The sequence below is a fragment of the Brachybacterium epidermidis genome (genome assembly GCF_015209585.1).
In the GTDB taxonomy this organism is placed as follows: domain Bacteria; phylum Actinomycetota; class Actinomycetes; order Actinomycetales; family Dermabacteraceae; genus Brachybacterium; species Brachybacterium epidermidis.
This window is the reverse complement of record NZ_JADEYR010000006.1, coordinates 57084-112370: the sequence shown is the minus strand read 5'-3', so window position 1 is coordinate 112370 and position 55287 is coordinate 57084. Positions and strand designations below refer to the sequence as shown.

Genomic DNA, 55287 nt, shown 5'->3' with positions numbered 1-55287 from the left:
TTCAGCACCGAACCGAGCATCCAGAACGTGGACGTGATCGCGTACAAGCTGCCCGGCGAGACCGCCTAGAGCATCAGCGTCGATTGACGTCGGGCTGCGGCCCCGATCGGCTCCACAGCCGTGGCGACGGCTGTGGAGCCGATTCACCGTACGTGCCAATCCAGGACGAAGCTGCCGGGACCGATGCACGAGTCGATGACGCCTCAACCAGACACCTCTGCCACCTTGAGAACCACCCCGCGTGACAGCTGCGGGGCCGTAGGCTTCCCCGTCCCACAGGGTCCGAAACGGCCATTGCATGACAGATCTGCGCCGGCGGGTATACCCAGTGCGACAGATCTGTCACAAAAGGGCAACTTCGGGCCCTAGTGAGAACCGTGAACCTACGGTCACGTAACTGTCTTGCTGAGGTGCCTTCCATCCGTACAGCGAAGTCAGGCCACCGAAGCAGCGTGGAGCTTCCGGCGCCTTGTCCTCAGTGGCGCGGCCAGTGGGGTCATGCAGTGAGGATGCAGAACTCGTTTCCCTCGGGGTCGGCCATGACGGCCCAGCCGAGGTCCCCGCGCCGGTCGTCGACGAGGGTTGCTCCGAGGTCCAGTGCGCGTTCGACCTGTTCGTCTCGCGTGGAGCCCTCGGGGGCGAGGTCCATGTGTGCGCGGTTCTTGACGGTCTTGGCGTCGGGCACGCGGTAGAAGAGGACTGTGTACCCGTGCGGGCTGGTCAGGTAGCACTCGTCTGATCCGGGCTTGTAGGTGTCGGCCTCCGTGATGCTCCAGTCCAGCAGTTGACGCCAGAACTCCGCGATGGCGTACGGGTCGAGGGCATCCCAGGTGGTATGCGACAGGCGCAGTGACATGACGTTCTCCTTGTTCGTTGCGGGGCTGTGGTCAGGTCGAGGGGAGTGTGGGGGTTCGGATGGATCGGGTGAGCATGGGCGTGACGGACAGGCACATCAGGAGAGCGCCGATAATCGCGGCTGGACGGGCACCGAAGGCTTCCCCCAGGACGCAGCTGATTGAGCTTCCCCTGTGGCGAACCGACGCCAGCGCCCGGGCCAAGAAGGCTGCATGATCGACATCGCCGTCGCTGCGCTGGTTCGGGCTGAAGCGTTCTGCCGTTTCATCGCCCTGTCGATCGTGAGTGCTTGCCGGACTATTCGGATTCGCTTGGGGGCATGTCAGCCATCGCTGCGAGGCTCACGGGCTTGACGTTTCCGCCAACGCATCTGCTTGTTTCGATTCCCGCAGATGTCCATGGAGCACCAATGGCCGCTTCTGGAGCGTGAGTGGTCATAGAAGGCCCATTGGCAGGTGTCGTCGCCGCAAGCCTTCATCCGAGACCATGAGCCATCGGTGAGCGCCTGGGCCACCGTCCGGACGAGGAGTCCCGCCACATAGCTGGCACCATCCCCAGCTGGCTGGAGGTCGAGGCCCTTCGAGGTGGCGACAGGGCAGGCCTCACTCCATGCGAGCGCGGCATTCAAGGCATCCAGCATGGGGGTGGGCGGTGCGGCACGGTCGTGATTCGCCAGCATGCCCACCCTCAGCGCCTCACGCAATCCCTGAAGACGCTCCCGATCGTCACGAGCGCTTCCGGTGGGGAGCTCTTGCGACTGGCACCACGCGTCCCAATCGCTGGATTCGAGCAACTCATCGGTGCCCTTTTCCAAGTCACGGGTGTTGACGAATTTTCGGACCAGTTCAAGGTGCCCCGGAGCAAAGGGGGCTTGTGACGAGACCATGCTCCAGCATAACCGTCCAGCCCAGTTTGGCGGTTGCCCTCCCGGCGCCCGTCTCATAACCTTCGTTGCTATGAAGAAGGTTACAGCATGGAGCAGCCGCGACTTCAGGCGGATCTGGGGGGCCACGACCGCTTCGGCCTTGGGGAACGAGGTGGGAGAGCTAGCCCTCCCGGTGCTCGCGCTGGTGTGGCTGGGTGCTTCGGCGGAAGAACTGTCGTGGGTCCGTGTCGCCACGTTCTTGCCCTATCTGGCCTTGACACTGTGGATCGGGGTGCTCGTGGATCGTCATCCACGCAGGCCCCTGCTCATCGGAGCCGAGGCGGTGAGTGCCTGTGTCCTCTTGACGATGGCCGGACTCGCGCTGGTGGGGAGCCTGACCATTCCCATGCTGATCGCCGCAGCGGCCGTGTTGGGCTCGATGGCGGTGCTTCACATGCTGGCCGACTTCTCATTTGTGCCACTGGTCGTCTCCCGGGAGCAGCTCGCTGACGCCAATGCCCGCATCACGGCCACTCAGTCTGCAATCGGGATCGGCGGATCCGGGGTCGGCGGGGCCCTAGTCCAATGGCTGTCGGCGCCCTTCGCCGTAGCCCTGAACGGGATCGGGCGGTTCTTGGCGGTGGCTCTCATCTGCCGGGTTCGCACGCCAGAACCGACTCCGGAACCGTCGACTGACTCCACCCTGCGCCAGGCCAGTGAAGGACTGGCCGCTTTGGCTCGACACCGTGTCGTGCGATCTCTCGCAGCGGAGGCCACCGCGTGGAATCTCGGCAACGAGGTCCTCATGCTCGCCCTGACCGTCGCAGTGGTTCAGGGGCACCCCAGTGGGCCTCTGGCGCTGGGTGTGATCCTCATGGCAGGCGGCATCGGCGCCTTCCTGGGGGCCAGTCTGAGTTCTCAGCTGACGGCCACGTTCGGCTACGGACGTTCCTTGATCGCAGCCATGACCCTGGGAAACACGGCTCCACTCCTGGGCGTCCTTCTCGCGTCGGACACCTCGACGCGTTCACTGGTCGTCCTGGGCGTCGCCTTGCTCGCCTCGGGCGTCGGTGTTGGGGTCGCGAACTCCCAAGCCGTCACGGTTCGTCAGCTCACAGTCCCAGAACCTCTCCGAGGCCGGGTTAATGCCGCATACCGGATGCTATCCTGGGGGGCTCTGGCCATCGGAGCCCTTCTTGCGGGTTCACTGGTCACCACATGGTCCTGGTGGCCGGCAGCGATTGTGGGTGCAACGTTGATGGCAGCCTCCACCCTTCCCGTCGCCCTGTCGCCCGTACGAGGTATGCGAGACCTGGCCGACCCTTCTTGATGCACTGGCCCGACACACTTCAGCACAGGTGACCCGCAACGGACGTGAGCGGTAGACCCCGCCATTGTCCAACGGGACTTGCTCTGGAAATGCCGGTAGCCCGTCGCCGGATCCGCAGTCGCTGGTGCCAACAGTCCTCGAGTCCCTAGTGAAACAGCATCCGGTCGGAGACGCCGGTGCGGTTCAGTACGTGATGACAACGGCGCTCAGAATGTTGATCCCCCCACCATCCCATCACCCAGTGTCGAGGTAAATCTCATGCAGTGGCTCTTCGATTAACGTCCCCGGTCAGTACACGTAGCCCAGCCCCCATTCCCCCGGATGGGGATATGGGGGTCACCCCGCGCGGGCGCCCGAGACTGCGACGGAAACTCCTCTTCTACGAGGACGTCACCCGCTGAGCACGTCGAACACGATGAAGATCGCAATTCCTAGGTACGTGAGCGCCGCGACATAGTTGAGGACTGCCTGTGCCCCGCGGTTGCGCATCAGGGCGTTGCGGAAGGTTCCCGCGAAGACCCCGATGCCTCCGTAAAGGAGAACCTCGGTCATGACGTTGACTGCGCCGAGAAACGCCAATTGGGCGGGGATGCTGGTGGCCGTTCCGGTGAACTGGGGGAGGACAGCCATGAAGAAGAGGATGATCTTCGGATTCGTCAGGCTAACGGTGAGGCCGCGCAGGTACCAGCGCTCGGAGACCCCCGCATCTTGGAGTTGCGTGCCTCGATCACGGCCGCGCCGGAGACTGCTCCATGCGAGGGTCAGTAGGTACACCGCGCCGAGCAGCATGAGGGCCGACAACAGCCAGGGGGCTCGCGCGGTGACCAGGCCGAGGCCGAGCGTGACTGCGGCTGCGTAGAAAGCCATTCCGGTCCCGATGCCGAGGATCCCCTTGACGGCCGCCGTCCGACCGCCCTGCAGGCCGATCGCGATCATGAACATCATGTCGGGACCTGGGGGGATCAGAAACGCCAGGATCATGGCGATGAACGCGGGCAGGACGGTGGTGTCAATCATGTGCGGCCTTCGGGATCGAAGCGGGGATGCGGTCGCGGCTCACTACATCTTCGCCCCCGGCGACATTGAGGCGGCACACCCGCGTTGGGTATACCCGAGTGAGCAGATCTGTGTCAGATTGACCGTTTCGGACCCTGTGTGACGGGGAGAGTTACGGTGCCGTAGCTGTCACGCAGGGTAGTGCTCAATGTGGCAGATGTGTGTGGTTGAGGTGTCACCAATGCGGGCAGCAGTCCCCGTGCCGTAAACGGTCCGGTGTGGTTGCGCCTGTCGCGCGTCAGACTTAGTGGCAGGGCCGTTATGTAGGTCCTGAAGGAGAGTCAGACATGGGTAGACCACCCTCGATTCCGGCGGAGAAGAAGACCCGGATAGTGCTGAGCGTGCTGGCCGGCGAGATGTCCATCGCCGAAGCGGCACGCAAGGAGAAAGTCAGTGAGCAGTCCATCGGACGGTGGAAGGCCGAGTTCCTGGAAGCCGGCAAGACCGCCCTGGTGGCCGGCAGGTCCGGACCATCCTCCCGAGAGGAACAGCTGGAGGCCGAGGTCGCCGAGCTGACCCAGGCCTTGGGCGAGGCACACCTGGAGGCCAGGGTGTGGAAGAAGTCCGCGGAGGGCCGGCTGGGCCCTTCGAGGACCTCGAGGTGATCCGCGTGGAAGCGGGCATGTCGACCGCGAGGTTCTGCCAGCTCTTCGACATGCCCGAGCGGACCTGGCGCCGCTGGCAGGCCAAGGCCCGCACCGGGACGGCGGTGAAGGGACCGTGGCCGCAACCGGCACGGCAGGCCGCCAGGGAACTGGTGGTCAAGCACGCGCTGGCCCATCCGGCGTGGGGGCATCGGAAGATCTGGGCGATGGTCCGCCACGACGGGCATGGTGTTTCCGAGGCGACCGTGCTGCGAATCCTGCGCGACGAGGGGCTGATTCTGCCCGCGCAGTACCAACGGGAGCGACGGAAGCTGGCCGAGCGGCGCAAGGCCGCGTTCGCCACCGAGCCCTCAGGCCCGAACCAAGTCTGGCAGCTGGACTTCAGCGAGTTCGAGACCACCACCGGAGGGGCCTGGCGGCTGGCCGGGTGCCGGGACTACTGGTCCAAGTACGAGCACCCCTTCCACGTTTCGCCCACCGGGAACCAGCACGACGCGATCGACGCGATCGAGTTGGCCCTGGCCGACTACGAGGCCATGTTCGGTCACCCGCTGGTCGAGGCCTGCCCGGTCGATCCCGAGACCGGTGAGCTGTTGCCCGTGGTGACCATCGTGACGGACAACGGCGGGCCGTTCCGGTCCTTCCGCTTCGAGTCCTTCATCGCCGCCCACCCCGAGCTACACCACGTGCGCACCCGAGTGAAGACCCCGGGGCAGAACGGGTCCCGTGAACGCGGCTTCGGCACGCTGAAGTACGAACGGCTCTACCTGGACGAGATTGACGACGCGATCGTGCTCGCCGAGCGGGCCGAGGACTACCGGATCGAGTACAACGAGCTCCGGCCCCACGAGGCCATCTCATGGAACCGGCCCAAGGAGGTGCACCTGGGCCTGGCCGACCCCACCACCCCGACATTCAAAACCAAGGAAATCCTGCCAACTACTTGACGCGGGACACGCCGGTCCGCCTCAGCCCACCTCAGCCGGACGTTGGTAGAGACTCACGCGGAAGGTTCGATGACCATCCGGGGACGGGACGGTCGCGTCCCGGACATAGGCGAAGTCGTCGCGCTCGTAGAAGCGACGTAGCCCCGGATTGTCAGCAGCGCAGTCCAGGCGGAGCCACGTCAACCCGCGATCGAACGCGTAACCGCGTGCCCAGCGAAGGAGCTTCGGGCCGAGCTGTGCCCCTCGGTACCGGTGAGCCACGGCAAGCCGATGGACGTAGAGCGCGCTTGCCGATGCCGGACCCCAGGTGTCCTCATCTGAGTGAGCCACCGCGAGCATTCCGGCGGGGCCATCGTCCGCACGGACAACGAACAGTCCGCCTCGGCGCGCGTCCGCCTCAATGACGTGGTCGGGCACCGGGTTTTGCCACTGGTCGATTGACCGGTCAGCCAACCAGCGGCGGGCCTCCGCTAGGAGCGCCTGAGCCGCCGGCACGTCTGCGATCTCGCCCCGCTCAACAGTCACTCCCAGGTCCATCCGTTCACGCTAACGCCACAGGAGGCAGGTGTGCCGTAAACGGTCAGTGAAGGCGCAGGCCAGCCACCGCCCGGCAGCAACAATGGACGCATGACGAACGCGATGCAGGAGCCCCTCGTTCAGTTGCGCCCGGTGTGCGACGAAGACGCATCCGCCATCCTGGACGCGTTCCGGTCCGCGCCGGATATGTCGAGGCAGGGGCCGGTTCGAGACCTCGACTCAGCGCGCGCCTACATCGAGTGGCTGCGGGACGGGGCGCGGCGGAGTACAGCGCTGGGCGCCAAGCAGGGCACCATGATCGGCCTCGTTGGGATCTCGGTCGATCAGGAGAACCGTACGGGCTGATTCTTCTACTGGCTGCATGCAGCATGGCGTGGTCGGGGTCTTGCGAGTCAGGCAGCAGCGACCGTCGCAACTACCGCGCTGGGACCCGTCAGTGATGCCGGGTGGGGCCTCGAGCGCTTGGAGCTAGGGCATCGAGCGAACAACCCCGCTTCGGGCGCCGTGGCACGGGCCGCAGGATTCATCCATGAAGGCACGGAACGTGAAAAGTTCCTGATCGACGGAGAGCGCCACGACGTGCTGACCTACGGAAGGCTCCCCAGCGATCCCCTTCCCGACTTACTCCCAATGGGCTGGTCAACGAACTAGAGCGAGACGAAGGGGCCGGGCCGCCAAGCGGCAACGCCCGTGTCACAAACGGTTGGGGTCAGCCAATCCGCGGTAGCTCGAATACGAGCGCATCGAGCAGCTCAACGTCGTATCGGCGATCAGGCCGCAGCGTTGTGGATAGATCTCCGACCGCTGTGGCTTGAAGGTCCCAGATGACGGCGCCAGGACGTAGACGATCCATCGATCGGTACCACTGCTCGAGGGGGCCTCGTAGCCGAGCGTGCAGCTCGAACGTTCGCCGGGAGCGAGTCGCGTCGCCGTCCTTCTGCCGTCTCAGAACCGCTTCGCTCGGGAGCGTTACCAGGATGGCGTCAGCGAACCCGAGCTGCCGCCGACTCATCGCTTCACGTACAGAGGCCAGCTCATGGAGGAAGCGCGAAATGGGAGCCGCACCGATACGCGCCAAGCACCATGAGTAGTGCAGCTTGAGAGGATCGCTGTCGCCCACAGCCAACCCCGCCCGGTGCTCGAGCTCGATCGCCTGGGACCAGCGATCTGCGTTGACCCCGGTCCAGTACCTTGCTTGGTGCTCCGGGTCACTCCCGTCAGGTTCAACCCCTGTCGGCACGTACTCGCCGATGAACTCGTCCACGGCCTTTCGACACCAGGTCGTCTTCCCGGCAGCACTTGGACCCTCAACCGCGATGATCATTCGACGATGTTAAGGGGCGAACGCTCGGAGAGCGACTGTCCCGCCGGGGTATACCTGGTGCGACAGATGTGTAGCAAAAGTATACCTCGGGACCCTATTGGTAACCGTAAATGACCGCTTAGTAACTGTCTTGCTGGGGTGCCCCTGTTTGGTGCGTGCCCAGCGAGCTCGCGGGCGACAGTGGTCCGCGCAAGCCAGCAGCGATCGAGAGCCCGTGCCACGTACGGTCGGTTAGGGCGTTCCCTCTTCGACGGTGATGACCCCCAGTGCCACCATGAGCAGGAACGCCGCGAAGGTCAGCCAGCCGACGATCATGATGAGCCACGCTATGGCTGTGAACTTCTCGGCACGGTAGGGGTTGGTCTCGGCAGTGGACATCGCAGCGATCCCGAGTAGACCAGGCAACACGCCACCTATGAGGACTCCCACCACAGCCACCACTCGCGCCTTGCGCTTGATCTCAGCGATCTCAGTCGGCACGTCCCGATACACAGCGCGTCTCCTCGTGAGTGCTGCCTCGCAGTTCACCGCCGAATGTCGGTACGGGCCTAACAGGAAGGTATACCGCGGCAGGCCGCCGGTCCCGACGACCGTGGTGAGCGCCGGGCCATAAACGGTCCCCTCCGGGGCAGCGCAGAAGACGGCTATCGTCGGAGGATGAGAGCGAGGAAGTGGTTGCGTGAGCAGGAGCAGAGACTTGCTCAGTTCACGGCCGAGAATCCAGACGGACCCTGGGGGCCGTCGCAGCGGGCAATCGATGCGGGATGCAGAGCCTTCGCAGGACGGGCTACCTCCGGCTTCGCCCAGGGCCACGATGTCCTCGTGACGCACTGGGGAGGAACCCCAGAAAGGACCCTTCTCCAGCGCCTCCGCGGCGAACCCGCGAGCCCACCACCTGATGGCGGCTTCGACATCGACATCTACTCCCCGACGAGCGCTCCCGACGCGGTCTCTGAAGAGCTCGACCGGTCGTGGACCCAGATCGGGTTGACGCTCCCCGAGGTGCTGGCGTGGTGCGAACCCCTCTCCATCAACTGGCTGCCGCCGTTGCTGGCCGAGAGGGCAGGAGGGTGGTTCACACGCGGGGGGTACGACCCAGACTCCCCAACCGGTCTCCCGGAAGACGTATGAAGTGCGCTGACAGGCGCGAGCCATAAACGGTCGGTTGTGAAATGGCGATGAGCGCCCGCACACGGAGGGCCTCGGGGCCTGCGTTCGTCGACTAGTTGGACTGCGAGGACCGCATGAGAGCGAGCCACTGCGCTCTTTCTGTGGTACTCGCGGGCCTGCCAGGGAGATCGCGGAACCGGGTTTGATGGAACGTCGATTCGCCTTCCGGGCGTACGCACCACCAAACCCCGGCATCATCGAGCCACAAGAACCCGAGGGTGTGCCCCTTGACCACTCGGCACGTGATGCCGTAGTCGAGGTATGCAGCGACCAAGGCGACGGCGACATCACTGCGCCACTCGTCGTGCCCTTCGACGCCGTGTTCGCCCCACAGGCCGATGGACACCTCGATGCAGTCTTCGCCGTCGAGGTCAGCGATGACCCCGATAGCGGCGGGCAGACCGACCGTCACGTCCGAGGACAGCTCGATCTCACCGGGCGCCGGCCGCACGGTGGTGACCTCGATCTTGCATCGAGAAGTAATAGCGTCCGCCACGCGAGTCAGATCCACCTGACCGTCATCGGCGGCCCCGAGGTCAACACCCGACGAGGGCAACGTGATCCTCGGTTCGCGCCTCGCGATCGAGAGCGCGGCGTCAGTGCCGATGAGCAGCAGGACGATCGGGCCGATGACGATAGTCAGGGCTAGCTGAAGGATTGCCGCGACGACGGAGCCCAGAATGTCGCCGAAGCGGCCCAGGAGCCTCCCCACCACGCGGCCTCCTCTGTGCTGATCCTCCCGCCAGTATGGCAACTTCCTGCGCTCTCTGAGCGTCTACTCGTGACCTCCGAGGTGGCGTGTCACAAACAGTCGGTTGCAACGCGGAGACCGCCATCGGACACTGCCAGCATGCTGAGAAGATGGCGCGCGCGACGCCCAAGGGAACAGTGCGAGGCATGCGGTCACGACTGGAGCGAACATTTGCCTGAGCGGCCGGACACGTACGAGTGCAGCGAGTGCACCTACCAGATCAATCACGAAGAGCCAGGTGCTCCACCCAACGCTTGCCGCCTTTATCCCCCTCGCACTGAAGGCTTATGACCCGCTCGGCCAGAGCGCTACGGACCGCTCGTTGCGGCCCCGACTAGCTGTCCCGCCGGGGTATACCTGGTGCGACAGATGTGTAGCAAAAGTATACCTCGGGACCCTATTGGTAACCGTAAATGACCGCTTAGTAACTGTCTTGCTGGGGTGCCCCTGTTTGGTGCGTGCCCAGCGAGCTCGCGGGCGACAGTGGTCCGCGCAAGCCAGCAGCGATCGAGAGCCCGTGCCACGTACGGTCGGTTAGGGCGTTCCCTCTTCGACGGTGATGACCCCCAGTGCCACCATGAGCAGGAACGCCGCGAAGGTCAGCCAGCCGACGATCATGATGAGCCACGCTATGGCTGTGAACTTCTCGGCACGGTAGGGGTTGGTCTCGGCAGTGGACATCGCAGCGATCCCGAGTAGACCAGGCAACACGCCACCTATGAGGACTCCCACCACAGCCACCACTCGCGCCTTGCGCTTGATCTCAGCGATCTCAGTCGGCACGTCCCGATACACAGCGCGTCTCCTCGTGAGTGCTGCCTCGCAGTTCACCGCCGAATGTCGGTACGGGCCTAACAGGAAGGTATACCGCGGCAGGCCGCCGGTCCCGACGACCGTGGTGAGCGCGGGCCAGGCGTTGCCGCACGGCGGTGACCATGTCGTTCCCGAGCTTGACGAGGTGGAACTTGTCGACCGAGACCGCAGCGCGGGGCAGGTAGGTCCGCAGTGCTTTGCGGAACGCGGCCGAGGGATCGATCGCGACGATCTCGATCCGCTCCCGCCAGTCCTCAGAGCGCTGGGCAAGCCAGTCACCGACGGCGGTGGAGTCCCGGCCGTCGACGACGCCGAGGACCTGTCCGGTGGTCAGGTCGACCAGGGTCGTCATCCATGGCTCGAACCGTCTCCAGGCACCTTCATCGGTGCGGAACCAGCGCACCGACCGGTAGCGGTGCTCATCGATGCCCAGGCGCGTCACTCGCACGTCCTCGGCGGCGGGGAGGACCACTGCGGCCGCCGCCAGCGCGGACTGGACCAGCCACCACGAGACGCCATGGGCCCGGGCGACCTCGGAGGCAGCCCGGCCCGAGGTGAGCACCGCGGAGACGACCTGATCCCGCAGCCGGGTCGTCGAACGCGCACGGTAAGGGACCTGATCGGTGGCTTCCCAGAACGTGCGCCGGGCGCAGACCAGCTCGAGGCAGAACCAGCGCCGCTTGGCCCACACCACCTCCACCGCCCCGGCCACGGGGACGTCGCGCACCTTCTGGGACCGGCGGGAGTGGACCTTGGTCGCGAGCACCCGCACGACGGACATCCAGGCGGGAGGGTCGAGGCGACCACCACCCGCCGGCCACCATCGGGCAGGTCGATCGCGTCGATGACGCGGTAGTCGGGCAGGTTGAAGATCGTGCTCGCAGCATCTCGTTGCGAACCAGCATTCTCGTGCACAGGCTCGTGGTCCTCTGGGATGTGGATGTCTAGACAACACCCATCACAGCAGGACCACGGGCCGTTCTACGCCAGCGACGCGACGCTCTCCTTCACCACGAACCTTGAAGAGCCGGTTTGATCACTCGGTGAAACCGCGGACCTCTTCGAGCGAGCTCACTTCTGGCTGCACACCGGATCCTGGGAGCGCTTCGACTTGGTCATCTGAGACCTCGTAAACCCCTTCGACCGGATTCACCAGATCATAATCGCCATCCCCGAAATCGTTCAGAAGGAGTAGGACTTCGGGCGAGGCGGCTTCTTCGATGAATGTGGTGCTCTCCTCAATGTAAGTCACACCCTCGCTTGTTCCGCCCACTTGGGAAACCTCGACGGAATCGCCAACCTCGACATCCCCCGAAATCACCTCGGAAACCTTAATGGTTGTCACCGTAGTCACAACTCCCATTTCTTTAAGATCCTCGTCAGAAACGGCGACTCCAGACTGCGGATTCTCCAACCCCGTCCCGGAGTCATCAACCTCTGGATACTCGATCAATTCGCGAGATGACTCGACTGTGCCGACAAGGACGACGTCCGCCGCCTCGAGTGCGGCTTCGGTGCTTCCGTACTCGGGATAGTCCGCTGACACGTACACGACCGACTCGCTCGACGGGCCCTCAGCAGTTGACTGACCGGCACACGCGGCTCCAAGTAGCACCACCGCTGAGGCGGTGCTAAGAATAGTTAGTGCGCGACGGGTATTCATTAGTAGATCCTCTTCACTTCGGATACGTCATACGACTGAGGACCGATTGCCGTTGATCGGTTCCGGGAATGCTTCATCAAAGAAGACTTCGAGGTATTAGGGTTGTCTTTCAGGCTGAGCGCATGGCCCAGCTCGTGTGCGGACGTGCTTGCAATCCACTTTGACATATTGCCACCTGAGGCAGCCTGGAGTGAGCGGACGTTCACCTGGATTGTGAAAGTACGTGAATTATTCCTCGGCCCCTTCGAGGTGTACAATCCGTACCACGAGCTGGAGTATCGCGCAGCCGTCATGGTGTTCTTCGCGGAGTTCGACTTACCAAACGTCACGCCCGAGAGTGCGTTCCACCGAAAGCGTGCATTGTTGAACTGGTTGACGTACGTCGAGTTGATTCCAACGTACTTTACGGAATTCTTCTTAGAAGGCATGCCTCCGGCGAAATAGTCGGCGTTGGCTGCCGAGGCGCCACCAATTGTGAATGCGAGTACGCACATTATAGCGACAATCTTGGACAGAAATCGTTTGCGTGACGATTCAATCTTCCGGATGTGTGTTTCCATGCGCCCCCCTGGTCTCGGTAAGGGGAAGCTATCGTCTCGCGCGCGAAGCGACGAGGTCTGTGACCAGACTGTGACAATCGAGTGCTCTGCGCTGACGCACACCAGCGCCTCGCTCCTGAGTGTCACAATGGGGCATACCCCAGCGCTACACCCCGGCCAGTTGATCCCACGGTTCCCATTAGGGTCCTGAACCCGCCTTCTGCGAGACATCTGTCTCGCTCGCCGAGCAGACCACCCCAGTGGCACAGCTCGGTCGCCCGCCAGCGACGCTGCTAGCACCGATGAACGGCGCCTCCCTGGGTGAGCCGGGCTCACCCCACCATCATCTCCGCCACGAACGGCCACACCAGCAGCAGCACACCGATCCCGGCACCGATCAGGTCCGGCCAGCGCAGGGGGCTGGGCAGGGCCCAGGTGCGGGTGGTGGCGGTTGCGAAGCCGCGGGCGTCCATGGCCAGTGCCTGCTGCTCCGCGCCCCGCAGCGCATCGACCAGCAGGGCGAGGGTGGCACCGGTCAGCAGCCGCGGCGAGGCGGGGGAGCCTGTGCCCCGCAGCACGCGCGCCTGGGTGATGATCTGCCACTGGCGGCCCAGGTGGCCGGCTCGCACCAGGCCCGCCACGGAGGCTGCGATGGGCCGGGCCGGCAGGCGCAGCCGTCCACCGAGCGCATCCCCCAGGGCCGTAGCGTCCACCGCGCCCAGCGCCAGCACCCCGGGGGCGACGAAGGCGGTGATGCGGGCGGCCTCCTTCGCGCCCAGCAGCCACGCCTCGGTGGACAGTGACGGTGCGTCGCCCAGGAACGCGGTGGTCCAGGCCAGTCCTGCTGCGGACAGCAGGATCGGCGCCAGGCGCAGCAGACCACCGCCCAGGGTGCGCATCGCCAGCGGTGCCAGCAGCACCGTGGGCACCAGGGCCAGCAACCCACCCTGCCAGGTGTCCACGGCGAAGGAGCCGATCGCGGCGAGGATCCCGATCAGACACAGCACCAGAGGGTTCAGGGCGTCGGCCGGGATCCAGCGGGTGCGGGGCACGGGACCGATCCGGCGATCCGGGGAGGGGTCGGAGCCGGCCGGTGGGACCGGTGGCGCATCCCCGCCTGCTCCGTCTGCGAGGTCCAGGCGCGCATCGGCCCGCTGCATCAGCACTGGATCATGGGTGGCGGCCAGGACGGCACGGCCCTCGGCGCGTGCCTGCTCCAGCAGCTCCAGCACCGCCCGGCGGCGCTGCGCGTCCAGACCCACGGTGGGCTCGTCCAGCACCAGCAGATCCGGCTGCTGGGCGAGGGCCGCGATGATCGCCAGGCGCCGCTGCTCGCCACCGGAGAGCGTGTACGGATTCGCCTCGGCCAGCTCCGCGAGCCCGGCCCGCGTGAGCAGCTGCTCGGCGAGTGCCTCGTCGGTGGCCCAGGGGGAGGCGGTGACCTCCTGCCTCACGGTGGGCGCCACGAAGGAGTGCTCCGGGTTCTGCGGCACCGAGGCGATCCTCTCCCTCGACGGCAGCGCCAGCCGCCCCGCAGCCGGCTTCGCCATTCCCAGCACCACCTGCAGCAGGGTGGTCTTCCCGGCACCGCTCGGGCCGGTCAGGACAGTGATGGTGCCGGCCTGCAGCTCCAGATCCACCCCGCGCAACAGGGGCGGCTCGGACCGTCGCCGCCGGGACCCTGGCCGGTGCACGTCGACCCCGGCCAGGCTCGCGACCACCGGGCCCGGTCCATCAGCCGACCGGCGATCGACCGTGCTGGTCTCCACCGCGATCCCGGCCTCGACCAGCAGGTGAGGGCGTGCGGCCAGCAGCTCGTCAGGGTCCCCGTCGGCCAGGACCGTGGCGCGTTCGCCGAGCACGATCAGCCGGTCCACATGGGGCAGCCACGCCTCGAGCCGGTGATCGGCCACCACCAGGGTGCGGCCCGCGGCGACTTCGAGCACCGCCTCGCGCACGGCCTCAGCCGTGGGACCGTCGAGCATGCTGGTCGGCTCGTCCAGCAGCAGCACGTCCGGCTCCAGCGCCAGGGCGCCGGCCAGGGCGATGCGCTGCTGCTGGCCGCCCGAGGTGGCCAGCGGCTCCCTGCTCGAGGGCACGTCCACGCGGGCGGCGTCGAGGGCCTCGACGGCGCGCTCGTGGATCTCCGGGCGGGGCAGGGCCGCGTTCTCCGGGCCGAAGGCGGCGTCCCGGCCCACCGTGGCGGCCACCAGGGCATGGGCGGGGTTCTGCAGCAGCAGGCCGCGCTCACCTGGCCGCGAGGGCGGTGCGGCCTGCCCCTCGAGATCGCCGGCCTGCTCGTCGAGCAGACCGGCCAGGGCGCGCAGCACGGTGGACTTCCCACTGCCGCTGGCCCCGGCTAACAGCACCTTCTGGCCCGCGGGGATCTCCAGGTCCAGGCCGTCCACGGTGCGGTGGCGGCGCGAGAGCGGCCGCCACCGCAGTCCGTGCAGCGACAGGGACGTCACGCGATCACGTCGAGGACACCGGCTGCCGGTCGCGCCCGGCGGGCATCGCATCCAGCGCGCCGGTGGCGCCCAGTGCGCGGGTGGCGACCCAGCCCAGCAGGCCGCACAGCACCGCCCCGGAAAGCAGGAAGAACGCCAGCATCATGAAGGAGAACGACCAGCTCATCTCCATGTAGTAGGCGAACTTCTCGTAGCCCCACTCCAGCACGGCCGCGAGCACGCCGCCCAGGATGGCGACGGGCAGGGTGAAGCGGCGGTAGCGGGTCAGCAGGAAGGCGAGCTCCACGCCGCCGCCCTGCATCAGGCCGGAGATCGCGGTGCCCCAGCCCCACTGGCTGCCCAGCAGCATCGACAGCACTGCAGCGATCATCTCCGCCCCGAGGGCCGCACCGGGCTTGCGCACGATCAGAGCGGCCAGCATCGCCGGCAGGAACCAGATCCCGGCCAGCAGGCCCTCGGCGGGCTTGAAGGCCGTCGTCAGCGGCCCGATCAGGGGGTACAGCTGGCCGTACCCCAGGAACGCCACCCCGAAGGCGACCCCGATGACCACCGTGACCAGCAGGTCCACCGTGCGGTAGCGGGTGGTGTGTGAACGGTTCATCTCCACTCCTTCCATGGCTGGAAGGGGCGCGCGAGGACGGATCAGCCGTCCGGCGCGGAAATCCCGACTCCCTACGCCGGTATGAACCGGATCAGGTTCGAGGGTCTGCGCCCTGCGGCGCACTCTCAGCACCCCGTTGGTGCTCCCCTGTCAGCAGATGACCAGCGGACAGTCTAGCGTCTGGCGCGGATCGCCTGCTCCACGGCCTCGGCGGTGGCGATCGGATCGGTGGGGGAGAACAGGTAGTCGGACTCGCCGCGACCCACGATCTCCACCATGGTGCCGGCGCGGGTCACCAGGATCCGGCTGCGGCGCTGCACATCGACGGTGGTGAAGATCTTCCCGCGGCCCACCGGTCGCAGGTCCGCCGGGCGTGCGGCCATCACCCGGCCGCGCCGCCAGCCGTACCCGCCCACCGTCACGCCGATGGTGGAGGGCGGGATCTCCCGCAGCTGCACGGTGCGGAAGTCCTGCAGCGGCCACGGCGGCCGGGGCCAGAACCCGCCCAGGCTCACCGCCACCCCGTGCTCGTCCACGATGAACCGTGTCCACTGGCACATCCAGGTCCACAGCGCCAGGCCCGCGAACACGATCGCTGCGCTCACCAGCAGCACGGGGGCCAGGGGCTGGGGCCGGGTGGCCATCACCACCACCAGCACCACCCCGGCCAGCAGCGTGACCGCGATCCTGGTCCAGCCCACGGAGCCGGGCCGGGTGGTGCCGACGTAGAACGGGGCGTCAGGCCTGGGCATCAGCTCACCAGATCGTCACGCGCTGCTGCGGCGCGCGGTACATCGCATCGCCCTCGCGCACGTCGAAGGCCTCGTAGAAGTCGTCCATGTGGCCAGCCGTGATGTTGCAGCGGAACTCCGCGGGGGAGTGCGGGTCCACCGCGAGGCGACGGATCGCCTCCTGCAGGCGGTTCTTGCCCCGCCACACGGTGGCCCAGGACAGGAACACCCGCTGGATCCCGGTCCAGCCGTCCAGCACAGGTGCTTCGCCTCCGTCCTTTGCGACGCGAGCGCGGTATGCCTTCAGCGCGATGCCCAGACCGCCCAGGTCGCCGATGTTCCCACCGATGGTGAGGGCACCGTTGACGGTGTGCTGGTCGTCCAGCTCACGGGGGGACAGCTCGGAGAACTGCGAGATCAGCACGGTGGTGCGGTCCTCGAAGGCGGCGCGGTCCTCCGCGGTCCACCACGAGGCGAGGTTGCCGTCACCGTCGTACTTGGAGCCCTGATCATCGAAGCCGTGGCCGATCTCGTGGCCGATCACCGCGCCGATGCCGCCGAAGTTCACGGCGTCGTCGGCCTCGGCATCGAAGAACGGCGGCTGCAGGATCGCGGCCGGGAACACGATCTCGTTGCGGCCGGGGTTGTAGTAGGCGTTGACCGTCTGCGGGGTCATGTGCCACTCGTCCTCGTCGATCGGACCGCCCACCTTGGCGTACTCGAAGGCGGCGTCGAAGCGGCGGGAGGCGCGCACGGTCGCCACCAGGTCCCCCTCGGTGATCTCCAGGCCCTCGTAGGAGCGCCAGGTGTCCGGGTAGCCGATCTTCGGGGTGAACTTCGCAAGCTTCACCAGGGCCCTCTCGCGGGTGGCCGGGGACATCCACTCCAGGGTGGAGATCGACTCGCGGTAGGCCTCCAGCAGGGAGTCCACCAGCTCGTTCATGCGCTCCTTGTGGGAGGGCGGGAAGTGGCGGGCCACGTACTCCTTGCCCACCGAGAAGCCCACCGTGCCCTCCACGAAGGCCACGCCCCGCTTCCAGCGCTCACGCAGCTCCTCCGCGCCGCTGAGGACGCGGCCGGTGAAGTCGAAGTCCTCGTCGACGAAGGCGGAGGCCAGGTACGGGGCGTACGCACTGACCGCCCGCACCGCGAGCCAGGCCCGCAGCACCGCGAGATCCTCACCGGCCAGCAGCTCGGCGGCGGCCTGCACGAACTCGGGCTGGCTGACCGAGACCACGTCGAAGGCGTCGGCCGGGGCCCCGGTGCCCTCGAGGTAGGCGTCCCAGGGGAAAGCGGGGGCCAGCTCGCGGCGCTGCTCTGCATCCATGGGATTGTTCGACTTCTCGCGGTCGCGCACCCGCACCACGTCCACGTGGCAGGCCGCCAGGCGGGTCTCGAAGTCCAGCACGATCCGGGCCAGCTCGGCGGCATCGCCCGAGGGCAGCCCCTCGCGGCCCGGCAGGCCCGCCAGCTCCGCCAGCGCCGACAGGTGCTCGACGTAGGCGGCGCGCACGTCGGCGTAGCGGTCCTCGCGGTAGTAGGACTCGTCCGGCAGGCCAAGCCCGCCCTGGTGCAGCTTCACCTGGTAGCGGGTGGAGTCGCGGTCGTCGGTCCACACGTAGGCCAGCAGCGCGCTGGTGCCCGAGTCCGGGGCGGCCATGGTGCGCACCACCTGCTGAAGGTCAGCAGCCGAGGTGATCTGCTCCAGCAGGCCCTCCAGCGGGGCCGCTCCGGCCTGATCGATGGCCACGGTGTCCATGAACATCCGGTACAGCGCGCCGATGCGGCCGTGCTCGCTGTCGGCGGGGGCGTCCTCATCGGCCGCGGCCTCCTCGATGATCTCCCGCACGCGCTCCTCGGACAGGTCCCGCAGGGCGTGGAAGGCGCCGTCGCTGGAGCGATCCGCCGGGATCACGTGGGACTTCAGCCAGGCCCCGTTGACGTGGCCGAACAGGTCGTCCTGGATGCGGATGCCCTCATCGACGTGAGCGAGGTCCAGGCCGGAGGGCAGGGAATGCTCGGGGGCGGCAGAGGTCATATCGGATGTCTCCTCGAGGATCGGATGAGGGAGCTTCACAGCGCGGTCAGACCCAGGACCGCCGGGCCCAGGGTGAGCAGGCCGATGATGAAGGGCGCGTAGGCCCGGGGGGAGCGCAGGCGCGCGGCGGGGGGGCGGCGCTGCAGCACCAGGGTGGCCAGGCCCGAGCCGATGGACAGCACGGCCGTGCCCACCACCATCACCGGAGCCAGGATCACCAGGACGGTCGCACCGAGCTGGAACAGCACCGTGCCCAGCACGTCCAGCAGGCGCATGAGCACCGTCGAGCGAGGCGTGACGCGCTCGCTCAGCAAGGTGGCCACGGCCTGCTTCGACCACTCCGAGGGCCGGGAGATGCGCAAGCGGGTGGAGACCGTCTGTGCGGTGGCCGGGGCCGGCCACACCAGGGCCGCGCCTGCCCCCAGCCACACGCCCAGCTCGGAGCGGGCGTCGTCCGGCCACAGCAGCAGCGCCAGCAGCACGGCGGCCACGCGCAGGGCCTCCTCGGCGGCGGAGCGCACCGCCATCAGCCCGGGGTTCACCGCCAGGCGCGGCTTGGTGCGGGCCACGAACAGGCTGGTGGCCACCAGCACCAGCAGCTGCGCGGCACCGAGCACGAGACCGAGCGCCAGCACCAGGATGCTGGAGGGGCCAGCGGCAGGATCGCCAGCAGCAGCACCAGCCCGAGCGCGGGCAGCACCAGCGCCAGGACCGACAGCCCGCGCACGAGATCGCGCACCACGTCGGCCCCGGTGGGAGGATGGTCGTGGCCGGTGTGGTCGTGCGGGTCTGCACAGCCGTGATCGGCCGCCTGCGGGGTCGCGGTCATGGAGCTCCTTCGGGTCCCCACCAGGGTAGCCGTCCGGAGGGTCCGCGACCGGAGCCCGACGTGTCACCATGGCGACATGTCACGATGACGGTGACGATCCGCGGATCCGCGGATCGGCGCGCACAGGGATCACACGGATCCACACAGATCGGAGAGCACGATGGCACCAGGGGCGGGGCTCGACGCCGCGCAGCGCTCCCGCGCCATCGGCTCCGTGGTGGCCGCCGCCACCGGTGACGCGCTCGGCGCCCCCTACGAGTTCCTCGCCCCCATCCCGGACTCCGAGGACGTGGAGATGCTGGGCGGCGGCGTGCTGGGCTGGCAGGAGGGCGAATGGACCGACGACACCGCGATGGCGATCGTGGTGCTCGAGGCGGCCGCCGCCATCTCGGGCCTGCACGACCTGCGCCTGGAGGCCGCCCAGGACCAGATCGCCCGCGAGTGGTACTCGTGGTCGCTGGGCACCCCGGACATCGGGGGCCTGACCTCCACGGTGGTGCGACGCGCCGTGGACCGCGCCCTGGCCGACGGCCACTTCGCGCCGCGTGCGGCGGACTTCCGGGCCGCCGCCCTCAGCGCCCACGAGGAACTGCCCCGCATCGCCGGCAATGGCTCCCTGATGCGCACCCACGCCGCCGTGATGCCGTACCTGCTGCACTCCGAGGACGACGCCGCCGCGGGGATCGACGCCGTGTGCCGTCTCACCCACGTGCACCCCGATGTCACCGAGGCCTGCATGCTGTGGGGCCTCGCGGTGCGGCATGCCGTGCTCACCGGGGAGATCGACGTGCGGGTGGGCCTGGGCCGGCTCAGCGCGGAGCGCGCCGCCCTGTGGCGCACCCGGATCGAGGAGGCCGAGGCCGCCACCCCCGCCACCTTCCGCCGCAACGGCTGGGTGGTGGGTGCCTTCCAGGCCTCGTGGTCGGCGATCTCGGCCACCCTGCCGCTGCCGGGTGGGAAGTTCGCCCGGCGCGAGGCGCTGGTGCAGAGCCTCGAGAGCGCCGTGCGCGCCGGCTACGACACCGATACGGTCGCCTGCATCACCGGTGCGCTGATGGGCGCGGCCGTCGGCGCCAAGGCGGTGCCGCCGGAATGGCGCCGGCAGCTGTTCGGCTGGCCCGGCTACGAGGTGGACGAACTCATCGCCCTGGTGGAGCGGGTGATCCCCGCGGAGCATGCGATCCCTGCGGAGCATGCGATCCCTGCGGAGCACGCGAGTCCCGGGCAGCACGTGACCCCGCCCGAGCGCCCGACGGAAAGGACCCCCTGATGGACCTGCGGATCTGCTCCTGGAACCTGTGGGAGCTGCGCGGTGACCTGCCCGCCCTCATCGAGGCCACCCGCGACCTCGCCCCGGACGTGCTGCTGGTGCAGGAGGCGCCGCGCTTCGTGCTGCCCACCACGCGTCTGCGCTGGTTCGCCCGCCAGGTGGGGATGGAGATCCTGGTGGGCGGCCTGGGTGGGAGGGGCCTGGCGATCCTGGCCACCGAGGACGTGGCCTCCCGCGTGATCCGCCGCGGCGCCCACCCCGTCGCCCAGCAGCTCAGCGACCTGAACTCCACCTACCCCCGCGGCGTGGCCGCGGCACGCATCTCGGTGCCGGGCGGGGCAGCGGTGGTGGTCTCCTCGATCCACTTCGCCCTGCAGCAGGACAACCGCATGAGCCACGCCGAGCACGTGAAGGCCCTGGTCAGCTCCGCCGGTGCCCCCGTGATCGTGGGCGGGGACCTGAATGAGACGGCCGATGGGCCCGCCCGCCGACTGCTGGATGCCCTGGTGCAGGACCCTGCCGGCACCGACCAGCACACCTTCCCCGCGTCTGGCCCGAAGCGCCGGATCGACGCGATCCTGATGAGCGAGGGGGTGCGGGTGCGGGACGCCCGCGCGGTGCGCGCCACCGACTCGGTCGACGAGGCCCGCCTTGCCGGTGCCTCCGACCACCTGCCCACGATCGTGGACGTCAGTCTCTGAGACCGAGACGAGCGCGCGGGACGGGCGCCGTCTACCGGGCTCGCGCTCAGCCCCGCAGCCCCGACCGCATCTCGATCACGTCGTCCTGCCCTCCGACATGGCGGATCAGCACCCTCTCACCGTCGCGTCCGCGCACCGTCAGCTGGGTGCGGTAGCAGCGCAGGGCGGCCTCCACCTGATCGGCGCATCCCGGCAGCTCCCGCCACACGAAGTCCGGATCCTCCGGCTCGCTCGCGAACTGGAGGAACGGTGTGCGGGTGCGTTCGGCGGCCGCGGCGGTGACGTGATGGGCGTGCACGTGATCCGGGTGCCCGTAGCTGCCGGCGTCGTCGTAGCCCAGCAGCACATCGGGTCGCAGCTGCTCGATCAGGGCCACCAGATCCCCGGTGGCCTCCTCCAGGGGACGCTTCGTGAAGCTCTCCGGGCCGGCGGTCTCCGCAGGGCCTGCCAGCCCCTCCCGGATCCAGCGCATGCCCGAGTCGCGGTACACGCGCGGCGACCCGCCCCCGGCGAGGGCCGGCGGCGTGCCCAGCATGTGCCGGGACTCGATGCCCAGCTGCGCGCACGCCCCGTCGATCTCCTGGGCCCGGATCTGATCCAGCGGTCGGCCATCGCCCTCGGGGGTGCTGCCCGGCACCACCTCGCCCTCCTCCCCGCGGGTGGCGGTCACCAGCACCACCCGGGTGCCGGAGCGGGCCAGGGTGGCCAGCAGGGCCCCGGTGGCCAGGGACTCGTCGTCAGGGTGAGCGTGGACGGCCAGCACGATGCGGGCCTGCTCCAGCAGGGACCAGGGATCGGTGCTCACAGCATCTCCTCGGGTTTCGGATGTGCTCAGGCGGGCGCGCCACCGGGGCGCACCAGGCGGGCGTACTGCGCGGCGAGAACCTGCGCACTGGCCTCCCAGGTGCGGGACTCGGCGAACCGCCGCGCCTCCCGCGCTGCTGTGCCGTGGGCCTGCGGGTCCGACAGCAGGGACTGCACGGCCTCGGCCCAGACGTCAGGGTCGCGACTGGGCACCACGATCCCGGCCGGGGCGACGGCCTCCCGCACCCCGCCGGCCCCGGACCAGGCCGCGACCGGAGTGCCGCTGGCCTGCGCCTCGAGCGCCACCAGGCCGAAGGTCTCGGACCAGCTGGTCAGCAGCAGCAGATCGGCCTCGCGCATCAAGCGGGCCAGGTCCTCGCGGCTGCGGGGCCCGACGAACTCCACCCTGTGCGCGACCCCCAGCTCGTCGGCAGTGCTCTGCAGCTCGCCCAGGTAGTGGCGGAAGTCCTCGGAGACCCCGCCCGTGAGGATCAGGCGTGCTTCCAGGGCGGGATCCAGGCGGGCCAGCACCTCGATGGCCAGGTCGGGGGCCTTCAGCGGCTGCAGGCGGGCGGCGAACAGCAGGGTGCGCGGCTCGGGAGAGCGATCACCGGGGCGCGCGGTGCCCGTGCCGGGCACACGGACGGCACCTGGCGCACCGGGATGGAAGCCCACCACATCGACACCGGGGCGCACCACCGTGAGGCGCTCACCGGGCACGCCGTACCGCTCGGCGACCGTGCGGGCCTCCGCCTCGGAGACCGCCACCACCAGGTCCGAGCGCTGCGCCGCCAGGCGCTCCCCGGGGATGCGGCCGGAGGACTCGGCCGGCTCCCCGGCGTCAAGCTGCGCCGAGTCCTCGGGCGCGGCCACGGAGTGGAAGGACTGCAGGTGGGGGATCCCGAGCTCCCCGGCGAGAGGCAGGGCGGCCACGCCGCTGAACCAGTGGTGGGAATGGATCAGGTCCCAGGGAGCGTCGTCGGCGTCGGCCCGGTTCTCGCTCATGGCCCGGCGCAGCTGCGTGCGGAACGGATCGATCGCCTGCTCCATGTCGCTCTTGGCCAGCGGGGCCGGCGGCCCGGCGTCCAGGTGGTGCACCCGCACGCCGTCGGCCGCCTCGATGACGGCCGGTGCGCGGGGGTCCGAGCGACGGGTGAACACGTCCACCCGGTGGCCGGCCCGGGCCAGGGCGCGCGACTGCTCAAGGATCACCACGTTCATGCCCCCGGCATCATCACCTCCGGGCTCGGCGAACGGGGAGGTGTGCAGGGACACCGCGGCGATGCGCAGTGGGGCGTCGGGCATGGGGATCATCCTAAGGAGCGGTGATCCCTGCGACACCCGCCGTCCGTCGTCGGCGCCGGGTGTCGGCGCCGGCGCCGGTGTGGGCGTCGGCGCCGGTGTGGGCGCCTGGTGCCGCGTGAGCCGCACATCCCACGGGGTCGTGTTCGCCGGTGACGAAACATGACGCGGCCTGGGTCACGTGAAGTTGAAACATGCACGGCCATCCGTCAGCGTGAGAGACATGGAAACGGCCGAGAAGGTTGATTGGGCGACCTTGAACGCCCATGCGGCAGGGCGCCCTGCGCGCCGCCTGGTGTCCAAGGCGATCGCCGCGGCCGGTGGCGACCGCGCAGCCGGCGTGGTGCTGGACCTGGGGGCCGGCGCGGGAGCCGACTCCCTCCAGTTCGCCCGCCGCGGCTGGACCGTGCACGCCTATGACGCCGATGACACCATCGCATCACGCCTGGTGGAGAACGACCGGATGACCGGATCCGTGAACTTCCACCACACCGACATCACCGACGTGGAGGAGTTCCCCAGCGCACAGATCGTGTACTCGACGTACACGCTGGGCCTGCTGGGGGCTGACGGTCTGGCCACCACCTGGCCCAAGCTCGTCGATGCGCTGCCTCGCGGGGGCGTGATCGCGGTGGACTTCGTCGGGGTGAACGACTCCTGGGCGGACCGCCCCGACATCGCCACCCTCACCCTTGAGGAGATCGACGCGAAGTTCCGCGGCTTCCAGGTGATCGACCGCTCGGTCCGGGATGAGGACGGCCGGTTCCTCGCGGACAAGAAGCACTGGCACGTGATCACCACCCTGGCCCGCAAGCTCCGCTGAGAGCCGGGCCACCTCCGCGGGGTCCAGCTCAGGCGGCCTGCTCTCCGGGCACCAGCGCGCCCAGCCCCGCCGCCGCGCGGTCGCGCAACGCGAGTCGAGGGTCGACCATCGCGAGGTGGAGCATCGACGCTGGACCCAGCCGCCATGCCTGGCCGGCAGTGCGCAACCCAGCACGCAGGTGCGCAGCGCCGCCCCGACGTCGGGCGATGCGCGGATCGCCGCCGCCAGTGGTCGCCGGTGTGCCCGGCCAGCGGCGTGATGCCGAACAGCCAGCGACCGCCCCAGCTCTCGGAGACCTCCAGCGGTGCCTCCGGGGTCGTGCCCCGCAGGAGCGTCACCCCATGGCTGCGAGCCGCGCCGCCTTCGCCGATGAGTTCGACGTCGTGTCCGTCGCCGGCCAGGGCGATGGCGATGGTCAGGCCGGCCACGCCGGCGCCGAGGATGCGCACGGTGAGCTGGCGCTTCATGATGGGAATCCATCCGATGGGGCGTGGTGGCACGGTGCCGGTGAGGCGGGCACGGCGCTTGACCCTGACGCGACGTCAGGCAGGAAGGTGGGGCCATGACCGAGAAGCAGCAGCCGCTCACCGTGGGCCGTGTGGCCCAGCTGGTGGGCGTCAGCGTGCGCACCCTCCACCACTGGGACTCGATCGCCTTGGTGCGACCGAGCGCGCGCAGCTGGTCGGACTACCGGCTGTACGACGCGGAGGACATCGCCCGCATCCACCGGGTGCTGGTGTACCGCGAGATCGGTCTGCCGCTCGCCGAGATCGCCAGGATCCTTGATGATCCCGAGGTGGATCCCCGCGAGCACCTGCATCGCCAGCGGTCGCTCCTGGCGGAGCGCATCGGCCGGCTCCAGAAGGCGGCCCGTGCCGTCGACGAGATGATCGAGAGGACCACCCCCATGAACGACACCCCGAGCAGTGCCGGCCCGATCAGCGGTGACCCGCGCACCCCAGCCGAGGACCGGAGCATCACCCTGAGCCCGCAGGAGCAGAGCCGGATCTTCGGCACCGACTGGGATCCGGCCTGGCAGGACGAGGCACGCGAGCGGTGGGGCGATACCGAGCAGTGGCAGCAGTCCGTGCAGCGCACGCGAGGCTTCACCGCCGCGGACTGGACGCGCGTGGCTGAGGAGACCGCCGCGCTGGAGACCGACCTCGCCGAGGCGATGAACCGTGGCGTGGAGCCCGGGAGCGAGGAGGCGAACGCGCTCGCCGAGCGACACCGTGCCTCGATCTCGCAGCACTACGACTGCACTGCGTCGATGCATGTGGTGCTGGGCCGCATGTACACCGAGGACGAGCGCTTCACGGCGCACTACGACCGCAGGTCCGAGGGGCTCGCTGCGTGGCTGCGCGAGGTGATCGAGGCTGCGGCCCGAGCACACGGTGTGGATCCAGAGACCGCGGGCTGGGAGTGACCCCGGCAGGACTGCTCGACGCCCGGTGACCCTCGCGTCACCGGGCGTCGATGCGTAGCGTGGACATCGCACCGCCGCCCACCCCCGGGCCGCCCCGATGGAGGGACTCGCCATGAAGCTGCGCTGGTACACCCTGGTGATCGACTGCCTCGACATCCACGCCCAGGCCCGCTGGTGGGCGCAGGTGCTCGACGGCGAGATCGTCTATGAGGACGACGAGGAAGTGTGCGTGATTCCTGGCGGCCTGCCCGATGGGTACGACGTCGAGGCGCCGATCCCGGCCGAGAGGTGGCATCGGCAGTCCCCGGGCCTGGTGTTCGTGCCCGTTCCCGAAGGCAAGCAGGTCAAGAACCGCCTGCACATCGATCTGGCCGCGCATGTGGACGACGACCGGGAGGCGCAGATCCAGCGACTGCTGGGCCTGGGGGCGACCCGGGTCGACGTGGGACAGGACGACGAGCAGGTCACCTGGACGGTGCTCGCCGACCCGGAGGGCAACGAGTTCTGCGTGCTGTCCTCGCGGGATCGATAGCGAGGCGAGAGAACCGTGAGAGCCCCCGCGAGAGGGAGGCGAGAGGAAGGCGAGAGGAAGGCGAGAGGCCAATCGGCGAGAGGGGGCCGAGAGGCCAACCGGGGAGAGAGCGGCGAGAGGTCAGGCCTGCTCGAGGATCTGCTTGAGCTCCGCGAGATCCTCCGCCACAGCCTCTGCATCCGTTGCGAACTCCTCGTCGGCCATGGTTCCGCGGTGCAGCGTGAAGACGACCTCGCTGCGCTGCTCGTCGAGGGGGATCACGCGCATAGGATTGAGCGTGGACTCGCCGGAGGGCAGGGTCACTGAATGATCGAGGACGCCGTAGGGGTTCTCCGGGACGAAGCTGATGAGGACCCGGCCCATGGGGGTGTTCATGGACCACTGCTCGACCTCGTGCTGCACATCCGTACCGCCCAGACCGGAGGCCCAGCGCGGCAGGTTCTTCGGGTCGCGTGCGAAGTCATAGACCTCGTTGGCGGGACGGTCGATGATCGCGGTGACATGTCGGGTCTCGCTCATGCGGTGACCGTAGCAGGTGCCAGTGACGGGTGGCCGTGGGGCCGACCGAGGATTCGTCCGTCCGCAGCGAGCTCGTCGAGTGCGCGCAGGACGGCCCTGACGATGCCCGTCGCCGTGCTGGAGTCGGTGATCCTCACACGGCCGGGCAGGTGGGAGCCGCAGGGCGCGACCACGACCCAGCGCGGATCGCCGCGCCGTCGCATGCGGCCGATCTCGATGGTGCCGCCGCCGGGAAGCCCGATCGTCAGGGCGCCGCTGGGGCCTTCGTGGACCCGGTGGGCGAGTGCGGGGCGAGCGTTGATCAGCAGCCGGCGGATGGCGTCGCGCTGCGCCGTGAGCGTTGAGCGGTCATGCAGATCGGCCGTCCGGTCATGCAGATCGGCCGTTGGGTCATGCAGTTCGGTCGTCGGGTCATGCAGGTGGGTCGTGGGGGACATCGCTCCTCCTGGGGGTCGGTGCACTGCTGACCTTGCGTTGGCGACGCTACGGGCGGGGTGTGACGAACGAAGCGGACGCACGGATCAGCCGCCGCCGGCACTATCGACGATGTCGCGCTCGCCTGGCACCGGACCCGGCTGGTGGCCTGGCGCATCTGCCACCCTCAGCACTGGGCCGTCGGACGGCTCGGGTGGACGTGGGGATTCCGAGTGCGGGGTGGGGGAGCTGCCCCGTGCCCTGTGGGGGCTGCGCCAGCTGATGTGCGGTGGCGAGCCCGGCGGACTGGAGGTGAGATCCCAGGTGCCGTGCTCCTTGAGGTAGTTGCATCGGGCGCACAGCCCCTGGCCGTTGTCGTAGCTGGTGGGCCCGCCCGCGGCCGCCGGAATGATGTGGTCGAGGTGGCGGATGCGGGCGTTGCACCACGGGGTGCGACAGGTCTCGTCGCGCCAGCGGATCATCCGCTTCAGACCGACGGGGAATGCCCGGGCGGTGGATTCCATGGCGACTAGCTCCCCGGTGGAGGGATGGGTGTAAAGGCGGCGGAACACGGCACTCACGTCGATGTCCGGGTGCTCCGGGACGGGGAGGAGTTCTCCAGGTCGTCCAGATCTCCCCAGCTCTCCTCTCCTGGCGGAGCGGTGGTGGCAGGAGTGCCGTCGTCATAGCCGGGGTCGGACCGGGCGCCGGGACCGCCGTCGGGGGCGGGGTCGTCGTTGTCGGGGCCGTCGTTGTCGGAGCCGTCGTCGGCGCTGCTCCGCCCCGGGTGGATGGTGCCCGGGGGCGACCCATTGATCGTGTCGAGGAGGATGTGGGCGGGTACCGGGCCATAGCCCTCGATACGCGCGACCTCGGCTTCGTCCTCACCGCACAGCAGGGCACGGTCCGTGATCACGATGCCCACGTCGAGCCGGATCCGAGAGGTGCTTGTCTGGGCGCCGGAGGACTGATTGCGGGGTGATACCCCGGCTGACGTGAGTTGTTCGGTGCCGTCGGATGCCTCCTGGCGCGTGAGCGGGGCGCCGAGGATGCTGGAGACCAGGTGGTCTGCCTGAAGTGCCTGGTGGGGGACGCAACTGCCGGCGTTCCGCTGAGATTCAGCTGACGTGGTCAGAACCTTCATCACGGCGGCGGCATCAAGCGCTCGCAGAGTCGCACTGATGCGTGCCATGCCGTCGGCCAGGGGGTGCATCGTGACGTTCCGTGCGCGGGCTGCGCGCTCCGCGCGGGCGCGGGATTCGGAGGGATCCACCTTCTGAGCGAGCTCGCGCACGAGCTGGGATGCCCTCCGTGTCCCCAAGCCGTCCAGACGGTGGTGGTTCTCGGCAATCCAGCCGTCCACCTCGGCGCAGGTGGCTGGTGCGGCACCGTCCAGAGTGCGTGAGATGGACTGGGCGGTCTGCTCGGTGATGCGGCCCGTCGCGAGATGGTCGAGGGTAGCCGGCATGTGCGTGACGAGACGGCGGGCAGAGCTCAGCGACAGCGACGAGGCGTGCGGAGAGACGCGGCGAGCCATCGCCAGTTCGCTCGAGGTGCCGTGGCCCTGGTTCTTCTCCGGCACGTTGCGGGCGGCATCTGCGGCGCGGATCCGCTGCTCAGCAGTGACCTGCCAGATGGCATCCATGGCCGCGAGGCTGGAGCGGATCTGCTCGATGCCCGCCACCACCGCCAGCGCCTCCTCGGCAGAATCCGCTGTGGTGCGCACGACCGGATCCACCACTGCGTGGGTGCTCGTGAATGCGACGAGCGCATGGGAGAGGATCTGTGCGAGAACGTCGCGAGCCGCTCCACCCGCCGGAATGGCGACCGCGTGCTCCACGGCCCTTGTGAGCGCATCACGAATCACCGGCTCGGGGCCGGGATTCGATTCGCCCTGGGGCGTGCGCGAGGTATCCATGGCATCCATTCAAGGCATCCGCACTGACAAACGAAGCGCATCTGACGGTGGGGATTCGAAAACTGCTGGTCATGCCATGAAAATCCGCCCTGTGGATAACATGCGGATGGGGAGGAACTTCAATGCTCCATCCACATTGTGGTTGGGATTGTGGATGATCTGCCATTGTGGAGGAACCTCCAGAAGTGTGCGGGGACAGTTCGTCCGTGGCACCGACGACAACGGCGTCCCGTCGTTTCTTAGGCCGATCCCTCACCCCGCTCCCCGGTGTGCGGCCTTCTATGCGAGTGGACCCGTTTCCGGATGTCCGGTAACGGGTCCACTGCACTTCGACTGCTGCTGGAAGGTCGATCAGATCTCACGGTGGGTGGCTTCGGGGTCGCGTGGGCCCTCTGTCTCGGGGCTGCGCGCGGGGATCCAGGGATCTGTGTCCTCATCGACGGGGACGTCGCTGTTGACGAGCCGTGACTCGAGGGATTTTGAGAAGATCTCGACGGGATCGGAGGCGATCTCGATGGTGCCGTCGATGTCCTGCCATTCGCCGCCGTCGACGGAGAACTGGCCTGCGAACGTGGTGGTGAGGGTGATGTCGTACCAGCCCTCGTGGGAGTAAGTAGCGGTGACCTGCTCCGAGGGGAAGGGCTCGCCCGGCTTGGTGGTGGTGATGGTGTTCCCGTCTCCGAGGTCCCAGTGGTACTCGATCGGTACGGCGCGCACCTGGACGGGCACGCCGAGCAGTTCGGTGTCGAGGGTCTGTGCTTCGGGGTTCGTGTGCAGGACATTGACCATGTTCACTGGCAGCCACCCCTCCTCCGGCCCGGCGTTGGCGGCCAGGGGCTGCACGGGGAGTTCGGCGAAGTCGCGCTGGGTCACTGTGATCACTACCGGCTCGCCCGCAGGTGAGAGAGCGTTGGCAGGGGTTGGGGTGCTCGGGGTGACGCAGGAGTAGCCGTTCCTGGTATCGGTCCCGGTGCGGAGATTGCGGGTGATGGATTCGACAGTCACCTGGTCGGCGCTAGCACTCTGGTCGGGCCTGGCGCGTGCGATGACCTCGCCGCCAATAATCGTGTAGTCCGGGGCAGCTGCGCAGGTGCCCCGGGCAGCGACACAGTTCTGATTGCCGTTGACGTAATCACCGCAGGTGTATTCGCCATGGGCGGCCGCTGGACGACTGAAGGTGAACTCCTTGAGGGCCTGGGCGGGGGTTCCAACTGCATGTTGCCCTGTTTGTTGTGAGCCGCTTGGGCTACTTTTGTCGCGACGTCGTCCTCCGTGGGACTGCTGATCCAGAGTGGACCAGTCCATTACAAACTCTTTGTCGCTTGCGTGCGCGTTTGGGTCGGGCTTATGTGATTCTTTCGGCTCGCGAGGTGGGTCGTCCCCGCGGGCGGGCGTGAAGGCTAACGTGAACGCCATCAATGCGATAATGATTGCAAGTGCTAGATGAAACCTGAAGGAAGTGGGGCGAGGCCTCTTAGTTATATGCTGAAACATCAAGTTGCATTCCCTCCACGACCCAATGATCCTTGTCCCAGTTTAATCCTCCGATTGCGGTCATTTTGGTCTCCTTTGGGTCTTGCGAGCCGGACGCAGCAGTTTCTGCAACGATGAACCCGTACCCAACCTCAATGGCATAATTCTCCGATTCCTGACTCTCGATCAAAGTGTCATGAATGCTTTGCGAGGGCCAAAGTTCATCTTTGCCTTCCATGGTTGAGATCTGTTCGTCCAACTCTTGGCACTGTTCGCAGGTGGGTGAATGTAGGTGCGTGAGGGGGGCTGGGTCTCCGCTGGTGTGGGCCCAGTACACGACCGCGATGTAATACCGGAACGCCTGCTCCGCACCCTCCGGGGTGTTCTGGTCCATGCCGGGGTAGTCGGCGGGGTCGGGTGCGGGGATGTCAGGGGCGGCTGCGGTCGCGTCGCCGCCCCGTCGCTCGCCTCGTTGCCATCGCCATCGGTCGAACCGCCGCCGTCGCTGGGGGCGTCCCCGCCGCCGTCGCTGCCGCCCACGGAGACGCTAGGCGGCGGTGTGGTCACGGTGCCGTTCTCACCGTCATCACCGCACGCCGCGAGGCCGAACGTGAGGGCTGCTGCGGCTGCTGAGGCCAGGATCCGACGATGCATGAGGAGCCTTCCGGGAGAACTGCGGTCACCCGGCACAGTAACGACGGCCCCACCGCGCAGCCACCCCTCCCGCGAATTGTGGACAGCGCGACCGGCCGACGGGGAACCGAGCCGACGACAGGCGAGAGCCCTCACGCTTCGCCCAAGACCCGCTCCACGAAGTCGGCGGTCTCCATCGGATCCAACACCGCTGCGGGGTGCGGGCCCGCGGCATTCCATGCGGAGCGCCAGTCCTCCGCCTTCGACGACGACATGGCCCCACCCGCCGCCAGCACGAGATTCCCCTCCCGCAGGTGAGTGACCAGTCCCGAGTCGGCCAGCATCCACACTCCGGACAGGCCGTGCTCGGCCGCGGCGTGCTCCAGTTCGCGCGCCTGACCGGCGGCGAAGCGCAGGCCCGCGTCGTCGCCGACGTTCACCACCAGCAGTCCGTTGCGCTCCAGGTGAGGAAGAGCCTCCGTGTAGAAGTCCCGCGTGGCCAGGTGCGCCGGTGACTCCTCGCCGGAGAACACGTCCAGCACGATCGCATCGAACCGCGCCTGTGTCATCTCGGCGAGAGACTCCCGCGCATCGCCGATCACCACGTCCAGCTGCGTGCCCGCCGGTAGTGGCAGGGCACCTGTGACCAGCGTGGGAAGCTCCCGCTCGATCTCCACCACCGTCTGCGGCGATCCGGGACGAGTCGCCTGTACGTACCGGGGCAGGGTCAGAGCTCCGGCGCCCAGGTGCAGGACTCGGACCGGCTCCCTGCCGGGCCGGAACGCATCCAGGACGTTCGCGATGCGCCTGAGGTACTCATGCACCACCCGCGTGGGATCGGCGAGGTCGACATGGGACTGGTCGATGCCGCCGATCTGCAGCACCCAGCCCTCGTCCACCTCGTCGGCCACGATCCAGGCCTCCTGGCCGGAATGGCTGAGCCGGGCCGAGCGGCGGGCGGGGAAGGGGGCATCAGGAGCGTTCACGCGCCCCATTGTCGCGCGGCCCGATCAAGTGCGCCGGTCAGGCGCGGCCCGATCAGGCGCCGGTCTGAGCGGCCCGATCAAGCGCGCCGGTCGGAGCGGCCCGATCGAGTGCACTGGCCGCCGATCGAGTGCACTGGCCGCCTATCGAGCGCATCGGCGAGGGCGCTGCCGGGTGCTTCACCGCCGGCGAGTGACTCCTGGAAGGCAGCGACCCACTCCACTCGGTGCGACGCTCCTGACCGACGGTCCCCTCAGTTCTCCTGCTGGATGATCGCGATCTTCTGCCACACCTTGCGGGCCATGTCCGAGGTGAGGGTTTCGATGCCCTCGACAGCATCGAGCACGTCCCCGTCGGTGGTGTCCTCGGCGAACAGGGCGGCGCTCTTGCCCACGAGCGACAGCATCTCGGTGCAGAAGTCCAGGTAGCGGGTGAGCTCGGCGCGGCTCATGCCCAGGCCGCCGTCCTCGCGTGAGGAGCGCTCCAGGCGCTCGGGCACCTTGGTGAGCTGGTGCATGTCGATCACGTGGGCGAGGGAGCGCAGCCGGTGCAGGATCCGCAGAACCCGTGCCCGCTCCATCCGTTCGGGCACCGTGAACAGGAAGAACACGGCGATCCCGCCGAACACCAGATCGTTGATGATGGTCTCGATCAGTGGCAGTAGATCCACCGGGGCCAGGGCTCCCGGCGTCTCGGCCACGTCGATCGCGGCCAGCGTCACCGCACCACCCAGGAACGCCACCACCACGAGCATCGCGATGCGGGACAGCAGCCTCGCCAGCTGCACCCGACGATGGCTGATGCCCGAGCCCGGGTTGACCTCGTCCACCAGCGCCACCACCTCCCCGCACACCTCCCACAGTCCGCGGTCGGGGAAGCGGGAGGCGATCCGACGCTGCAGCGCCTCGGCGGAGCGGCGCACCGCACCGCCGTCCAGGCGCTGGTAGCGACTGGAGTCGGGCGGGCCGTCGTCGTGATCGTCGGGCCGAGGCGGGACTGTGTCGAGTCGAGGCACTTCGGGAGCCTATACGGCAGATGCCGTGCCCGGTGACGGGTGCGGGCGCGGGCCGCTCATGACTCCCTCTCAGGTGGTCACTGGTAGGAGACCATGACCGGGGTCGGCTCGACCTGGAAGGTCTGCTCGGCATCCAGCATCGGGATGTCCTCATCGTAGAAGTTCTTCCACGCCAGGTGGATTCCCTCCGGCAGATCCTGCTTGAGCGCCTCCCAGGTGGCGGTCTTCGACCCCTGATCGCCCTGCCCGTCCGCGTGCAGGATGATCGCCAGTTCGTCGAAGGAGGTGTCCAAATCCTGCCGGTTACGGATCATGGAATGGCGGAACTGGTGCAGCACCAGGATCTTCTGTGGCAGGTCGTTGCTGCGGGTCAGCTCGGCAAGCCACGCGGAGACCTCGTTGATCTCCGCGGCCTCCACGGAGCCGATCTGCTTCAGGTGCACCTGATCGGGCTTGAGCCGCCACTCCGGGTCCAGGGCCAGGCCCACGTGGGGCTCCAGCAGCAGCTCCTCGTACAGCTTGGCCTGCTCCAGGAAGTGGGTGCGGCCCGGCTGCAGGTCCAGCAGGGCGAACATGCCGTTCTCCGCGGCGGCATCCACGTAGGGACGCAGATGGTCGATGGTGGAGACGTTGGAGTACTGGCCGTCACGTCCGGCGCTCGAGGAGGCGATGGTGGCGATGATCTCGAAGGACGGCACCACCACGTCCTCGGTCAGCTCGCGGTAGGGGGCGGCGTGCTCCTCGGCGCGCGTCACCGACTCCTCGGGTCCCTGCTCACCGAGCACTCCGAGCACCGGGGACCCCGGGTGCCCGTACAGGGCGATGATCCGCTTGCCGGGCAGCACCAGCTGGCCGCCCCCCCGGCACCTGCGGCTGGGTGCGCGCCATCTCCACGCGCTCGGCGAACTGCTCGCCGAACTCCGGGCCCAGGGCGAGCACCGGGCCGCCGGCGGCGGTGACCGCCTCCACCGACTCCGCCGAGACGCGCGGGTCAGGGTGCGGCAGCTCGGTCACCGTCGCACCGGCCGCCAGTGCCGCGGCCAGGGCGCCGACGGGCACCTCGGCCCCGGCGGCCGCGAGCGCCACCGGGGCGGCGTCACCGGCGGCGGGCTCGACATCGGGCAGCCTCCGCTCGCCGTCGAGCTCCTCGCCGGGCAGTGGGTCCTCGCCGATGGTCAGCAGCACGCCGCCCCCGGGCTCGAGGCCGCGCAGCTCGGCGGGAAGGTCCTCGGCCGCGATCGGCCGACGCTCGGTGAAGCCGTGACGAGCCGACTCCGAGAGCTTGTCGGGGTCGCTGCTGACGCGCACCACGTCCACGCCGTCCAGCTCGATCTCCCCGAAGGTCAGGGCTGCCTCGGCGGCGAGGGAGGCCAGGGTCTCGGCGACGGCGGAGGCGTCCCCCACCAGCAGCGGCACGCCCATGGCGATCGCGGCGGAGGCGGCCGGGGCGAGCACAGCGGCATCCTCGTTCGCTGCGACCACGGCCACGGGGGAGGAGGTGAAGGAGGCAGCGGTCACCGCATTGGCGTCAGGGGCAAGCACCCCCGCCGTCTCGGTGGAGCGCTGGACGGCGTCGGGGTTGTGCTCCTCGCCGCCGTCGCCGGCCGAGCTCTCGGAATCACCATCGCACGCGGCGAGCACGCCACCGGCCAGGGGCAGAGCGATCGCGGACTGCAGCAGGCGACGGCGCGGCAGGGTGCGGCGCGGGACGGGACCGGGGGAGTCGGGTCGGGCGGACTGCGGGCGGCGGATCGAAGGGTTCACGCCTTCCATGATCCATGAGATCGGCGAGCTGGTGCGGGGCCGCGCCGGGAGGACACCGAGCGGTCGGGCCCGTCGTGTCCCAACGCACGCGACCCGGTGCGAGGTGATGGTGGATGGAGCCGTGAACGGTGATCAGCAGCCCGCCCGCGGGCGCAGGCTCTCCGACCGCGGGCGCAGGCTCTCCGACCGCGAGATCGCGGCCCGCGCCGAGGAGCTGGCCCAGCCGCAGCGCAGCGCCTACCGGATCGAGACGGGCCTGATCGGCGACGAGGACGTGTCCGTGATCACGTCGTGCGCCCGGGAATATGTGCCCCTGCACGGAGGTTGAGCCATGTGTACTCAAGTTCAGTGCGTCGCAGATTGACAAGGAGCGGCTCGCGATCTCTACTTGAGTCGCTGTCACTCAGTCTCCCCGCCGATCCCGGCGGATGCATGAACCACACGCGACCAGAAGGTCGCAGGAAGGCAGGCACACATGTCCCGTGTCGTCGGTATCGACCTCGGAACCACGAACTCCTGCGTCGCCGTCCTCGAGGGCGGCCAGCCCACCGTCATCGCCAACGCCGAGGGCGCCCGCACCACCCCGTCGGTGGTCGCGTTCTCCAAGCAGGGCGAGGTCCTCGTGGGTGAGGTGGCCAAGCGCCAGGCCGTCACCAACGTCGACCGCACCATCTCCTCCGTCAAGCGTCACATGGGCACCGACTGGACCGCCCAGATCGACGACAAGGCCTACACCCCGCAGGAGATCTCCGCCCGCATCCTGGGCAAGCTGAAGAAGGACGCCGAGAGCTACCTCGGCGAGACCGTCACCGACGCCGTGATCACGGTCCCCGCCTACTTCAGCGACTCCGAGCGCCAGGCCACCAAGGACGCCGGCACGATCGCCGGCCTCAACGTGCTGCGCATCATCAACGAGCCCACCGCCGCGGCCCTCGCCTACGGCCTGGAGAAGGGCAAGGACGATGAGCAGATCCTGGTGTTCGACCTCGGCGGCGGCACCTTCGACGTCTCGCTGCTCGAGGTGAGCAAGGACGAGGACGGCTCCACCATTCAGGTCCAGGCCACCGCGGGCGACAACCGCCTGGGTGGCGACGACTGGGACCAGAAGATCGTGGACTGGCTGATCTCCCAGGTCAAGAACAAGGACGGCGTGGACCTCTCCAAGGACCGCATCGCCCTGCAGCGCCTCAAGGAGGCCGCCGAGCAGGCCAAGAAGGAGCTCAGCTCCTCCACCTCCGCCTCGATCTCGCTGCAGTACCTGTCGATGACCGAGAACGGCCCGCTGCACCTGGACGAGAAGCTCACCCGCGCCCAGTTCGAGGACATGACCTCGGATCTGCTCGAGCGCACCAAGGCCCCGTTCCACCAGGTGATCAAGGACGCCGGGATCTCCCTGTCTGAGATCGACCACGTGGTGATGGTGGGCGGCTCCACCCGCATGCCGGCCGTCACCGAGGTCGTCAAGGAGCTCACCGGCGGCAAGGAGCCCAACAAGGGCGTCAACCCCGACGAGGTCGTGGCCGTGGGCGCTGCCCTGCAGGCCGCGGTGATCAAGGGCGAGCGCAAGGACGTCCTGCTCATGGACGTCACCCCGCTGTCCCTGGGCATCGAGACCAAGGGCGGTGTGATGACCAAGCTCATCGAGCGCAACGCGGCCATCCCCACCAAGACCTCCGAGGTGTTCTCCACCGCCGAGGACAACCAGCCCTCCGTCGCCATCCAGGTGTTCCAAGGCGAGCGCCAGTTCACCCGCGACAACAAGCTGCTCGGCACCTTCGAGCTGACCGGCATCGCCCCGGCCCCCCGCGGCATGCCCCAGATCGAGGTCACCTTCGACATCGACTCCAACGGCATCGTGCACGTGACCGCGAAGGACCGCGGCACCGGCAACGAGCAGTCCATCCAGATCACCGGCGGCTCGGCCCTGTCCGACGAGGACATCGACCGCATGGTGAAGGACGCCGAGGCCCACGCCGCCGAGGACGCCGAGCGTCGCAAGAACGCCGACGCCCGCAACACCCTCGAGCAGCTCGTCTACCAGGGCGAGAAGCTGATCAAGGACAACGGCGAGAAGATCTCCGACGCCGACCGCACCAAGGCCGAGGACTCCATCAAGGAGGCCAAGGACACCCTGGCCAAGGAGGACGCCTCCACCGAGGACCTCGAGGCCAAGCAGGACGCGCTGAACGAGGCCCTGCAGGCCGTGGGCACCGCCATCTACTCGCAGCAGGAGGGCGCCCAGGGTGCCCCCGGCGCCGACGGCACCCCGGGCGAGCAGCCCGCCGGTGACGCCTCCTCCGACGAGGACGTGGTCGACGCCGAGATCGTGGACGAGGACGAGGAGAACAAGTGATGAACGAGGACCGGAGCACTCCCGACGACGCACAGCGCCCTGAGGGCGAGCCGAGGTTCTCGTTCACCGACAAGCGCAAGGTGGACCCGACGGACGGCAGCGTCCGCCCGTCGGGCCCCGCCCCCGCGAAGGACGGCTCGGCCGAGCAGGCCCCGAAGGGCGAGAGCCCGGCGGATGCCTCGGCAGCCCCCGTCGACCCGATCGACGCGGAGGCCGCGAAGCTCTACGAGCAGGCCGGCCAGGGCGAGCAGGAGCAGGGCGAGCAGCCCGCCGGCGCGTCCCCGGAGCAGGCCCGCATCAGCGAGCTCGAGCAGGAGGTCAACCGCCTGGGCGAGCAGCTCAAGCGGGACCAGGCCGAGTACGTCAACTCCCGTCGGCGCATCGAGGCCGCAGCCGAGACCGGCAAGGAGGCGGCCGTGGGCCGCGTCCTGGCCTCGCTGATCGGCGTGCTGGACGACGTGGAGCTGGGGCGCCAGCACGGCGACATCGCCGAGGGCACCCCGTTCCACTCGATCACCCAGAAGCTCGAGGAGGTGCTGGCCGGCCACGGTCTGCACCGCTTCGGGGCGGTGGGGGAGACCTTCGACCCCACCCTGCACGAGGCACTCATGCACGAGCAGGACGACGAGGCCGACGAGGCCACGATCTCCCTGGTGGTGCAGCCCGGCTACCGCATGCACGAGCGCGTGCTGCGGCCGGCCCGCGTGGGGACCCGCGGACCCGCCTGATCCGCAGACCCCGTAGGACCGGAAGTTCCAGCAGTGCCTTGGTGCGGGCCCGTCGGCCACGACGAGCCAACGGGCCCGCACCACCCCACAGATCTCAATTTCCCTGACGCTCCCGGAAGGAGGCGCTCCACATGTCCGGACAGGACTGGCTCGACAAGGACTTCTACCAGGTCCTCGGCGTCTCTAAGGACGCGAGCGCGGAGGACATCAAGAAGGCCTACCGCAAGAAGGCCAAGAAGCTCCACCCCGACCGCAACCCCGGCGACAAGCAGGCCGAGGAGCAGTTCAAGCAGGTCGGTGAGGCCTACTCGGTGCTCAACGATGCCGAGGAGCGCCAGAAGTACGACGCGATCCGCGCCATGGGTTCCGGCGGCGCCCGCTTCGCTGCGGGCCCCGGTGGCCCGGGCGGCGCCGGCGGTGCAGGCTTCGACGACATCTTCTCCGCTATGTTCGGCGGTGGTCAGGGCGGCTTCAGTGGAGCCCGAGGCGGCGGCCCCGGCGGTTTCAACCCCGCCGGCGGCGGGCCCGAGCCCGACCTCGACGACCTGCTGCGCATGTTCGGCCAGCAGGGCGGCGCACCCGGCGGTGGCTTCGGCTTCGGCGGCGGGCATGGCCCTCGGCCCAGCGCCGGCCAGGACATCGATGCCCGCACCCGCATCAGCTTCCGCCAGGCGGCGCTGGGCACCGAGGTGCGCCTGAGCGTCGACGGCCGCACCGTCACCGCCCGCATCCCCGCCGGGGTGCACGACGGCCAGCGGATCCGCCTGCGCGGCAAGGGCCGGCCCGGCCACGGCGGCGGCCCCGCCGGTGACCTGATGCTCACCCTGGAGGTGGACGAGCACCCGGTGTGGAGCGCCGATGGCGCCGATCTGCGGATCACCGTGCCCGTGTCCTTCGACGAGGCAGTGCTGGGCACCACCCTGACCGTGCCGCTGCTGGACGGCGGCACCGTGGGTCTGAAGGTGCCCGCCGGCACCCCGGCCGGCCGCACCCTGCGCGTGCGCGGCAAGGGCCTGGTCACGAAGAAGCGCATCGGTGACCTGCTGGTCACCGTGCAAGTCGCAGTGCCCACCCACGTGGAGGGCGCGGCGCGCAAGGCCGTCGAGGACCTGCGCGACGCGCTCGCCGACGAGGATCCCCGTGCCGGCCTCGCCGAGGCCGCCGCCCGCTGAGCGATCCACGCACGGAGCGATCCACGCCCGGAGCGATCCGCACGCTGAGAGAACGAACCGCAGGAAGGAGTGATCCCCGATGAGCCCCCACCGCATCGACGAGCGCGCCCCCGTGTTCGTGATCTCGGTGGCCGCGGAGCTCTCCGGGATGCATCCCCAGACCCTGCGCCAGTACGACCGCATCGGCCTGGTCTCCCCCCGCCGCACCGCCGGCCGGGGACGCCGCTACAGCGCCCGTGACATCGCCCAGCTGCGCGAGGTGCAGCGGCTCTCCCAGGAGGAGGGCATCAACCTGGCCGGCATCAAGCGGATCCTGCAGCTCCAGGACGAGGTGGCCTCCCTGCGCGAGCAGCTCGGCGCGGTCCACGAGGCCATCGAGGAGATGGCCGCCCGCTCCGGCGGCCGCGTGTTCTCCGCCGACCGCTCCGGCCGCGTGACCTCCCTGCGCCGCGGGGAGAGACCCGATCGCCCGCCCGGCGGTGCGCTGGTGCTGTGGCGGCCCGACCGCCGGCGCTGACCGGCGATCCTCTCAGGACCGACGGATGACTCCCTCGGCCTCGTAGATCCCCGCCAGGCGCTCCGCGACCCGGCCCAGGTCCACCTCCTGCGCGGCGGCCCGACCGGCTGCGGTCAGGTCCGGCAGCTCGCCGTCCAGCAGGGCCCCCAGGCGCTCCTTCACCGTGGTGGGGAAACTGGGGTCGTTCCCGGGCACCATGTGGGTGACCTCCCCGTCGGGCAGCCAGTCGCGGTAGATCGGGATGTCCCTCAGCAGCACCGGGGCCCCGCACGCCAGGGCCTCCAGCAGCACGATCCCCTCGGTCTCCTCTTTGGTGAGGAAGCAGAAGGCGTCGGCTCCCGCGTACGCATCGCGCAGGACCTCAGCCCCCACGTACCCGGGGAACAGGCAGTTGACGGGGGCCGAGGCGATCGCGGCTTCGACGTCCTTGGTGATCAGTCGCGGATCGGTGTGGCCGTACCAGACGAAGTGCGCCTCTGGCATGGAGCGCGCCACCTGGACCCAGTCCAGGATTCCCTTGCGCACCATCTGGATGCCCACGCTCATCACCACGCGCGACTCCCCAGGCAGGCCCAGGGAGTCCCGCAGACGGCCGCGCGCCGAGGCGTCCGGGCGGAAGAACGAGGTGTCCACCCCGTTGGAGAGCACGTGGATGCGGGTGCGGATCCCGTACTTCGGCTGGGAGACCAGGCTGCGCGAGTACGGGGTGGGGGTGATCACGGCGTCGCCCCGCCGGTACAGCAGCGCGATCCACCGGCGGAACAGCGGCGCGATCCGATTGGCGCCGGTGAAGGAGTCCCGGAAGTCCTCCTCCGTGGAGTGCGCCCACATCAGCACCGGACGGCGCCGCAACCGCGCCCACCACGACAGCAGCAGCGTGTCCGGGAACGGGGTGTTCAGATGGATCACGTCGAAGGGGCGCAGCGGGGAGCGGACCACCTCGTGGCCCAGGGAGCGCACCGCCTGCTCCTGGTGGCGGATGGCCGCCCCGATGCCGGACTGCTTGGCGATGCGGGCCATACCCGTCGGCATCAGCACCCGCAGCGGGCGGGCAGGGCGGACCGGGCGGGCGTTCGGGCGTGCGTGAGGCCGGCCCGTCACCATGGCACGAACTTCACCAGCAGCGCGGAGACGCCCAGGCCATAGGCGATCAGCGACCACGGCTTGCAGGTCAGGATGATCAGCAGGTAGGTGCGCCACCGCATCCGGGTGGTACCCGTGAGATAGCACAGCAGATCGTCCGGGGCCACGGGCAGGGCGATCGCGGTGGCGAACACCCGCGTGAAATGGGGGCTGCGTGTCCAGCCCAGCGCCTTCTCCACCGCCCTCGGGGAGAACATGCGCTCGATCAGTCCCAGGCCCACCTGTCGACCGATCGCGAAGTTCACGAAGGAGCCGGAGCACACCGCGAGGTAGTTGTACAGGGTGCCCTCCAGCGGTCCGAACAGCACGGGCCCGGCCACCACCAGCAGCCCCCCGGGGATCACCGGGAAGATCACCGAGGCGATCGAGACCATCAGGAACGCGATCGGTCCCCAGGCGCCGAGGCCGTCGATGAAGGCCAGCAGGTTCTCCAGGGAGCGCAGCACTCCGGCCTGCCAGCCCCACCACACCAGGCCGATGCTGACCACCAGCCCCAGCAGGGGCGAAAAGCGAGCTGCGATCCGCAGGGGATCGCAGCGAGGGGCGTCGACCGCCGGGCGATCAGCACGGACCGCGGGGCGCGGGGGCTGCTTCACGAGCGCGTCAGCGGTGCTCACTGGGGGACCATCCTTAGTGCGGCCTTGTTCGGTAGGGTCGTGACCACTCGGTCCCGGTGGGTGCATGGCCTATGGTGCGTGCCGTTCGACGGCCAGCATGAGTTCTGCCAGCCCTGCCGGGCCGAGGCCATCTGAACGGCATCAGGAACATGCCCCTTCGAGGGCCGAGCAGTGAGCTTCCGGCAGGTGTCCTCTACCAAGTGGTGCTCCTTCGAGAGACCTGGAGTGCATGCATGTTTGTCGGATGGGACTGGGGCAACACCACCCACGCGGTCGCTGTCATCGACGGCCAGGGCCAGACGGTCGACCGTTGGCTCTGCCCCCATAGCGAGGACGGGCTGCGCGCCACGTTCGCTCGCCTCGCGGGCCACGGCGCGCCAGCTGAGCTGCCGGTAGCGATCGAGACCACGCGCGGGCTGGTCGTGGACCGGATTCTGGCGGCCGGGCATCCAGTCGTGGCCGTCCACCCCAATGCGTTCAACGCCGTTCGTCCCCGCTGGGGCGCGGCCCGCGCGAAGGACGATCCCGGCGACGCGTTCAAGCTCGCCGACTACCTCCGCACCGACGGTCGTCGCCTGCGGACCCTGCGCCCCACCGAGCAGGTCACTCTTGAGCTGCAGGCACTCGTTCGTGCCCGTGAGGACCAGGTCACCGCCCGCGTGACGGCGACCAACCAGCTCGCCGCGCTGCTGGCCGAGCACTGGCCCGGCGCCGGGATGGTCTTCGCCCGCCTGGACTCCGATATCGCCCTGGCGTTCTGCGACCGCTTCCCCGCCCCTGCGACGGCCAGACGACTGGCACCGGCGAGAATGCGGGACTGGCTGGCCCGCCAGCACTACTCCGGACGCAACGACCCGACAGTTTTGGTGGCCAAGCTCCGCGACGCTCCCGCACCTGCCTCCAGGCTCGGCGAGGAGACGATCACCGCGCTGGTCCGTGCTCAGGTCGCGGTCATCCGCGCCCTGAAGACCGCGATCGACGAGCTCGAGGCCCAGATCGACACGGCCCTGGCCGCCCATCCCTGGGCAGCGCTGATCAAGGACTTGCCCCGAGTCGGGACCGTCAACCTCGCCCAGCTCATCGGTGAGATCGGCCCCCTGCTGGAGCACACCGCCAGCGCGGACCAGCTCGCCGCCGAGGCCGGCGTCGTGCCCGTCACGCGCGCCTCGGGCAAGTCTCGCGCGGTCGTGTTCCGCTACGCCACCAACCGGCGAGCTCGCCAAGCCCTCGTCCGCTGGGCCGATAACTCCCGCCACGCCTCGCCCTGGGCGAGGAACATCTACGACACCGCCCGCGAACAAGGCAAACGACACCCCCACGCCGTGCGGATCCTCGCCCGTTCCTGGCTGCGGATCATCTACGCCTGCTGGCGCGACGGAACCTGCTACGACCCTGCCGCCCACGAACGGCGCAGAACCGAGAAAACGGACCACATCACCGCTCTCGCGGCCTAGAGGTTGACTCAGGGAACTCATGCCGGCACCGGTTGACGGGTCAGGATCCGCGGCGTCCGGCGGCTGCGCACCTGCTGGTACACCTCCAGCACCGCCCGGCCGAACTCGCGGGCCCCGCAGGTGGCGCGGGCATGCTCCACCGCCGCACCGGACATCGCCTCGCGGGATATGCGGTCCCCCAACAGCTGGTCCAGGCGCTCGCAGAACTCCTGCTCGCCCACCACCTGCCAACCGGTGACCCCGTCGATCACCACCGGGTCCAGGGACGGGTCGCGACGGCACAGCAGCGGCAGACCGCAGGCCAGCGCCTCGATGAACGTGAGCCCCTGGGTCTCGCTGAGGGAGGCACTGACGAACACGTCCCCGATCCGGTACCAGCGCTGCACCTCGGAGGGATCCACCACCCCGACGAACAGCACACGGTCGGTGATGCCCAACGTGCGGGCCCGGTGCACCAGCTCCGCGCGGTAGGGGCCGCCGCCCACCAGCACCAGCACGGTGTCCTCGCGGCCGGAGGCCGCCACGTGGTCCAGCACTTCGTCGAGGTTCTTCTCCTTGGCCAGGCGACACACGGACAGCAGCACGCGCTGGTCCGGGCGCACCCCGATCGCGGCCCTCAGGGCAGCGGCGTCCTCCCTCTCGGCGGCTGTGGTCGCGGGCCGGAACCGCTGCAGGTCCAGGCCCGTGGGCACCACGTGGATGGGCCGGCGCACCCGGTACGAGCGCAACAGGCGCGACACCTTCGCGGTCGGCACGATCACCGCATCCGTGCGCTCCAGCAGGCGGCGCGAGAACGAGGCCACCACCCTGCGGCCCACGGTGCGACTGGGGGAGTAGTAGTGCGTGTAGTCCTCGTAGATGGTGTGGTACGTGTGCACCAGCGGCACCCCCAGGGTGCGGGCGATGCGGCGGGCCCACACGTGGGTGGAGAACTCGCACTGTGAGTGCACCACGTCCGGCCGCCACGCCATGATCTCGCCCAGCACGTGACGGTTCGCCGGCATGCCGATGCGAGCATGGTCGTACACCAGCTGGGCGGAGAGAGAGCCGATGTGGTACACACCGCCCTCACTCCACGTGCGCATCCCGTCGGAGAGGGTGAGGACCCGCACCTCGCAGCCCAGGGCCTCGAGCTCGCGCCGCAGGGTGCTGACCGAGGCCACCACACCGTTGACCACGGGCTCCCACCAGTCGGTGGTCAGCAGCACGCGCAACGGCCGCTCCGGGTGGGGGACGTTCCGCTCCAGGGGGCGGAGCCTCAGCTTGTTCACCCCTCGAGCATCCCACCCGGTGCGCGCAGGCGCCTCCGACGGAAGGCCGAACCGGGTCAGACCGGGGTCTGATCCCGGTACCGACCTTCCACGGTGCGTGCCCCTCACCTTCATGTCACCGAGACTACGGTCCCGCGGCGAGCACCACGACGGGGCACGCCCGCCGTGTCACGGAGAGTTCCCCCCTTGTACCTCAGTCGGATACCTGATAAGTCGCGGTGAGGGAGGCGGAGCCCAGCTGCTGGGTGAAGATCGCGAAGCGGATGCCCACGTGCGGATCAGCAGGATCGGCCCCCAGGGACTCCACTGGCAGCGCATGCACGGTGAAGACGTAGCGGTGCGCGGGGCCCGCCGGGGGGTTGGGGCCGTCGTAGCCCGCGCGGCCGAAGTCATTGGTGGCCTGCTTGAGGGAGTCGTCCTGGCGCCCCACCCCGGCGGGAATGGACGTGGTGGTGGCCGGCAGGTCCCAGGCCACCCAGTGCCAGAAGCCGGAACCGGTGGGAGCGTCCGGGTCGTAGCAGGTCACCGCGAAGCTCTTCGTGCCCTCCGGGGCACCGGACCAGGAGAGATCCGGGGAGACGGAGGAGCCGTCCTGCTCGGGAGCGAGGTGCACACCGGAGACGACGGAGCCGTCGGGAAGGGCGGAGGAGGTCAAGGTGAACGTGTTCTCGGTCATACCCCCAGCGTAGGCAGGACCGCCGGGGGTGTCGAGACACATCAACGCGGCCCCCGGGGCGCCGCAGCGGGCAGTGGTTGCCTCTATACACTGACGCTCATGTCTGCCCCGCACCCCCAGGACTCCCTGCCCGCGTTCATCCCCGTCGTGGTGGGCGGCGACATCGGCGCCTACTCCCTGGCGCGCGCCTTCCACGAGGCCTACGGCATCCGCTCAGTGGTGATCTCCCGACTGCAGGGCTGGCACATCTCGCGCTCGGCGATCATCGAGAACGTGCGCTGCGCGGACCCGTTCGACGCCGCCCAGCTCGCCCCCGTGCTGCAGGACGTCGCCGCCGCGCACCCCGAGGGACGACTGCTGCTGCTGGGATCGGCCGACGCCACGGTCAAGGCCATCATCCGGGTGCGCGACGAGACGGACGCCCTGGACGAGCGCTGGGTGGCCCCGTACGTGGACTTGGAGACCTTCCGGGCGGGGACCGAGAAGCAGAACTTCACCGAGCTGTGCGAGCGCCTCGGCGTGGACCACCCCAGCACCCGGATCGTGGACCTCGCGCAGGAGGTCGCCGACGATCTCGAGGTGCCCTTCACCTACCCGGTAATCGCCAAGCCCGCCGAGGTCTCGGAGTGGAAGCGGGCAGATTTCCCGGGCAAGCAGAAGGTCCACACCGTGGGCAGCCACGAGGAGCTGCTCGACCTCCTGCGCACCATCCGCGCGGCCGGCTACCGCGAGAGCATCATCGTCCAAGACCGCATCCCGGGTGACGACCAGAACATGCGGATCCTCACCTGCTACTGCGATGCGCAGTCCCGGGTGCGGTTCGCCTCCTGGGGCCGCACCCTGCTGGAGGAGCACACCCCGGGCGCGATCGGGAACCCGGCGGCGATCATCACCGGTGTGGACGAGGAGATGGTGGCCCAGGCCCAGCAGCTGTGCGCCGCACTGGGATGGGTGGGCTACGCCAACTTCGACCTCAAGCACGATCCGCGCGACGGCCGCACGAAGTTCTTCGAGCTGAACCCGCGCCTGGGCCGCTCCAACTACTACGTCACCGCCGGGGGGCACAACCCCGTGCGGTGGTACGTGGACGAGCATCTCGGGACGGGCCTGCCCGAGGTCGCGGAGGGCGAGGATCCGCAGATCGTCCAGCACCAGGAGGAGACCCTCTACACCGTGGTGCCGGTGGCGCTGGTCAAGAAGTACACCACCCTGCCGGAGGCCAGGGCACAGCTGCGCCGGGTGCTGAAGTCCCGCCGGGTCCGCAACCCGCTGCTGTACCGGGGCGTGGAGAAGGACCCGGTGCGCCTGTGGTACACCCTCGCCGCCATGGCGAACTATGTGCGGAAGTTCCGCAGGTACTACCGTCCGGAGACGGCGTCGTGACCGATGCGGGGAGGCCCGCCACGGGGCGCCTCGAGGAGACCGGCGGCCGGCTGGACGCCAGCAGCTGGTCGCAGCCCGTGGTGGGGGTGCTCGGCGGGCTGGGCCCCGCCGCGACCGCTGTGTTCCTGGACCTGCTGGTGCGCGCCACCGACGCCCGCACCGACCAGGACCACCTGGACCTGGTGGTCTCCCAGCACTCCAGCACCCCGGACCGCACCGCCCGGATCCTCGATGCCGAGGCGGCCGATCCCGGTCCCGTCCTCGCGCGCGATGCTGCGATGCTCGAGCGAATCGGCGCCCAACTGCTGGTGCTGCCGTGCAACACCGCCCATCACTTCGTGCAGGGAGTGCGCGAGGCGACCGCCATCCCCTTCGTGAGCATCGTCGAGGCCACCGCCAGGGCGGCCGCGCAGCGGGTCGCCCACAGCGGCAGGCCGGTCGCGGTGTTCGCCACCGAGGGCAATGTGCGCGCCGAGGTGTTCGAGCATGCGCTCGCGGCGGAGGGGGCTCGGCCGCTGATCCCGGAGCGTTCCCTGCAGGACCGCATCAACACGCTCATCTACGACCAGGTCAAGGCCAACCGCCCGGTGGACACCACGCTCTTCGAGGAGTGCGTGGACACGGCCCTGGAGGCCGGTGCCGGCACGGTGGTGCTGGGCTGCACGGAGCTGTCAGTGATCTACGACCAGCACGGGTACCGGGGCGATGAGCGCCTGGTGGACTCCCTCACGGTCCTGGCCGAGCAGACCATCCTGGCCTCGGGCAAGCGTCTCTCGCCCGGCTTCGGCTGACCTGGGCCCCGCTGACACCCCGCTCCGGCTGGACACCGGTCCGGCCGCGCCGCAGGAAGTCAGCGCGCAGCACGGGGCAGCGGGCCTCAGAACCCGGTGGCGGAGGGCCTGGGGTAGTACCGACGGAACTTGCGCACGTGGTTCAGCCGCACCGCCTGCGCGTAGGCACGCATCCACGGCCTCTCGGCAGGATAGTCCCACGGGTTCACGGTGCGCCTGCGGGCCACCTCGTGCAGGCGCTGACGCTGGATCGGGTCCAGCACGTAGCGGCGCAGCAGCCGCAGCGGCACGATCGAGTACAGCACCTCCGGGAGCCCGACCACGGGCTCAGGCGTGCGGCCATGGACGGCGTCCTCGACCATGAACCGTGCCACGTTCGCCCCCGCCCCCGTGACGTAGTAGCTGTTGCGGCCGATGCGCGGATTGATCTCCAGGAATCGCTGGGAGCCGTCCCGCGGATCCTCCTTGATGTCCACATTGGCGAAGCCGACATAGCCGGTGGCATCGAGCAGCAGCCGGGCCTGCTCCAGCTGCTGCGGGAAGTCCGTGGTGATCATGGCGGCCGGACGCCCCAGCGCCTCCGGGGTGTGCTCCTCGAGCAGCACCGCTGCGCTGGCCAGAAGGGTCACCGTGCCGCGGGCGTCCCGGTAGGCGGTGATGGAGCGCATCGCGGTGTCGTCCCCGGGGATCAGCTCCTGGAGCACGAAGCGGTCGCGGAAGCCCGCCGCGTGGAGACGGTCGCGGAGGTCCTCCAGCTCGCGAAGGTCCTCCAGGAAGTACACCTTCTTCTTGCCCGCCATGCGCAGCTCGGCGTGGGGGCCGCCCACGGCCGGCTTCGCCACGATCGGGAAGTCGAAGGGCAGTTCGCCGATCTCGGGTGCACCGCCACTGCGGAAGTCCAGCACCCGCGTGGACGGGACCGTGATGTCGTGCTGCTCGCACAGTTCGGCGAAGCTGGCCTTGTCCGCGAGCTGGTTCACCGTCTCCAGGCTGGGCACCCGCAGCAGGTAGTGCTGCTCGAGCAGCTCGGCATGGCGGGCCAGGAATTCCACGTGGCTGTCGTTGTTGCACAGCAGGAGCGCGGGGCGTCCCTGCGGTCGTCCGGCCGCGAGGTCCAGCAGGGCCTGCAGGCGCTCCTGCTCGCCGCTGCCCGCCGGTTCGTGGACACGGCAGGTGACCGAGCGGTGCATCGGGGCCGGAGCGTTGGCCGCCACGACGGTGGAGACCACCCCGTACTCCTCGTGGAAGGCCCGGGTCAGTGCGTAGATGCCCAGACCGGACCCGATCATCACCACGTCGAAGCCGGGATCGGCCTTCGTGCGGGCCGCGGCGCGGGAGGAACGGGGACGGATCATGAGGAGCTCCTCGGCACGCCACGCGGCGCGCTGACGACGACAGGAACAGGGGGCAGCGGAGCGCCGCTGCAGGTGGCCAACGGCCGGTGCGGCGGCTGGCCGGGCCGTCTCCGCACCTCCGACAGACTACCGGAGGGGGCCTGCTCGGGCGGTGCACCGGTCCGTGCCCGGGCGTGCGGCATCGATGCGCCTACTCGCGCCCGGCCCTGCCGTGTCCGGTCCTGTCGCGTCATGCCCGGTGCAGCCACACCGCGCTGTCCGCCACGATCGCTCCACCCTCCAGCGGTGCCGAGGCGAGCAGCACCTCGGCGTCGGCTCCCCGGGGCAGGGCTTGCAGCTCGACCGGGTCGTCGGTGGTGTTGACCACGACCAGCACCGGCCCGTGCTCCACCATCAGCACGCCCTGGGGGGCGCCCTCGACGAAGGCCACCCGATCGCCGACACCGTGCGCACCCAGGTGCAGCTCGCGGCGCAGGCGCAGCGCCTCGCGGTACAGCTCCAGCGTCGATCCCTCAACGCCGCGCTGACGGTCCGCGGCGAGTTCGCCGAACACCTCGGGCTGGGGCAGCCAGCTTTCGCCACTGGGGGAGAAGCCGAAGGCGGGGGCATCGGCCTGCCAGGGCAGGGGCACCCGGCAGCCGTCGCGCCCGGGCACGCCCGCACGCTTGTGGGCGGGGTCCTCACGCAGCTCGTCAGGGATGTCGGCCACCTCCGGCAGCCCCAGCTCCTCGCCCTGGTACAGGTAGGCCGAGCCCGGAAGGGCCAGCATCAGCAGCGTGGCGGCGCGGGCTCGCGCCAGGCCCAGCTGCGCGTCGGGGTGCTCCTGGCGGGACAGGCCCTCGCCGAAGCGGTGCTCCGGAGGGAAGCCGTAGCGGGTGGCGTGGCGGATCACGTCGTGGTTGGACAGCACCCAGGTGGTCGGCGCCCCCACCTCGTCGGCCAGCCGCAGCGGCTCGGAGATGGCGTGCTGGAGGGCCTCCACGTCCCAGCGGGACTGCAGGAAGCCGAAGTTGAACACCTGGTGCATCTCGTCGGGGCGCACGTACTTGGGCATCGAGGCCTCGGGGATCCAGGCCTCGCCCACCATCATCCGCTCGCCGGGGTACTCGTCCAGGATCGCGCGCCACTCGCGGTAGATCGCGTGCACGCCGTCGTTGTCGAAGTAGACGGGCACCTCGCCCTCGGGCACCACGGTCATCCCCTCGGAGTCGACGGGGGAGTCGGGCAGGCCCTCGGGCTTGACCATGCCGTGAGCGACGTCCACCCGGAAGCCGTCCGCCCCGCGGTCCAGCCAGAAGCGCAGCACGTCCGCGAACAGCTCGTGCACGGCGGGGTTCTCCCAGTTGAAGTCCGGCTGGGTGGTGTCGAACAGGTGCAGGTACCACTGCCCGGGGGTGCCGTCGGCCTCAGTGACGCGGGTCCAGGCGTCCCCGTGGAAGATGGACTGCCAGTTGTTGGGCGGCAGCTCGCCGTGCTCCCCGCGCCCCTCGCGGAACATGTACATCTCGCGCTCGGGGGAGCCGGGGGCAGCCGCCAGGGCCTGCTTGAACAGCACGTGCTCGCTCGAGGAGTGGTTGGGGACGATGTCCACGATCACCTTGAGGTCCAGCTCGTGGGCACGGGCGATCAGCTCGTCGGCGTCGGCGAGGGTGCCGAAGCGGGGGTCGACGTCCCGGTAGTCCGCGACGTCGTAGCCGCCGTCGTTCTGCGGGGAGGTGTAGAAGGGGGAGAGCCACACGGCGTCGGCCCCCAGCTCGGCGATATGGGGCAGGCGGGCGGTGATGCCGGGCAGGTCGCCCATGCCGTCGCCGTCGCTGTCGGCGAAGGATCGCGGGTACACCTGGTACACCACGGCGTCGCGCCACCACTGGCGGTGGGCCTGCTCGGTGGCGCGGTGGTCGGCGGTGACGGGGGCGTTCTGGGTCACGGGGTGTCCTCCTGGACGGGATCGGTCGGGGCCGGGCCATCCGGCCCGGGGATCGTGGCAGCGCTGCGGGACAGCAGCGTGATGGTGGCGCCGGGGCTGTCGGCCTCCAGGGCCAGGACCTGGCCCGTGGCCGATGCGCGTGCACCGCCGATCGCGGCGAGGGCCTCGGGCGCCTCGGTGGGCGGGAGATGGGCCAGGTCGATCTCCACCCTGCCATGGGCGGCGCGGGCGAGGTGCACCAGGATGTCCCCGGCAGGGTGCGTGCGCAGCAGGACGAGGGAATCCTCACCCATGTGCAGCCACTGGATGCCGCCCCGGCGCAGTGCCGGGTGCCGCCTGCGCAGAGCGAGCAGTTCGCGCAGCACCGGCCAGATCCCGGGATCGATCTGCTCCTCCACCACGGTGGAGGGCTGCACCGGCTCGCCCCGTCGCACGCGGTCGACGGCCTCCCAGGGCATCGGGGTGCGGGAGTGCTCCCCGGTCAGGCCCTGCAGCCCCAGCTCGTCGCCGGCGAACACCGTGGGCACGCCGGGCAGGGCGGCCAGGGCGGTGATCGCCACCAGGTGCGCCTGGTGGTCGCCCACCACGGTGCGGGTGCGCGGTGTGTCGTGGCTGGACAGCTGGTTCTGGGAGTGCAGGCGGGAGGGCCAGGGCAGGTGCGCGTTGTAGTCGCGCAGGGTGCGGGCCGCTGCCCAGCCGGGGATGCGCGGTGCGGTCATCGGCAGGCCCAGCCAGTTCAGCGGGGAGCCCTCGGGGCAGAGCCACGCCCACAGGGGACGGGTGAAGCCGGTGTAGTTCATGGTGCCGTGCCAGCCGTCGCCGGCCAGGTCACCGCTGGCGTCATGACCGTGCTCCGCCAGCAGCCAGGTGTCCCGCCCGGTGTGTTCGCGCACCTCGCGCATGGTGGCGCGGATGGTGCGGGCCACCTCGTGGGTGAGGTCCTCCGCACCGTTGCGGCCGGTCATGTTGGCCACGTCGATGCGCCACCCGTCCGCGAGGAAGGGTGCGCGGAGGTAGCGGCCCACGACGCTGTCCGGCCCGGACAGCAGGCGCTCGCGCAGCTCCGGGGAGGAATGCTCGAGCGAGGGCAGGGTGGGCACCCCGATCCAGCAGCGGTAGTCGGCGGGGTGCTCGTGGAAGCGGTAGAAGCCGGCCTCGGTGCTGCCGGCATCTGCCTGGGCGGTGCGGAACCACTCATGGGTGTCCCCGGTGTGGTTGGTGGTCAGGTCCACCATCAGCCGCATGCCCCGCTCGTGCAGCGCCCGGGAGAGCCGCACCAGGGCCTCGTCCCCGCCCAGCAGGGGGTCCACACGGTCGAAGGTACTGGCGTCGTAGCGGTGCGCGGAGCCGGCGGGGAACACCGGGGTCAGGTACACGACGTCGGCCCCCAGCTCCTGGATGTGGTCCAGGTGCTCGATCCCCCCGTCCAGATCACCGCCGTAGAGCTGCTGCCCGTTGACCATGCCGTCCAGTGAGGGCGGCTCGTCCCAGGCCATGGGGCGGGCCCAGTCCGGCAGCTGGTCCGGGGCGAAGCGGCCGTGCTCATCGGTGGGGGAGGCGGCGGAGCGCGCGAAGCGGTCCGGGAACACCTGGTACACCACCGCGTCGTCCACCCAGTCCGGTGCCGGCTCGTGCGCCACCAGGCGGAAGTCGGTCGCATCGGCGACGTCCCAGGGGACCATGCCGGCTGCGGTCAGCCACGCGTACCTCGGCACCTCTGCGCTCGCTTCCGGATCGCCCACCAGGCAGAAGCGGTAGGGCTGGACAGGGTTCACCACCGTCGTGGTCACCGCGAACCAGGTGCCGCCCGGCGGGGCGGCATGGGGCTGCTCAGCTGCCAGCACCGCCGTGGAGATCTCCCCATCGACGATGGTGCGCAGCGCGACGGCGCTGACCGGCCAGCTGTGCGGCACCCACACCCGCAGCTCCACCTCCTCCCCGAGCGCCCGCGGCGGGCGTGGCACGAACAGCGGGCCGGAGTCGTGCATCGGCTGCTGCGGCAGGGGAACCCCGGTGGGATCGGCCGGGGCGGTGGGGGCAATGGTGCTCATGGGGTCCTTCGGGTCGGACGGCGCAGGGCGGGCAAGGCGGGACGGGGCGCGGAACGAGGAGCCGGCGCGACGACGAACCGGCGGGCCGAGAGGTCTCGGCCCGCCGCAGGAGAAGTGCTCCTCGCAGTACGCCGATCAGCCCTTGACAGCGCCGGCCGTGGAGCCGCCGACGATGTAGCGCTGCAGGAACTGGTACAGGATGATCACCGGGACCATGATCATCACCGAGCCGGCAGCGAACACGCCCAGGTTGTTGGAGCGGTTCTCGGACAGCAGGCCGTACAGGCCCACCGCCAGGGTCTTGTTCTCGTCACTGGTCAGGAAGATCGAGCCCAGCAGGAACTCCGAGAGGACGCCCACCAGGGACAGCAGCAGGGTGGTGGCCAGGATCGGCACCAGCGCCGGCAGCAGGATCCGGGTGAACACCTGCCAGTGGTTGGCGCCGTCGATGATGGCGGCTTCGTCCAGCTCCTTCGGCACCGTGTCGAAGAAGCCCTTGATCAGCCACACCTGTCCCAGCGAGCCGCCCAGCAGGATGATCAGGTAGCCGGGCACGGAGTCCAGCCCCAGCAGGGGGACCACCTTGCCCAGGTCCGAGATCATCGTGTAGATCGCGATCATCGAGAGAATCGCCGGGAACATCATCACCAGCAGCAGCGACAGCAGGCCGATGCGGCGGCCCTTGAAGCGGAAGCGGCTGAAGGCGTACGCGGCCATCACCGAGAGGAACACCTGCACGAAGGCGACGGTGAAGCACACGATGACGGTGTTGAGGTACCAGCGCAGGAACGGGCCGCGCTCGCCGGACAGCAGCGACTCGTAGTGCCGGAAGCTGAACTCCCTGGGGATCAGGCTGGTGGCCGCGACGGTGCCGGTGGGGTTCAGCGACGCCGAGATCACGAACAGGATCGGGAACACGGCGAAGATGACTGCGAGGATGCCGACGATGTGACGCCAGCCGATCTCCGCGAACCAGCGGCCGAAGCTCATCCTGTGCTGGGGGACCTGAGGAGCAGGAATGCTCGACGTGGTCGAGGCAGCGGGTGCAGACATGGGGGCCATCTCCTCAGTTGACGTCTTCGAGAGCACGAGTGAAGCGGAACTGCACGGCCGCCAGGATGCCCGTCAGGACGAACAGCATCACGGACACGGCGGAGGCGAAGCCGAAGTCGGCTCCCGAGCCGCCGAAGGCGATGCGGTAGATCATCGAGATCAGGATGTCCGTGGAGCCGCGGGTGAACTCGCCCGGCGGGAAGGGGCCACCCTGGGTGAGCAGCTCGATCGCGTTGAAGTTGTTGAAGTTGAACGCGAAGGAGGCGACCAGCAGCGGGGCCACCGCCACCAGCAGCAGCGGCATCACCACCTTGACGGTTGCCTGGAAGCGGCTGGCCCCGTCGATCTTGGCGGCCTCCAGCACGTCCCCGGGGATGGACTGCAGAGCACCGGTGGAGATGATGAACATGTAGGGGAAGCCCATCCACAGGTTCGTCAGCAGCACCGCCACCTTGGCCAGAGTGGGATCGCCGAACCAGTTGAGGTTGAGGTTCAGCATCTCGTTGATCAGGCCGAAGTCGCGGTTGTAGAAGTTCGACCACACCAGCAGGGCGATGAAGCCCGGCACGGCGTACGGCATCAGCAGGATCGAGCGGTACAGCCGGCGGCCCTTGAGCCGCTCGTCGTTGAGGATCAGTGCCAGGGCGAAGCCCAGGATGAAGGTGGACAGCACCGAACCGGCGGCGAACACCAGGGTCCAGGTGAAGGCACCCAGGAACTGCGAGGCGATGTTCGAGTTGGTGAACAGGCGCTCGTAGTTCTTCGTCCCCACGTTCTGAAGCCAGGACTGGGAGAAGGCGGGACGGCCGTCCTCGCCCACGAAGTACTCCGTGTCGCCCACCTTCGCCACGCTGTACTCGGTGCCGGAAGCGGTGTCGACGATGACGTCGCGCTCCTCGTCGTACTGCAGCACCGTGGTGCCCACGAAGGCCTGGTTCACGCTCAGGGGACGGATCGCGGAGGTGTCGTCCACCGGCACCGCGAGCTGCTGCAGCTCGTTGTACACGGCGTTGACCTCGCGCATGTCCAGCACGTCGCCCTGCGGCACCTCGGTGACGCGGCCGTCGGCCACGGTGACGTCGGAGGCGTCGACCTGCTCCAGCGGCTGCTCCTCGCTGCCGCGGAACACGTCACCGGTCTCGGGCTCCAGCAGCCACAGCTCGAAGGGCCCCTCGGTGGGGGAGCCCATCGTCGCGACCGTCATGTTGTAGCGCGGGGCGTCGGCCGTCTGCTGCACGGAGTTGGAGACGATCGAGTTGATCGCCTGCTCCTTGGTGCCGCGGGTGCCGTCGCCGAAGTTGGTGAAGGAGTACCCCACCGTCAGGATGATCGGGGTGATCAAGAAGACCACCAGGAAGAACGTGCCGGGGAAGAGGTACTTGCCGGGGATGAACCGCTTGGTGGAGTACAGCACGAAGATCGCGATCGCAGAGCCGATCAGGACGATCAGCCACATCCACAGCTGCTGTGCGATCAGGAGCGGAGCGAAGAAGACGACGAGGGCCAGGACCACGCCGAGGAAGAGGACGCGGCCCAGGACGGAGGTGATCGTGGTGGTCCCGCGCGTCTGCGCAGCAGCGGGGGACGAGGTGGAGGTCATGGCGACGATGCCTTTCGGAAACCCTGAGGAGGAAGGCGACGGGGGCGCGGCGGCTGGGCCGCCGCGCCCCCGTCGAGGGGATCAGCCGATCTGCCCGGCGATCTCCTCGCCGGCGGCCTCCATCGTGGAGGCCGGGTCGGCACCGCCGACGATGTTGGCCTGGGCCTGGCCCAGCGGGCCCCAGATGGCGGCCATCTGCGGGATCGACGGCATGGGCTCGGCCAGCTCGGCGAACTCGGCGATCTTCACCATGTCCGGGAACTCGCCGGAGAGCTTCTCTTGCAGCTCCAGGTTGACCGGGGGCAGGTTGTTGGACTGGAACATCTGCTCGGCGATCTCCGCGTTGGAGGCGACCTCACCGACGAAGGTCTGCGCGAAGCCGGCGTTCTGACCGTTGGATGCCACGTAGAAGGCGTTCACACCGGCGAAGGGCTTGGCGGGCTCCATGCCCTCGAAGCCCGGCACCGCACTCATGGCGTAGTCGATGCCGGCGGTG

59 protein-coding genes, 1 pseudogene and 1 riboswitch (2 of these 61 running past the window's edge) are annotated in these 55287 nt (G+C 69.1%); of the genes and pseudogenes, 22 read left to right on the top strand and 38 right to left on the bottom strand.

Annotation, left to right across the window (positions count from 1 at the left end):
• Window positions 1-69, top strand: the 3' end of a protein-coding gene (locus IOE58_RS07800; RefSeq protein WP_193865839.1) for a putative quinol monooxygenase. The gene continues 243 nt to the left of window position 1, outside the view; only the last 69 of its 312 coding nucleotides appear in the window; its start codon lies beyond the left edge, outside the window; it ends in the stop codon at window positions 67-69.
• A gap of 427 nt (window positions 70-496) precedes the next feature.
• Here IOE58_RS07800 and IOE58_RS07795 read toward each other — a convergent pair whose 3' ends face one another.
• The gene (locus tag IOE58_RS07795) at window positions 497-856 is read right to left on the bottom strand and encodes a VOC family protein (RefSeq protein ID WP_193865838.1); all 360 of its coding nucleotides are present in this window, start codon (window positions 854-856) and stop codon (window positions 497-499) included.
• A 321-nt stretch (window positions 857-1177) separates the two neighbouring features.
• The gene (locus IOE58_RS07790) at window positions 1178-1741 is read right to left on the bottom strand and encodes a CGNR zinc finger domain-containing protein (protein WP_193865837.1); all 564 of its coding nucleotides are present in this window, start codon (window positions 1739-1741) and stop codon (window positions 1178-1180) included.
• Window positions 1742-1811: 70 nt separating this feature from the next.
• Between IOE58_RS07790 and IOE58_RS07785 the strand changes: the two genes are divergently transcribed.
• Window positions 1812-3050 (top strand): MFS transporter, encoded by a 1239-nt coding sequence (locus tag IOE58_RS07785; RefSeq protein ID WP_193865836.1) that lies wholly within the window; start codon window positions 1812-1814, stop codon window positions 3048-3050.
• Between the two features lie 390 nt (window positions 3051-3440).
• On the opposite strand, the gene IOE58_RS07780 is transcribed toward IOE58_RS07785, so the two are convergent.
• Window positions 3441-4067, bottom strand: a complete 627-nt coding sequence (locus tag IOE58_RS07780) for a LysE family translocator (protein WP_193865835.1) — start codon at window positions 4065-4067, stop codon at window positions 3441-3443.
• 326 nt (window positions 4068-4393) lie between these two features.
• On the opposite strand from IOE58_RS07780, the gene IOE58_RS07775 reads away from it, so the two are divergent.
• Together IOE58_RS07775 and IOE58_RS07770 are read left to right on the top strand one after the other, a co-directional pair.
• On the top strand, window positions 4394-4711 hold the full coding sequence (locus IOE58_RS07775; RefSeq protein ID WP_010080477.1) for a transposase: 318 nt from the start codon (window positions 4394-4396) through the stop codon (window positions 4709-4711).
• 17 nt (window positions 4712-4728) lie between these two features.
• Window positions 4729-5658: an integrase core domain-containing protein gene (locus tag IOE58_RS07770; RefSeq protein WP_228019289.1), complete on the top strand. Its 930-nt coding sequence runs from the start codon at window positions 4729-4731 to the stop codon at window positions 5656-5658.
• Window positions 5659-5679: 21 nt separating this feature from the next.
• Here IOE58_RS07770 and IOE58_RS07765 read toward each other — a convergent pair whose 3' ends face one another.
• Window positions 5680-6195 carry a GNAT family N-acetyltransferase gene (locus IOE58_RS07765; protein ID WP_193865833.1) on the bottom strand — a complete coding sequence of 172 codons (516 nt, stop codon included), beginning with the start codon at window positions 6193-6195 and terminating at the stop codon, window positions 5680-5682.
• Window positions 6196-6285: 90 nt separating this feature from the next.
• Between IOE58_RS07765 and IOE58_RS14320 the strand changes: the two genes are divergently transcribed.
• Window positions 6286-6540 carry a GNAT family N-acetyltransferase gene (locus IOE58_RS14320; RefSeq protein ID WP_228019283.1) on the top strand — a complete coding sequence of 85 codons (255 nt, stop codon included), beginning with the start codon at window positions 6286-6288 and terminating at the stop codon, window positions 6538-6540.
• Between the two features lie 12 nt (window positions 6541-6552).
• Window positions 6553-6846, top strand: a complete 294-nt coding sequence (locus IOE58_RS14315) for a GNAT family N-acetyltransferase (RefSeq protein WP_228019326.1) — start codon at window positions 6553-6555, stop codon at window positions 6844-6846.
• A gap of 58 nt (window positions 6847-6904) precedes the next feature.
• Here IOE58_RS14315 and IOE58_RS07755 read toward each other — a convergent pair whose 3' ends face one another.
• Both IOE58_RS07755 and IOE58_RS07750 read right to left on the bottom strand, forming a co-directional pair.
• Complete coding sequence (locus IOE58_RS07755) at window positions 6905-7519, bottom strand: nucleoside/nucleotide kinase family protein (RefSeq protein WP_193865832.1); 615 nt, start codon at window positions 7517-7519, stop codon at window positions 6905-6907.
• 231 nt (window positions 7520-7750) lie between these two features.
• Window positions 7751-8011, bottom strand: coding sequence for a hypothetical protein (locus IOE58_RS07750; RefSeq protein ID WP_193865829.1), 261 nt, complete (start codon window positions 8009-8011; stop codon window positions 7751-7753).
• Window positions 8012-8176: 165 nt separating this feature from the next.
• On the opposite strand from IOE58_RS07750, the gene IOE58_RS07745 reads away from it, so the two are divergent.
• Window positions 8177-8650 carry a hypothetical protein gene (locus IOE58_RS07745; protein WP_193865831.1) on the top strand — a complete coding sequence of 158 codons (474 nt, stop codon included), beginning with the start codon at window positions 8177-8179 and terminating at the stop codon, window positions 8648-8650.
• Window positions 8651-8741: 91 nt separating this feature from the next.
• Here the strand turns inward: IOE58_RS07745 and IOE58_RS07740 are convergent, their stop codons facing one another.
• The 4 genes and pseudogenes from IOE58_RS07740 to IOE58_RS07725 form a co-directional block, all read right to left on the bottom strand.
• Window positions 8742-9401, bottom strand: a complete 660-nt coding sequence (locus IOE58_RS07740; RefSeq protein ID WP_193865830.1) for a hypothetical protein — start codon at window positions 9399-9401, stop codon at window positions 8742-8744.
• A 573-nt stretch (window positions 9402-9974) separates the two neighbouring features.
• A complete protein-coding gene (locus IOE58_RS07735) occupies window positions 9975-10235 on the bottom strand; it encodes a hypothetical protein (RefSeq protein ID WP_193865829.1) in 261 nt (86 codons plus the stop codon).
• A gap of 82 nt (window positions 10236-10317) precedes the next feature.
• Window positions 10318-11168: pseudogene (locus IOE58_RS07730) on the bottom strand (transposase); the annotation flags it as partial.
• Between the two features lie 121 nt (window positions 11169-11289).
• Window positions 11290-11916, bottom strand: coding sequence for a type 2 periplasmic-binding domain-containing protein (locus IOE58_RS07725; protein WP_193865828.1), 627 nt, complete (start codon window positions 11914-11916; stop codon window positions 11290-11292).
• 144 nt (window positions 11917-12060) lie between these two features.
• Between IOE58_RS07725 and IOE58_RS07720 the strand changes: the two genes are divergently transcribed.
• Window positions 12061-12360: a hypothetical protein gene (locus IOE58_RS07720; protein WP_193865827.1), complete on the top strand. Its 300-nt coding sequence runs from the start codon at window positions 12061-12063 to the stop codon at window positions 12358-12360.
• Between the two features lie 427 nt (window positions 12361-12787).
• Here IOE58_RS07720 and IOE58_RS07715 read toward each other — a convergent pair whose 3' ends face one another.
• The 6 genes from IOE58_RS07715 to IOE58_RS14310 all read right to left on the bottom strand — a co-directional run bounded on the left by IOE58_RS07715 (window position 12788) and on the right by IOE58_RS14310 (window position 19122).
• Entirely contained in the window at window positions 12788-14923 is a 2136-nt protein-coding gene (locus IOE58_RS07715; protein WP_348981923.1) for an ATP-binding cassette domain-containing protein, read from the bottom strand.
• A 4-nt stretch (window positions 14924-14927) separates the two neighbouring features.
• Window positions 14928-15524, bottom strand: coding sequence for an ECF transporter S component (locus tag IOE58_RS07710; protein WP_193865825.1), 597 nt, complete (start codon window positions 15522-15524; stop codon window positions 14928-14930).
• Window positions 15525-15575: 51 nt separating this feature from the next.
• Window positions 15576-15683, bottom strand: a riboswitch (TPP riboswitch).
• A 14-nt stretch (window positions 15684-15697) separates the two neighbouring features.
• Complete coding sequence (locus IOE58_RS07705; protein WP_193865824.1) at window positions 15698-16276, bottom strand: hypothetical protein; 579 nt, start codon at window positions 16274-16276, stop codon at window positions 15698-15700.
• Window positions 16277-16280: 4 nt separating this feature from the next.
• Complete coding sequence (locus IOE58_RS07700; RefSeq protein ID WP_193865823.1) at window positions 16281-18293, bottom strand: M13 family metallopeptidase; 2013 nt, start codon at window positions 18291-18293, stop codon at window positions 16281-16283.
• Between the two features lie 35 nt (window positions 18294-18328).
• Complete coding sequence (locus IOE58_RS07695) at window positions 18329-18928, bottom strand: hypothetical protein (RefSeq protein ID WP_228019279.1); 600 nt, start codon at window positions 18926-18928, stop codon at window positions 18329-18331.
• Window positions 18832-19122 carry a hypothetical protein gene (locus tag IOE58_RS14310; protein ID WP_228019277.1) on the bottom strand — a complete coding sequence of 97 codons (291 nt, stop codon included), beginning with the start codon at window positions 19120-19122 and terminating at the stop codon, window positions 18832-18834. Before IOE58_RS14310 ends, IOE58_RS07695 begins: the two co-directional genes overlap by 97 nt.
• Window positions 19123-19282: 160 nt before the next feature.
• On the opposite strand from IOE58_RS14310, the gene IOE58_RS07690 reads away from it, so the two are divergent.
• Complete coding sequence (locus IOE58_RS07690; protein ID WP_228019275.1) at window positions 19283-20392, top strand: ADP-ribosylglycohydrolase family protein; 1110 nt, start codon at window positions 19283-19285, stop codon at window positions 20390-20392.
• Window positions 20392-21093: an endonuclease/exonuclease/phosphatase family protein gene (locus IOE58_RS07685; protein WP_193865822.1), complete on the top strand. Its 702-nt coding sequence runs from the start codon at window positions 20392-20394 to the stop codon at window positions 21091-21093. The genes IOE58_RS07690 and IOE58_RS07685 overlap by 1 nt, the downstream gene beginning before the upstream one ends.
• Before the next feature lie 46 nt (window positions 21094-21139).
• Here IOE58_RS07685 and IOE58_RS07680 read toward each other — a convergent pair whose 3' ends face one another.
• Both IOE58_RS07680 and IOE58_RS07675 read right to left on the bottom strand, forming a co-directional pair.
• Window positions 21140-21898 (bottom strand): PIG-L family deacetylase, encoded by a 759-nt coding sequence (locus IOE58_RS07680; protein WP_193865821.1) that lies wholly within the window; start codon window positions 21896-21898, stop codon window positions 21140-21142.
• A gap of 26 nt (window positions 21899-21924) precedes the next feature.
• Window positions 21925-23202 (bottom strand): glycosyltransferase, encoded by a 1278-nt coding sequence (locus IOE58_RS07675; RefSeq protein ID WP_228019273.1) that lies wholly within the window; start codon window positions 23200-23202, stop codon window positions 21925-21927.
• A 220-nt stretch (window positions 23203-23422) separates the two neighbouring features.
• On the opposite strand from IOE58_RS07675, the gene IOE58_RS07670 reads away from it, so the two are divergent.
• The 4 genes from IOE58_RS07670 to IOE58_RS07655 all read left to right on the top strand — a co-directional run bounded on the left by IOE58_RS07670 (window position 23423) and on the right by IOE58_RS07655 (window position 25980).
• On the top strand, window positions 23423-24022 hold the full coding sequence (locus tag IOE58_RS07670; protein ID WP_193865819.1) for a class I SAM-dependent methyltransferase: 600 nt from the start codon (window positions 23423-23425) through the stop codon (window positions 24020-24022).
• Window positions 24023-24363: 341 nt separating this feature from the next.
• Window positions 24364-24588 (top strand): hypothetical protein, encoded by a 225-nt coding sequence (locus IOE58_RS07665; RefSeq protein ID WP_193865818.1) that lies wholly within the window; start codon window positions 24364-24366, stop codon window positions 24586-24588.
• A complete protein-coding gene (locus tag IOE58_RS07660; RefSeq protein ID WP_193865817.1) occupies window positions 24585-25448 on the top strand; it encodes a MerR family transcriptional regulator in 864 nt (287 codons plus the stop codon). Before IOE58_RS07665 ends, IOE58_RS07660 begins: the two co-directional genes overlap by 4 nt.
• Window positions 25449-25560: 112 nt before the next feature.
• Entirely contained in the window at window positions 25561-25980 is a 420-nt protein-coding gene (locus IOE58_RS07655) for a VOC family protein (protein ID WP_193865816.1), read from the top strand.
• Window positions 25981-26100: 120 nt separating this feature from the next.
• On the opposite strand, the gene IOE58_RS07650 is transcribed toward IOE58_RS07655, so the two are convergent.
• The 10 genes from IOE58_RS07650 to IOE58_RS07605 form a co-directional block, all read right to left on the bottom strand.
• On the bottom strand, window positions 26101-26499 hold the full coding sequence (locus tag IOE58_RS07650; RefSeq protein ID WP_193865815.1) for an SRPBCC family protein: 399 nt from the start codon (window positions 26497-26499) through the stop codon (window positions 26101-26103).
• Window positions 26496-26936: a hypothetical protein gene (locus IOE58_RS07645; protein WP_228019271.1), complete on the bottom strand. Its 441-nt coding sequence runs from the start codon at window positions 26934-26936 to the stop codon at window positions 26496-26498. Before IOE58_RS07645 ends, IOE58_RS07650 begins: the two co-directional genes overlap by 4 nt.
• Window positions 26937-27020: 84 nt before the next feature.
• Window positions 27021-27437 carry an HNH endonuclease gene (locus IOE58_RS14855; protein WP_193865814.1) on the bottom strand — a complete coding sequence of 139 codons (417 nt, stop codon included), beginning with the start codon at window positions 27435-27437 and terminating at the stop codon, window positions 27021-27023.
• Between the two features lie 53 nt (window positions 27438-27490).
• Entirely contained in the window at window positions 27491-28831 is a 1341-nt protein-coding gene (locus tag IOE58_RS07635) for a DUF222 domain-containing protein (protein ID WP_193865813.1), read from the bottom strand.
• 351 nt (window positions 28832-29182) lie between these two features.
• Complete coding sequence (locus IOE58_RS07630; RefSeq protein ID WP_259891458.1) at window positions 29183-29836, bottom strand: PKD domain-containing protein; 654 nt, start codon at window positions 29834-29836, stop codon at window positions 29183-29185.
• Between the two features lie 469 nt (window positions 29837-30305).
• On the bottom strand, window positions 30306-30698 hold the full coding sequence (locus IOE58_RS14305) for a DUF6318 family protein (protein WP_228019269.1): 393 nt from the start codon (window positions 30696-30698) through the stop codon (window positions 30306-30308).
• 391 nt (window positions 30699-31089) lie between these two features.
• Window positions 31090-31932 carry a spermidine synthase gene (locus IOE58_RS07620; RefSeq protein ID WP_193865812.1) on the bottom strand — a complete coding sequence of 281 codons (843 nt, stop codon included), beginning with the start codon at window positions 31930-31932 and terminating at the stop codon, window positions 31090-31092.
• A 242-nt stretch (window positions 31933-32174) separates the two neighbouring features.
• The gene (locus IOE58_RS07615) at window positions 32175-32936 is read right to left on the bottom strand and encodes a hypothetical protein (protein WP_193865811.1); all 762 of its coding nucleotides are present in this window, start codon (window positions 32934-32936) and stop codon (window positions 32175-32177) included.
• A gap of 77 nt (window positions 32937-33013) precedes the next feature.
• A complete protein-coding gene (locus IOE58_RS07610) occupies window positions 33014-33691 on the bottom strand; it encodes a hypothetical protein (protein WP_193865810.1) in 678 nt (225 codons plus the stop codon).
• Window positions 33692-33710: 19 nt separating this feature from the next.
• Window positions 33711-34700 (bottom strand): hypothetical protein, encoded by a 990-nt coding sequence (locus IOE58_RS07605; protein ID WP_193865809.1) that lies wholly within the window; start codon window positions 34698-34700, stop codon window positions 33711-33713.
• Between the two features lie 121 nt (window positions 34701-34821).
• Between IOE58_RS07605 and IOE58_RS07600 the strand changes: the two genes are divergently transcribed.
• From IOE58_RS07600 to IOE58_RS07580, 5 genes are all read left to right on the top strand, one after another.
• The gene (locus IOE58_RS07600) at window positions 34822-35028 is read left to right on the top strand and encodes a hypothetical protein (RefSeq protein ID WP_193865808.1); all 207 of its coding nucleotides are present in this window, start codon (window positions 34822-34824) and stop codon (window positions 35026-35028) included.
• Between the two features lie 147 nt (window positions 35029-35175).
• Complete coding sequence (gene dnaK, locus IOE58_RS07595; RefSeq protein ID WP_193865807.1) at window positions 35176-37053, top strand: molecular chaperone DnaK; 1878 nt, start codon at window positions 35176-35178, stop codon at window positions 37051-37053.
• Window positions 37053-37781: a nucleotide exchange factor GrpE gene (locus tag IOE58_RS07590; RefSeq protein ID WP_193865806.1), complete on the top strand. Its 729-nt coding sequence runs from the start codon at window positions 37053-37055 to the stop codon at window positions 37779-37781. The genes dnaK and IOE58_RS07590 overlap by 1 nt, the downstream gene beginning before the upstream one ends.
• 131 nt (window positions 37782-37912) lie before the next feature.
• Complete coding sequence (locus tag IOE58_RS07585; RefSeq protein ID WP_193865805.1) at window positions 37913-38953, top strand: DnaJ C-terminal domain-containing protein; 1041 nt, start codon at window positions 37913-37915, stop codon at window positions 38951-38953.
• Between the two features lie 79 nt (window positions 38954-39032).
• On the top strand, window positions 39033-39470 hold the full coding sequence (locus IOE58_RS07580) for a heat shock protein transcriptional repressor HspR (RefSeq protein ID WP_193865804.1): 438 nt from the start codon (window positions 39033-39035) through the stop codon (window positions 39468-39470).
• A gap of 12 nt (window positions 39471-39482) precedes the next feature.
• Here the strand turns inward: IOE58_RS07580 and IOE58_RS07575 are convergent, their stop codons facing one another.
• Window positions 39483-40502, bottom strand: a complete 1020-nt coding sequence (locus tag IOE58_RS07575) for a glycosyltransferase family 4 protein (protein ID WP_228019267.1) — start codon at window positions 40500-40502, stop codon at window positions 39483-39485.
• Between the two features lie 65 nt (window positions 40503-40567).
• A complete protein-coding gene (locus IOE58_RS14780; RefSeq protein ID WP_193865802.1) occupies window positions 40568-41230 on the bottom strand; it encodes a VTT domain-containing protein in 663 nt (220 codons plus the stop codon).
• Between the two features lie 233 nt (window positions 41231-41463).
• Here IOE58_RS14780 and IOE58_RS07565 point away from each other — a divergent pair, with 233 nt between their 5' ends.
• Complete coding sequence (locus tag IOE58_RS07565; RefSeq protein ID WP_193865801.1) at window positions 41464-42684, top strand: IS110 family RNA-guided transposase; 1221 nt, start codon at window positions 41464-41466, stop codon at window positions 42682-42684.
• A 17-nt stretch (window positions 42685-42701) separates the two neighbouring features.
• On the opposite strand, the gene IOE58_RS07560 is transcribed toward IOE58_RS07565, so the two are convergent.
• Window positions 42702-43955, bottom strand: a complete 1254-nt coding sequence (locus tag IOE58_RS07560; RefSeq protein WP_348981922.1) for a glycosyltransferase family 4 protein — start codon at window positions 43953-43955, stop codon at window positions 42702-42704.
• A 193-nt stretch (window positions 43956-44148) separates the two neighbouring features.
• A complete protein-coding gene (locus tag IOE58_RS07555) occupies window positions 44149-44631 on the bottom strand; it encodes a YbhB/YbcL family Raf kinase inhibitor-like protein (protein WP_193865799.1) in 483 nt (160 codons plus the stop codon).
• A 99-nt stretch (window positions 44632-44730) separates the two neighbouring features.
• On the opposite strand from IOE58_RS07555, the gene IOE58_RS07550 reads away from it, so the two are divergent.
• Window positions 44731-46014 carry a carboxylate--amine ligase gene (locus tag IOE58_RS07550; RefSeq protein WP_193865798.1) on the top strand — a complete coding sequence of 428 codons (1284 nt, stop codon included), beginning with the start codon at window positions 44731-44733 and terminating at the stop codon, window positions 46012-46014.
• Window positions 46011-46805 (top strand): cysteate racemase, encoded by a 795-nt coding sequence (locus tag IOE58_RS07545; RefSeq protein WP_348981921.1) that lies wholly within the window; start codon window positions 46011-46013, stop codon window positions 46803-46805. The genes IOE58_RS07550 and IOE58_RS07545 overlap by 4 nt, the downstream gene beginning before the upstream one ends.
• Window positions 46806-46891: 86 nt before the next feature.
• Here the strand turns inward: IOE58_RS07545 and IOE58_RS07540 are convergent, their stop codons facing one another.
• The 6 genes from IOE58_RS07540 to IOE58_RS07515 all read right to left on the bottom strand — a co-directional run.
• A complete protein-coding gene (locus IOE58_RS07540) occupies window positions 46892-48160 on the bottom strand; it encodes a carboxylate--amine ligase (RefSeq protein WP_193865797.1) in 1269 nt (422 codons plus the stop codon).
• Window positions 48161-48389: 229 nt separating this feature from the next.
• A complete protein-coding gene (locus tag IOE58_RS07535) occupies window positions 48390-50087 on the bottom strand; it encodes an alpha-amylase family glycosyl hydrolase (protein ID WP_193865796.1) in 1698 nt (565 codons plus the stop codon).
• On the bottom strand, window positions 50084-52138 hold the full coding sequence (locus IOE58_RS07530; protein WP_193865795.1) for a glycoside hydrolase family 13 protein: 2055 nt from the start codon (window positions 52136-52138) through the stop codon (window positions 50084-50086). The genes IOE58_RS07535 and IOE58_RS07530 overlap by 4 nt, the downstream gene beginning before the upstream one ends.
• Before the next feature lie 135 nt (window positions 52139-52273).
• On the bottom strand, window positions 52274-53191 hold the full coding sequence (locus IOE58_RS07525; RefSeq protein WP_193865794.1) for a sugar ABC transporter permease: 918 nt from the start codon (window positions 53189-53191) through the stop codon (window positions 52274-52276).
• Between the two features lie 13 nt (window positions 53192-53204).
• A complete protein-coding gene (locus IOE58_RS07520) occupies window positions 53205-54791 on the bottom strand; it encodes an ABC transporter permease subunit (protein ID WP_193865793.1) in 1587 nt (528 codons plus the stop codon).
• 81 nt (window positions 54792-54872) lie between these two features.
• A protein-coding gene (locus IOE58_RS07515) for an extracellular solute-binding protein (RefSeq protein ID WP_193865792.1) crosses the window boundary here: on the bottom strand, window positions 54873-55287 show its end. 890 nt of this gene lie beyond the right edge of the window; only the last 415 of its 1305 coding nucleotides appear in the window; its start codon lies beyond the right edge, outside the window; it ends in the stop codon at window positions 54873-54875.

Excerpts from the sequence above, each read along its gene's own strand:
- IOE58_RS07790 (WP_193865837.1), bottom strand. The coding sequence starts at position 1,741 with ATGGTCTCGTCACAAGCCCCCTTTGCTCCGGGGCACCTTGAACTGGTC.
- IOE58_RS07525 (WP_193865794.1), bottom strand. The coding sequence starts at position 53,191 with ATGTCTGCACCCGCTGCCTCGACCACGTCGAGCATTCCTGCTCCTCAG.
- IOE58_RS07580 (WP_193865804.1), top strand. The coding sequence starts at position 39,033 with ATGAGCCCCCACCGCATCGACGAGCGCGCCCCCGTGTTCGTGATCTCG.
- IOE58_RS07540 (WP_193865797.1), bottom strand. The coding sequence starts at position 48,160 with ATGATCCGTCCCCGTTCCTCCCGCGCCGCGGCCCGCACGAAGGCCGAT.
- IOE58_RS07575 (WP_228019267.1), bottom strand. The coding sequence starts at position 40,502 with ATGCCGACGGGTATGGCCCGCATCGCCAAGCAGTCCGGCATCGGGGCG.
- IOE58_RS07795 (WP_193865838.1), bottom strand. The coding sequence starts at position 856 with ATGTCACTGCGCCTGTCGCATACCACCTGGGATGCCCTCGACCCGTAC.
- IOE58_RS14855 (WP_193865814.1), bottom strand. The coding sequence starts at position 27,437 with ATGGAATCCACCGCCCGGGCATTCCCCGTCGGTCTGAAGCGGATGATC.
- IOE58_RS14305 (WP_228019269.1), bottom strand. The coding sequence starts at position 30,698 with ATGGACCAGAACACCCCGGAGGGTGCGGAGCAGGCGTTCCGGTATTAC.
- IOE58_RS07780 (WP_193865835.1), bottom strand. The coding sequence starts at position 4,067 with ATGATTGACACCACCGTCCTGCCCGCGTTCATCGCCATGATCCTGGCG.
- IOE58_RS07585 (WP_193865805.1), top strand. The coding sequence starts at position 37,913 with ATGTCCGGACAGGACTGGCTCGACAAGGACTTCTACCAGGTCCTCGGC.
- IOE58_RS07705 (WP_193865824.1), bottom strand. The coding sequence starts at position 16,276 with ATGCCCAGGCCTGACGCCCCGTTCTACGTCGGCACCACCCGGCCCGGC.
- IOE58_RS07655 (WP_193865816.1), top strand. The coding sequence starts at position 25,561 with ATGAAGCTGCGCTGGTACACCCTGGTGATCGACTGCCTCGACATCCAC.
- IOE58_RS07530 (WP_193865795.1), bottom strand. The coding sequence starts at position 52,138 with ATGAGCACCATTGCCCCCACCGCCCCGGCCGATCCCACCGGGGTTCCC.
- IOE58_RS14320 (WP_228019283.1), top strand. The coding sequence starts at position 6,286 with ATGACGAACGCGATGCAGGAGCCCCTCGTTCAGTTGCGCCCGGTGTGC.
- IOE58_RS07670 (WP_193865819.1), top strand. The coding sequence starts at position 23,423 with ATGGAAACGGCCGAGAAGGTTGATTGGGCGACCTTGAACGCCCATGCG.
- IOE58_RS07650 (WP_193865815.1), bottom strand. The coding sequence starts at position 26,499 with ATGAGCGAGACCCGACATGTCACCGCGATCATCGACCGTCCCGCCAAC.
- IOE58_RS07550 (WP_193865798.1), top strand. The coding sequence starts at position 44,731 with ATGTCTGCCCCGCACCCCCAGGACTCCCTGCCCGCGTTCATCCCCGTC.
- IOE58_RS07765 (WP_193865833.1), bottom strand. The coding sequence starts at position 6,195 with ATGGACCTGGGAGTGACTGTTGAGCGGGGCGAGATCGCAGACGTGCCG.
- IOE58_RS07635 (WP_193865813.1), bottom strand. The coding sequence starts at position 28,831 with ATGGATACCTCGCGCACGCCCCAGGGCGAATCGAATCCCGGCCCCGAG.
- IOE58_RS07675 (WP_228019273.1), bottom strand. The coding sequence starts at position 23,202 with ATGCCCGACGCCCCACTGCGCATCGCCGCGGTGTCCCTGCACACCTCC.
- IOE58_RS07620 (WP_193865812.1), bottom strand. The coding sequence starts at position 31,932 with ATGGGGCGCGTGAACGCTCCTGATGCCCCCTTCCCCGCCCGCCGCTCG.
- IOE58_RS07745 (WP_193865831.1), top strand. The coding sequence starts at position 8,177 with ATGAGAGCGAGGAAGTGGTTGCGTGAGCAGGAGCAGAGACTTGCTCAG.
- IOE58_RS07520 (WP_193865793.1), bottom strand. The coding sequence starts at position 54,791 with ATGACCTCCACCTCGTCCCCCGCTGCTGCGCAGACGCGCGGGACCACC.
- IOE58_RS07690 (WP_228019275.1), top strand. The coding sequence starts at position 19,283 with ATGGCACCAGGGGCGGGGCTCGACGCCGCGCAGCGCTCCCGCGCCATC.
- IOE58_RS07785 (WP_193865836.1), top strand. The coding sequence starts at position 1,812 with ATGAAGAAGGTTACAGCATGGAGCAGCCGCGACTTCAGGCGGATCTGG.
- IOE58_RS07660 (WP_193865817.1), top strand. The coding sequence starts at position 24,585 with ATGACCGAGAAGCAGCAGCCGCTCACCGTGGGCCGTGTGGCCCAGCTG.
- IOE58_RS07725 (WP_193865828.1), bottom strand. The coding sequence starts at position 11,916 with ATGAATACCCGTCGCGCACTAACTATTCTTAGCACCGCCTCAGCGGTG.
- IOE58_RS07565 (WP_193865801.1), top strand. The coding sequence starts at position 41,464 with ATGTTTGTCGGATGGGACTGGGGCAACACCACCCACGCGGTCGCTGTC.
- IOE58_RS07645 (WP_228019271.1), bottom strand. The coding sequence starts at position 26,936 with ATGTCCCCCACGACCCACCTGCATGACCCGACGACCGAACTGCATGAC.
- IOE58_RS07775 (WP_010080477.1), top strand. The coding sequence starts at position 4,394 with ATGGGTAGACCACCCTCGATTCCGGCGGAGAAGAAGACCCGGATAGTG.
- IOE58_RS07590 (WP_193865806.1), top strand. The coding sequence starts at position 37,053 with ATGAACGAGGACCGGAGCACTCCCGACGACGCACAGCGCCCTGAGGGC.
- IOE58_RS07770 (WP_228019289.1), top strand. The coding sequence starts at position 4,729 with ATGTCGACCGCGAGGTTCTGCCAGCTCTTCGACATGCCCGAGCGGACC.
- IOE58_RS14310 (WP_228019277.1), bottom strand. The coding sequence starts at position 19,122 with ATGACCGCGACCCCGCAGGCGGCCGATCACGGCTGTGCAGACCCGCAC.
- IOE58_RS07665 (WP_193865818.1), top strand. The coding sequence starts at position 24,364 with ATGGCTGCGAGCCGCGCCGCCTTCGCCGATGAGTTCGACGTCGTGTCC.
- IOE58_RS07555 (WP_193865799.1), bottom strand. The coding sequence starts at position 44,631 with ATGACCGAGAACACGTTCACCTTGACCTCCTCCGCCCTTCCCGACGGC.
- IOE58_RS07685 (WP_193865822.1), top strand. The coding sequence starts at position 20,392 with ATGGACCTGCGGATCTGCTCCTGGAACCTGTGGGAGCTGCGCGGTGAC.
- IOE58_RS07755 (WP_193865832.1), bottom strand. The coding sequence starts at position 7,519 with ATGATCATCGCGGTTGAGGGTCCAAGTGCTGCCGGGAAGACGACCTGG.
- dnaK (WP_193865807.1), top strand. The coding sequence starts at position 35,176 with ATGTCCCGTGTCGTCGGTATCGACCTCGGAACCACGAACTCCTGCGTC.
- IOE58_RS07710 (WP_193865825.1), bottom strand. The coding sequence starts at position 15,524 with ATGAACCGTTCACACACCACCCGCTACCGCACGGTGGACCTGCTGGTC.
- IOE58_RS07700 (WP_193865823.1), bottom strand. The coding sequence starts at position 18,293 with ATGACCTCTGCCGCCCCCGAGCATTCCCTGCCCTCCGGCCTGGACCTC.